Genomic DNA, 55,465 nt, shown 5'->3' with positions numbered 1-55,465 from the left:
CTGCGCGACCTCGCGCGGCTGCGCCGCGTCCGTGACCGCATCGACCGGGAGTACGCGCAGCCGCTCGACGTGGAGGCGCTCGCCCGCGGCGTGAACATGTCGGCCGGGCATCTGAGCCGCCGGTTCAGGGCCGCGTACGGCGAATCGCCCTACAGCTACCTGATGACGCGGCGCATCGAACGCGCGATGACGCTGCTGCGCCGCGGCGACCTCGGCGTCACGGAGGTGTGCTTCGAGGTCGGCTGCTCGTCGCTCGGCACGTTCAGCACCCGGTTCAGCGAGCTGGTCGGCATGCCGCCCAGCGTCTACCGGAGCCGGGCGGCGGACGGCGGCGCGGGGCTGCCGGCGTGCGTGGCGAAACAGGTCACCAGGCCGATGCGCAACCGGGAGTCCCCGATGCCGCCGCCCACCGTGGAGTGACGCCGGTCAGGCGTTGTCGGGGAACAGGTGGTCCTCGACGGACTCCCTGCTGGTGTTCCAGTACGTGACGAGCGGGTTGTCGTCGATGTTCACGAAGCCGCCGGGCATCGGGACCTCGATCGGCGGGGCGGCCGGGTCGTCCTCCGCCGTGCGGCCCTGGAGGAGGACGGACATCGACGGCACCGCGTCGGTCGGCGCGTCGATCCGGAACAGGAGCAGGCCCGCGTACGCCTCATCGCCCGGTGCGATCGTCACGTCCTCCATCGCGGACTCCAGCGGGCCGATGTAGTCGTCGCGGTCGTAGAAGATGACGAGCGGATAGGCGTAGAGCGCGCAGGTCTCGTCGCCGGTGTTGGTGGCGGTGAGCAGCATGTGCTGCGCGGAGTCGTTCTCGTAGAGCGTCGTGGTGAGTTCGACCGTCGTGTCCGTGCAGGCGGCGACGGGGGCGCCGGATGGGGCGGACGGGGCGAAGGCCGTGGTGGACAGGACGGCGGCGAGCGCCGCCGCCGTCAGGACGCCGGTACTCCGGCTGATTCGGACAGTGCGCATGGTGACCCCCCAAGTGCGTTCATTCCATGGCCGGTCGGTCAGGCCGACCCAGGGATGATGCGACAGCGGGCGGCCGTTCGAACCTCTGCGGAGGGGACCGTTACAGAGCCGTTCCACGCGCCGATAGGCTGGGCGCATGGCTTCCGCACTTGTCCTGGGGTACGACCCGCAGGCGATACCCGGTGTTGACGCCGAGGCGCTGCGCGCGGCTCTCGACGCGGAACTCGCCCGGTTCGGCGAGCACGGCATCGACGCGGCCATGACGCTGGTCGCCTTCGACGCCGCCGCCGAATCCGTCCTCGCCCGGTCCCTGGGCGAGCGCCCGTGGGACGTGGTGGTCATCGGCGCCGGGGTCCGGAAGACCGAACCGCTGCTTCCGCTGTTCGAGCGGATGGTGAACCTGATCCGCCGCCACGCGCCCGGCGCCGCCATCGCGTTCAACACGAACGGCGGGGACAGCGTCGAGGCGGCGCGGCGGTGGCTCTGACCGGGACCCTGGTGCCCGTCCCCGTCAGAGCGGGCTCAGACGGGCCTTGAGCAGGCAGAACTCGTTGCCCTCCGGGTCGGCGAGCACATGCCACTGCTCCTCGCCGGTCTGGCCGATGTCGGCCCGGCGCGCACCGAGGGCCAGGAGGCGTTCCAGCTCGGCGTCCTGGTCGCGGTCGGAGGCGTTGACGTCGAAGTGCAGCCGGGACTTTCCCTGCCGCGGCTCGTCCCTGGGGCTGAGGATGATCGTGGGCTGCGCGCCGCCGAACCCCTCGCGCGGGCCGATCTCCAGGGCGCCGCCCTCCTCCTCGCCGAGGACGACGAAGTCCAGGACCTCGCACCAGAACCGCGCCAGCAGTTCCGGGTCGCGGCATTCGAGGACGAGCTCACTGATACGGCACGCCATGGAGGGGACCTGCTTTCCGTCTTCCGTCGGGGGACTTCGGGCCGGCCGCGCGCGGGGCCTCGAAGACCCCGCGGCGGCGACGCGCCCGGAGACCGTACCCGGTGGGGCGGCCGGGTGCGAAGGATTTCCGCGAGCCTCACGCCGCCCGGACGAGGCGGTTGGCGAAAGTCGACATCGTGTACGCGCCGATGCCGAGGACGACCTCCAGGGCGTTGCGCTCGGTGTAGCCGTGTGCCAGCAGGGCCTCGACCGCGTCGTCGGCCACGCCGCCGGTGGTGGCCAGGACGTCCAGGGTGAATGTCCGGACCGCCGCGAGCCGTTCGTCTGACGGGGCGCGACCCTCGCGCAGGGCGGTGACGAGGTCCTGGTCCGCGCCGAGCTTGCGGAGTCTGCCGGTGTGGATGGCGACGCAGACGTGGCAGTCGTTGCGCACGGCGACCGTCATGATGACGACCTCCCTGGCCAGCGGGTCGAGCGTGCAGTTCTCGAAACTCGCGCTCATGGCCAGGAATCCGTTGAGCAGTTCGGGCGACGCGGCGAGTCGCGCGACGGCGTCCGGCACCGCGCCGCCCCACGCCTCGGCCACGGACCGCATGGCGGGACGCGACGCCTCCGGGGCGTTCTCCACGCTGAGTGCGGCGAACATGGCACCCTCCTAAAATGGTCAGTATGGTTGACGACCAGAAGGTAAACCAGATTGACCATTCGGTCAAGGATGACCGGGCGAGGCCCGGCTACGAGCTGCCGCTCCTGCTGTTCGCGGGGTTCCGCACGCTCATCGACGAGGTGCACGCGGAGCTGTCCCGGCAGGGCCACCCGGACGCGCGTCCCGCGCACGGGTTCGCCCTGCAGGCGATCGGCCCCGACGGCAGCGCCGCCAGCGACATCGCCCGCCGCCTCGGGATCTCCAAACAGGCGGCCGGCAAGACCGTCGACCGCCTGGTCGCCCTCGGCTACGCCGAACGCGCCGACGACCCCGCCGACGCCCGCCGCAGGCTCGTACGGCTGACCGGGCGGGGCCGCGACTTCCTGGCCCGCTCGGCCGCGTCCTTCGACCGGCTGCGCGCGGAGTGGGCCGCCGCCCTCGGCGAGGAACGCCTGCGCGCGATCGAGGACGACCTGCACGCCGTGGCGGCGCCCGGAGCGTTCCGCCTCGACGCGGCCGGCTGGATCGGCGGCATGGGCTGACCCCGGGCGCCGCGCCCCGGCGGCGCGGTCAGTTCGACGCGGACGCGGCGGCCACCGCCATCAGGTGTTCCGTCTCGTCGGGGCCGAGACCCAGGGCGCGGCCCGCGGCGGTGAGCGCCGCGCGTTCCGCCGCACGGTAGGGGCCGTCGGCGAGCGCGATCCGCGCGCCGCCCAGCACCAGCGACTCCCGCCCCGGCCCGGCCAGGTGCGGCGCGATCGCGGCCAGCGTCTCGTGGACCTCGCGGTCGAGCAGCGGCGCCTGCCGGCACGCCAGCGCCGCGTGCAGGGTGAGGAGGCGCTCCTCCGTGCAGTCGGCGAAGCCGGCGTCCCGCACCGCGGCGACGGCGGCGCGGCGGGCCGGCGCCTCGCACCCGCCGGCGGAGAGCACCGTGAGCGCCACGGCGTGCACGGCCTCCCGCAGCAGCCCGGACAGCCGCGTCGTCGTGGGCGTGTCCAGCACGGACGGCGGGGCGTGGCGGCGGCAGGCGGCGCACTCCACGACCGGCCCGACCGCGCCGCGCGGCACGAGCGGCACCCCGAGCAGCGCGAACCGCCGTCTGCCGCTGAGGAGCTGGTAGCAGCGGTCACCACCGCAGCCGTCGCACCAGAAGTCGCCGTCGTCGATCACGCGCCAGGACGTGCGGACCCCTGCGATCCGCGCTCCGCTGGAGAGCACCACGCCGTACCTCCGTTACCCGCTGGCAACATTGCCGTGGGCGTGATGTTAACCACACACCGGGCACGGCGTCAGTAGTGCGTCCGCACCAACCGGCCGCCGTACCCGGTGAGGTGCGGGGATCAGTCCGCCCGGGAAGGCGAGGTGCGGGTCGCCCGGTTGACGGCGGAGACGACGGCCTTGAGGGACGCCCGGACGATGTTCGCGTCGATCCCGACGCCCCACAGCACCCGGTCGCCCACGGCGCACTCGATGTACGCGGCGGCCTTGGAGCCCGCGCCCTCGCTCATCGTGTGCTCCACGTAGTCCAGGAGCCGTACGTCGTCCGCCACGACACCGGCCGACGCCAGCGCGTCGAAGAACGCGGCGAGCGGCCCGTTCCCCGTACCCGTCAGGACGGTGTCGGCGCCGTCCACGACGGCTTCGACGGTCAGCGCGTCCTGGCCCTCGCTCGTCGTGGAGGTCTGCGCGTCGCGCAGCGCGATCCGCCCCCACGGCGCCCGCCCGTCGCCCTCGGCGGCCGGCAGGTACTCGTCGGCGAACGCCGACCAGATCTGTCCGGGCGTGACCTCGCCGCCCTCGGCGTCCGTCCGCTCCTGGATGATCCGGGAGAACTCCACCTGCATGCGCCGCGGCAGGTCCAGGCTGTGGTCGTTCTTCAGGACGTAGGCGACACCGCCCTTGCCGGACTGCGAGTTGACGCGGATCACGGCCTCGTAGGAGCGGCCCACGTCCTTCGGGTCGATCGGCAGGTACGGGACGGCCCACGGCTCGTCGGGCCGCTGCGCCTCGAAGCCCTTCTTGATCGCGTCCTGGTGCGAGCCGGAGAACGCCGTGTAGACGAGGTCGCCGACGTACGGGTGGCGCGGCGGGACCTCCATCTGGTTGCAGTACTCCCAGGTGCGGCGCACCTCGTCGATCCGCGAGAAGTCGATCTGCGGGTCCACGCCCTGCGAGAACAGGTTCATGCCCAGGGTGACGAGGTCGACGTTGCCGGTGCGCTCGCCCTGCCCGAACAGGCAGCCCTCGACCCGGTCCACGCCCGCCATCACGGACAGTTCGGCGGCGGCGACGGCGGTGCCGCGGTCGTTGTGCGGATGCGCGGACAGGCACACCCACTCCCGGCGCGACAGGTGGCGCGACATCCACTCCATGCGGTCCGCGTACGTGGAGGGCGTGGAGCGCTCGACGGTCGCCGGCAGGTTCAGGATGATCTCGCGGCCCTCGCCCGGCTGCCACACGTCCATGACGCCCTCGCAGATCTCCAGGGCGAAGTCCAGCTCGGTGTCGGTGAAGATCTCGGGGCTGTACTGGTAGCCGAAGACGGTGCGGTCGTCCAGCAGCTTGTCGGCGTACTCCATGACGAGGCGCGTGCCGTCGACCGCGATCCGCTTCACCTCGTCGCGCCCGGCGCGGAACACGACGCGGCGGAACGTGGGGGCCGTCGCGTTGTACAGGTGGACGGTGGCGTGGTGGGCGCCGGCCAGGGACTCGACGGTGCGGGCGATCAGGTCCTCGCGGGCCTGGGTGAGCACGGAGATCGTCACGTCCTCCGGGATCGCGTCCTCCTCGATGATCGAGCGGACGAACGCGAAGTCCGTCTGCCCGGACGCGGGGAAGCCGACCTCGATCTCCTTGTAGCCCATCGCGACCAGCAGGTCGAACATCGCCCGCTTGCGGGCGGGCGACATCGGGTCGATCAGCGACTGGTTGCCGTCGCGCAGGTCCGTGGACAGCCAGCGCGGCGCCTTCGTGATGCGGCGGGCGGGCCAGGTCCGGTCGGGGATGTCCACCGCGTCGAACGGCCGGTACTTGTGGATCGGCATCCCGGACGGCCGCTGGCGTACGGTGGCGGCGGTCAGCGGCGTGGGGTCGGTCGTGCTCATGGGCGGGCTCCTCGCGAGGGTTCGGGCGAACGACGGCCGACGGCAACGCCGGACTCCGCGGGGAGGGGGTCGGCCTACGACTACAGACCCTCGCCGCGGCGGCTAAGGAGAAGAATCCCGAAACGCATCGCTGGACCAGCCTAACCCCGCCCGTCCCGGCCGCCCGCGCCGTATCAGCATCCGAGACGCACGTCACAGGGGTCGCGCCCCTGCCCGCGCCGGGCGTACGCCCGGGGGAGTAGCCCCCCGTACGGCACGCCGCCGGGCGTATCCGGGACTTCGCTCCGGCGACCGACGCGCGGGCCACCGCCCGCCGGAAGCCTTGTCGGTGTCCGCACAGCCGTGCGGCACACCCGTGCACCGACACCGCGAGGAGACCGCCCGATGGGGGCCACGCTCACCGACCGACCGCCCACGCCACCGCCGGCGCCGCCGCGCTCACCGGGACGCCGCCGCGCGCTGCCCTGGGCCGTCATCGGCCTGTGGATCGCGGTGCTCGCGCTCGCCCTGCCGTTCGCCGGGAAGCTCGGCGGCATCACGCGCGACGAGACCACCGACTACCTGCCGGGCGACGCCGAGTCCACCCGGGTCGTCACCCTCCAGGAACGGATGCCCGGCGGCGACACCACCGACATCGGCGTCGTCTACCGGCGCGACGGCGGACTGACCGCCGCCGACCGCGAGCGGGCCGACGAGCTGACCGCCGGCCTGGCCGCCGCCCACGACGCGGGACCCGCGCCCGAGGCGGCCGTCTCGGACGACGGCACCACCGCCCTGTATTCGTTCACCCTGCTCGGCCTCGACGAGGAGGCCGCGAGCGCCGCCGTCGAGGACTTCCGCGAACGCGTCCGCGACGGCCTGCCCGACGGCCTCACCGTCAACGTCGGCGGCCCCGCGGGACTCGGGTACGACAGCGAGGCGGTCTTCGAGTCGGCCGACAGGACGCTGATGCTGGCCACCGTCGCCGTCGTCGCTGTCCTCCTCGTCCTCACCTACCGCAGTCCCGTCCTGTGGCTGCTGCCGCTGATGTCGGTGGGCGTGGCGGCCATGACGTCCATGGCCGCCCTGTACCTGCTGGCCGAGGCGTTCGGCTTCACGGTCACGACCATGAGCAGCTCCATCATGACCGTGCTCGTCTTCGGCGCGGGCACGGACTACGCGCTGCTGCTGACCGCCCGCTACCGCGAGGAACTGCGCCGCCACCACGCCCCGGCCGACGCCATGCTGCGCGCCCTGCGCGGCTGCGGTCCCGCCCTCATCGCCTCGTCCGGCACCGTCGCCGCCGGCCTGCTGTGCCTGCTGGCCGCCGGCCTCAACTCCAGCCGCGGCCTCGGCCCGGTCGGCGCGGTCGCCGTCGCCTGCTCGCTCGCCGCGATGACGACACTGCTCCCGGCCCTGCTGGTGGTGTGCGGCCGGAAGGTCTTCTGGCCGCTGGTGCCCGCGTACGGCGACACCACGACGGAGGACAACGGCCGCCGGGGCTACTTCGCCCGCATGGGCGGCTCGGTGAGCCGCCGCCCGGTCGCCGTCCTCGCCGCCGGCGCCGTCCTGCTCGGCGGCCTCGCCCTCGGCGTCCTCGACCTGCCCGGCGCGCCCCGCAGCGAGGACACGTTCACCGACACACCCGAGTCCATCACCGCGATGACGGACCTGGCCGAGGCGTTCCCCGGCCACGGAACGCAGCCCCTCACCGTGATGGCCCGCACCGGGTCGGCGGCGGACGTCGTCGCGCGGGCCGAGGAGACGGCGGGCGTGGACCGCGCCGAGGAGGGACGGTCCGGCGAGGGCTGGACCGAGATCGCCGTGTGGGCCACGGACCCGCCCGAGTCGGACGGCGAGAAGGACACCGTGGACGCCCTGCGGAGCGGTCTCGACACGGTGTCCGGGGCCGACGCCGTCGTCGGCGGTTCGACGGCGGAGCAGCTCGACCTGGCCCGCGTCAGCGCCGACGACCAGCGCGTCGTCATCCCGCTCGTCCTCGGCGTCGTCCTGCTCATCCTGATCGCCCTGCTGCGCGGCGTCGTCGCACCCGTGCTGCTGCTGGGCGCGGTCGTCGCGTCGTGGGGCGCCGCGCTCGGCCTCGGCGCGCTGGTCTACGGGCCGGTGTTCGGGCTGGAGGGCATGGACCCGGGCGTCCCGCTGATCACGTTCGTCTTCTGCGTCGCGCTCGGCGTCGACTACGGCATCTTCCTGATGCACCGGCTGCGCGAGGAGACCCTCGGCGGGCTGACGACACGTCAGGCATCGCTGACGGCGCTGCGGACGACGGGCGGCGTGATCGCCTCCGCAGGTCTCGTGCTCGCCGCGACGTTCGGCGTCCTCATGTCGCTGCCCATGGTGATGATGTTCCAGATGGGCTTCGTCGTGGCGGTCGGCGTACTGCTCGACACGTTCCTCGTCCGGCCCTACATCCTGACCGCCGTCACCTGGCTGCTCGGCCGCCGCGTGTGGTGGCCCGGCCCCATGGCGCGCCGGGCGGATGACCGATGATGGCGCCGTGCCCGCACACCCGCTGATACGCCCGTTCCTCCCGGAGGAGGCGGACACCGTTCCGCCCCTCCGGGAGGACGCCCTGGTCGCCGCCGTCGTCGGGGTCGTGTGCGCCGTGACGACGCTGGTCCGCGCGCCCGACGGCGTCGCGCTCGACGCGCGGGGCTGGCTGCTTCTCGCCGCCACCGTCGTGCCCCTGGTGTGGCGGCGGCGCGCGCCGTTCCGCGTGCTGCTCGTCCACCTGGCGGCCGACATCTTCTACCACGGCCTCGACTACGACCACATCGCACCGTTCGCCGCCACGGCCCTCGCGGTCTACTCGGTCGCGGTGGCGGGACCGCGCTGGCGGACGGTGGTGCTGAGCCACGTCCTGGTGTTCGCGGTCGTGGCCGTGTTCCTGATGACGCGTGAGGAAACCAGCCTGGAGACGCTGCGCGTCACCGGCTGGGTGCTGGCGTGCGTCATCCTCGGGGAGGTCATGCGGCTGCACGGCCAGTACGTCCTCGCGATCCGCGAGCGCGCAGAACGGGCCGAGCGCACCCGGGAGGAGGAGGCCGCCCGCCGCGTCGCGGAGGAACGCCTCCGCATCGCCCGCGACCTGCACGACCTGATCGCGCACAGCATCACCGTCATCGGCGTCCGCGTCTCCGTCGCCTCGCACCTCATCACGCACGACCCGGGACGCCTGGACCCGGGTGCCGTGGCGGCGGCGCTCGACGGCATCGCCGACACCTGCCGCGAGGCGCGCGCCGAACTCCGCACGACCCTGCGGGTCCTGCGCGGCGGCGCGTCGGGGGACGAGGAGCCGGACGACAGCGCGCCGCCGCCGGACCTGGACGGCATCGCCGACCTGGCCCGTACGGCGGAGGAGGCGGGGGCGCGCGTCGGCCTCACCGTCGCGGCCGGGGGCGGCGTGCCGCCGGTCGTCGGCGCGGCGGCGTACCGGATCGTGCAGGAGGCGCTGACGAACGCGGTCCGTCACGCCGGTCCCGGCGTCGCCGTCGACGTCGGCGTGGTCCGTGACGGCGACGCGCTGCGCATCGCCGTCACCGACGACGGCGGGCGGGCCGCCGTGCCCGCGGCCCGTACCGCGCCCGGCTACGGCATCACCGGCATGCGGGAGCGCGCCCGCAGCATCGGCGGTACGTTCACGGCCGCCCCCGCCCCGGCCGGCGGCTTCCGGGTCGAGGCACGGCTCCCGCTGCCGCCCGGCGGCGAGGACGGGGAACGGGCGGCGCACGGCGATCGGCGGAACGGGGAGAAGGCGTGAACGGGGACACGGAGATACGGGTGCTGCTCGCGGACGACCAGACGCTGGTGCGTTCGGCGTTCGCGATGCTCGTGGACTCGGCGCCCGGCATGACGGTCGTCGGCGAGGCGGGCACCGGCCGGGAGGCCGTCGAACGCGCCCGCTCCTGCCGCGCCGACCTCGTCGTGATGGACATCCGCATGCCCGACCTGGACGGCATCGAGGCCACCCGCCGCATCGCCGCCGACGACGACCTCGCGGGGGTGCGGGTCCTCGTCCTCACGACGTACGACACGGACGAGCACGTCGTCGAGGCGCTGCGGGCGGGCGCGTCCGGCTTCCTGGTGAAGGACACCCGCCCGGCCGACCTGCTCGACGGCATCCGCACCGTCGCGGCGGGGGACGCGCTGCTCTCCCCGGGGCCGACGGCCCGCCTGATCGCCCGCGCGCTGCGGGCTCCCGCGGTCCCGGCGGCGGACGGCGCGCTCCCGGCGGCGCTCGACCGCCTGTCGGGGCGCGAACGGCAGGTCCTCGCGCTGGTGGCGCGGGGCCTGAACAACGCGGAGATCGCGGCGGCCCTGTCCCTGTCGCCCCTGACGGCGAAGACGCACGTCAGCCGCATCATGGGCAAGCTCGCCGCACGGGACCGCGCGCAGCTCGTGATCCTCGCGTACGAGTCGGGCCTCATCACTCCCGGCGCGAACGGGGCACCGTGACGCCGGCCGCGTCCAGGCAGCAGCGCACGAAGTCCCGCACGACCGGCGCGCCGGGACCATCAACCGAGGGCCGGGCGACCCCGACGCCACTGGGGCTCACCCCGCGCACGGGCCGGTACGTGACGCCCGGGCGCGCGTAGAAGCGGGCGGCGGACGCCGGGGCGAGCGCGACGCCGTGGCCGTGTGCGACGGCGCTCAGCCAGTCGTCCGGCAGCTCGGTGACGGCGCCGACGCGGACGGGGCGGCCGTCGCGTTCGCCGGCGGCCAGCCAGTGGTCCCGCCACTCGCCGGTCCCGGCCGGGGCCGCCACGAACGGCTCGTCCCACAGGTCGCGGAACGGGATCACCTCCCGCCCCGCGAGCGGATGCCCGGCGGGCAGCGCGACCCAGCGGGGCTCGACGAACAGTGCCGTGGTCCGCAGCGCCTCCTGGCCGGGGAACGGCAGCCGCACCAGCGCCACGTCGACGGCTCCCGAGGCGAGCCCGGCGCTCGGGTCCGACCAGGGGGCCTGCCGCATCTCCGCCCGCCAGCCGGGCCGCCGCCGGGCGAACTCGGCGACGATCCACCGGGTCGCCTCGTTGGCCGCGCTCGCCAGGAATCCGACCCGCAGCGTCCTGGCCGCGCGGGCGGCGGCCTCCCGCGTCTCGCGCAGCACCGAGTCGAGCCCGTCGAGCAGCGCGGGCGCCCGCCGGGCCAGGGCGCGCCCCGGCTCCGTCAGCGTCATGCCGGTGCGGGAACGGTCGAACAGCGGCGTGCCAAGCCGGTCCTCCAACTGCCTGATCTGCCGGGTGAGGGACGGCTGCGAGACGAAGAGCCGGGCCGCCGCGCGGGTGATGGTGCCCTCCTCCGCGACGGCGACGAAGTAGCGCAGCAGCCGGGTGTCGAGATCCATGCGGCCAGGCTATGGAAGCGGGTATTGGACGCTGTCCCCGGGACGCCGGAAGGCTGCGGGCGAGGGGGCGGACGGGCCGCCGCCCGACCGGAAGGCGGACAGCATGGGCACGGCGTACGTGGCGGTCACGGTCATCACCGCGGCGGCCAACGGGGGCATCGCGGCGGCGGACCTGGCGCGGGCGCGCTTCGTCCTCGCCAACTCGGCGGAGGTGGGCGTCCCCCGTCCCTGGCTGCCGTGGCTCGCGGCGCTCAAGGCGGCGGGCGCGGCCGGGCTGGTCCTCGGGCTGCTCGGGCTTCGGCCCGTCGGCCTCGCGGCGGCCGCGGGTCTCGTCCTCTTCTACGTCGGCGCCGTCGCGGCGCACCTGCGTGCCCGCGTCCTGCACAACGTGGCCTTCCCCGCCGCCTACCTGGCGCTGGCCGTCGCCTCGCTGGTCCTCGCTGCGGCGCGCTGACGGGCTCAGCCGCCCCTGCGGTCGTCGCGGCGGGCCGGGCGGGGGCCGCCGGTCAGGTCGGGGCCGGCCGGGCCGTGGTCCCTGGGGAGCGCGTCCGGGGCCAGTTCGGCCGGTGGCGCGGTACCGGCGCCCGGCTCCGCCCGTACGGCCAGGATCGCGGTGTCGTCCTGGAGCCGGCCGTGCGTGTGGAGGATCACCGCGTCCTCCACGGCGCGCACCACGCTCAGCGGCGCGGTGTCCCCGTCGTCCGCGAGGTACGCCGCGAGGCGCGCCGCCACCGGCAGGAACCGCCCGGCGCGGTCGCGGGCCTCGGTCACCCCGTCCGTGAACAGCAGCAGCGTCTCCGACCGCTCGAACGGCACCCGCACCACCGGGGGCAGCTCCCCGGCGAACGTCGAGAGGCCCACCGGCGGGCCGTTCCCCTCCGGCAGGGGACGCACCCCGGACCGGCCGAGGACCAGCGGCGCGGGATGACCGAAATTGACCATGTCGATCCACCCCTCGTCCTCCGCCGGGAAGCCGATGAGCACCGCCGTCGCGAAACGTTCGAACGGCTGGCCGAGGTCGGCGCTGTACTGGTTGTGCCGCCGCATCCGGTTGTCGAGCCGTTCGGCGACCGTCCCCAGCTCCTCGTAGTACCCGGCCTCGCGGAACGTCCCGAGCAGCGCGGACGCCGCGTCCACCGCCGTCGTGCCCTTCCCCTGGATGTCGCCGAGCAGCACCCGCGTCCCGTGCGGCGACGGCTGCACGTCGAAGAAGTCGCCGCCGACCCGCGCGTCCGCGTCCGCCGCCAGGTAGGCGCTGGCCAGCGACAGGTTCCCCGTACGGCGCGGCAGCGGGCGCAGCACCGCGAGCCGTGTCGCCTCCGCCCCGTTCTCCAGGCCCAGCAGCCGGTGCTGTGCGCGCCGCCGCAGCCACGACGCCAGCACGGCGAGCAGCCCGCCCGCCACCACCAGCCAGAAGTCCGCCGGACCCTCCGCGTACTGGTACCCCCAGGCGCGGTCGAGCTGGTAGTAGCAGACGGCGGCGGCCGCGGCGAACAGCGCCGTCATCACCACCCCGCACAGCGCCGCCGCGATGCCGGGCACCAGCACGATCCACGTCACGATCCGCAGCTCGCCCGACGAGTTCCAGTCACCCACCACGATGGCCACCAGCAGCAGCGCGGGCAGCAGCCAGAACGGCGCGCGGCGCCCGGCGCGCAGCGGTCTGACCGCCCGGTCGTCCCGCCTGCGGCGGCGCCACCGCGCGACCCGGAGACTCGCAGTGGGCTTCACCTCTCCACCTTCGGCCACCCCGCCCCCGTACGCCCGGCGGGCCGCCGCGCGCATCGGCCGTCCAGGGCACACAGGGGAGGCACACCGGGGCACGGGCGGCGCGCGGCGCGTGCGCCAGAATGGACGCATGACCCTGTTCCGCGACGACGGCATCGTGCTGCGCACCCAGAAGCTGGGCGAGGCGGACCGGATCATCACCCTCCTCACGCGCGGTCACGGACGGGTGCGCGCGGTGGCGCGGGGCGTACGCCGGACGAAGTCGAAGTTCGGCGCGCGCCTGGAGCCGTTCACACACGTCGACGTGCAGTTCTTCGCGCGGGGGAGCGCGCTGGTCGGGCGCGGGCTGCCGCTGTGCACCCAGGCCGAGACCATCGCCCCTACGGCCGGCCCCTCGTCGGGGACTACCCCCGCTACACCGCCGGCACAGCCATGCTGGAGACGGCGGAACGGTTCACGGACCACGAGGGCGAGCCGAACGTCCAGCAGTACCTCCTCCTCGTCGGCGGCCTGCGGACCCTCGCCGCCGGGTCGCACGCGCCGGGGCTCGTCCTCGACGCGTTCCTGCTGCGGTCCCTCGCGGTCGGCGGCTACGCGCCCAGCTTCGACGCCTGCGCGCGCTGCGGCATGCCGGGGCCGAACCGGTTCTTCTCGGTCTCCGCGGGCGGCGCGGTGTGCGGCGACTGCCGTGTGCCGGGCAGCGTCGTGCCGTCGGGGGAGGCGCTGCGGCTGCTCGGCGCGCTCCTCACCGGCGACTGGGACACCGCCGACGCCGCCGAGGCCCGGCACGTGCGGGAGGGCAGCGGCCTCGTGTCGGCGTATCTCCACTGGCATCTGGAGCGCGGACTGCGCTCCCTGCGGTTCGTGGAGAAGGGCTGAGAGGACTACCCTCGGCGGCAGGATCGAAACGGACCCCCTGGAGTTCCCCTATGGCCCCCCGCGGAATGCTGCCCACCCGTCCCCGGCAGCGTCGCGCGTACCGCGCCCCCGACCCGCACCCGTCCGGCGCGCAGCCCCCCAAACTGCCCGGCGAGCTGGTGCCGGGGCACGTCGCCATCGTCATGGACGGCAACGGTCGCTGGGCCAAGCAGCGCGGTCTGCCGCGCACCGAGGGGCACAAGATCGGCGAGAGCGTCGTCCTCGACGTGGTCAAGGGCTGCATCGAGCTGGGGGTCAGGAACCTGTCGCTGTACGCCTTCTCCACGGAGAACTGGCGGCGCTCCCCGGACGAGGTCCGCTTCCTGATGGCGTTCAACCGCGAGGTCATCGACCGCCGCACCGACGAACTGGACGCGATGGGGGTCCGCATCCGCTGGGCGGGGCGTGAGCCGAAGCTGTGGAAATCGGTCGTCCGCAAGCTCCAGTACGCCGAGGAGCGCACCCGCGACAACGACGTGATGACCCTCTACATGTGCATCAACTACGGGGGCCGCGCCGAGATCGCCGACGCGGCGGCCCGTCTCGCCGAGGACGTGCGGGCCGGCCGCATATCGCCGGACAAGGTGAACGAGAAGACGTTCGCCCGCTACCTCTACTTCTCGGACATGCCGGACGTCGACCTGTTCCTCCGTCCCTCCGGGGAGCGGCGCACGTCCAACTACCTGATCTGGCAGAGCGCGTACGCGGAGATGGTCTACCAGGACGTGCTGTGGCCGGACTTCGACCGGCGCAACCTGTGGGACGCGTGCGTCGAGTACGCGTCGCGCGACCGGCGGTTCGGCGGCGCCGTGCCGAACGAGATCCCGCCGCAGGCCCGCTGACCCGCGCCCGGCCGGGGCGGCACCGGCCTACGGCCGCCCCGAGCGCGCGTACCAGCGGCCGTGCTGCCGCGTCACCTCGACGGGGCGGCCGAAGCAGGCGCTCAGCGCCTCGCCGGTGAGGACGTCCCCGACCGGCCCGCTCGCCAGCACCCGGCCCTCGCGCAGCAGCAGGGCGTGGCTGGTGGTGGGCGGCAGCTCCTCCAGGTGGTGGGTCACGGTGACGGTGGTGAGGTCCGGCCGTGTCGTGGCGAGGCGGGCGAGGGCGTCCACCAGGTCCTCGCGGGACGGCAGGTCGAGGGCGTTGAACGGCTCGTCGAGCAGCAGCAGCGACGGGTCCGGCATGAGGGCGCGCGCCACGAGGACGCGTGCCCGCTGCCCGCCCGAGCAGACGCCGAAGGGCCGGTCGGCGAAGTCCTTGCAGTCCAGCTCGGCGAGCAGCGCGCGGGCACGCTCGCGGACGGCGTCGTCGTAGGCGCGCCACAGCGGCTGCACGGTGCCGCTGGCCCCGGTCAGCACGACCGTGGTGGCGGTCTGGTCCTGCGGGACGCGCTGCGACGACGAGACGTGCCCGAGCCGCGCGCGCAGCTCCCGCACGTCCACCCGCCCGAGCCGGTGCCCGAGGATGCGGGCGGTGCCCGACGTGGGATGCGTGACGGCGCCGACGACCCGCAGGAGCGACGTCTTCCCCGCGCCGTTCGCGCCGAGGAGCGCCCAGTGCTCACCGGCGCCGATACGCAGCCCGACCCGGTCGAGGATGACCTGCCCGGTCACGTACCGCCGGACACTGACATCGTCGAGCTCGACGACGACGGACCGCTCCATACCGGCCACCTTCCACGGATAGGTGTACACACCACCCGAGAAGCTACCCCACTCCGCCGACCGGGGGGCTCAGACGGTGGGGAGGTGGGTGTTCGGGTGGCGGGCTGCCGGGGTGTGGGAGGGGAGTTCTGTCACGTGTACGCCCGCTTCCCGCAGTGTCTCTGTGCCTGTGCAGTCCGCGAACAGTGGTGGTTCGCGCCATGCCAGGACCACGGAGGGGATGCCCGCGCGCAGGATCAGGTCCGTGCAGGAGTGCGGGCGTGATGCGCGGGTCGTGCAGGGTTCCAGCGATGTGTAGAGCGTCGCCTTCGTGAGGCGCGGGTCGTCCGGGGGGAGTTTGGCCAGGGCCGCTTCCTCCGCGTGGTCGTGCGGGTCGCCCTCGCGGGACCAGCCGGTCGCCAGGACGTCCCCCGCCTCGCCGACGATCACCGCGCCGACCGAGTAGGCGGAGGAGGACGGCGGGCAGCGGCGTGCCAGGGCGGTCGCGAACGCCATCCAGCGGTCGTGGTCGTGGCCCGGCCGGGTGGCCGTGTAGCGCAGCAGGACGCAGTCACCGACGGGGCGCGTCTCCGTGAGGGTCAGGCGGTTCCCCGGCCCGTACGGGAAGCGGCCCGGGCGCGTGAATGGGGGCGCGGTCGCGTCGCCGACGAGGAACGGCGCGATCACCAGGTGCAGTTCGTCCACGAGGCCCGCTTCGAGGAACCGCGTGTGCACCGTCGCGCCGCCCTCGACCATCAGCCGCCGCACGCCGCGCCCGCGCAGGTCGGCGAGGACGCGGGCGAGGTCGAACGGGTCGCCGCCGTCCACGACGGGCGCCGCGCCGCCGAGGCGCGCCCGCGCGCGGGGGACGGCGGGGGTCGGGCAGTAGACCACCCTGTCGGCCGGTCCCGCCGTGAAGAACGCGGCGGCCGGGTCGAGGTCGCCCGAGCCGCTGAGGGCGGCCTTGAGGGGGTTCTCCGGCAGCCCCGCCGCGACGCGGGCGCGGCGGCGCGCGGCCGAGCGGACCAGCAGGCGCGGGTCGTCGGCGCGGATCGTGCCGGCGCCGACGAGGATCGCGTCGTGCGCGGCGCGCACCTCGTCCACCCGGTCGAGGTCGTCGGCGCCCGAGAGGACGAGGCGGTCGGGTGTCGCGTCGTCGATGCGCCCGTCGACGGACATGGCGACGGACAACAGGACGGACGGCAGGTCGGGGGTCGTCATGCGCTGCTCCGGGGGACGGCGTGCTGGCTGCCCGTCCAGTCTGTACGGGCACGGGAGGGAACGCGGGAGGTGGGCGTTGTGCGCGGCTCACCCCGGGAGATCGCTTGTGCGTGGCTTTCGCTTCATGACCATTGCGTTAAAAGAAGTGGCATTTCGATCGGTGAGGGTCGCATTTCAGTCGCACTCGTTGTGTCGTGTGCACGAGGAGGGGTCATTTTTCGGCCGTCGAACGGCTGTCGAAAGGACGCCGGACCGTCACCGGCGCGGTACCCGGCGGGCGACCGGAGTGCGGTGCACCCGAAGCGGGAACGACGTGCGAGTTGCTGTGCATTCGCCTTGTTCAGAAGACCGATTGACGGGTCGTGAGATCCGGGCGCGGGTGTGAATGCGCCGTCGGCCGCCGGGACCGCGACGTGGTCGGCCGTGCGCCGGACGTGCGGGGATCGCGTAACACCTCCCGAATGGCGCGGACACACAGGGACGACCGAAAACCGGTCCCATACGGTCTGGTGTGGTCGTCACTCGACCAACTACCGTGACACCCGCACCACAGCTCGCCCAAATGTCGTGCATTTAAGGAGAGTTACCATGAACAAGTCCCGTGACCTCGACATCCTCATCATCGGCGCCGACCTGGACATCCTGATCATCGGCTGACTTGGTTCCATGCGTCGCACCGATGGGGCGCGCGGCCTCCGTGGCCGCGCGCCCCATCGTTTCGCCGGAAAGGAAACGGCCGCCGGAGCCGTCAGCCAGGCCCGGCGGGATTGCGGAGCCGCACGGCCAGGAAGGACGGCTCCGCACACAGCCGCTCATGGAGCGCAGCGTCGATCTCCCGCAGCGCCGGCAGCGGACGCGGCTCGGTCAGCCGCTCCACCGTGAAGCCGGCGGCGAGCCACTCCGTCATGAGGGTCTCCAGCGTCAGCCGCCGGTACCGGATGGCTTCCGACGAGCCGGGGAGCGGGAGATCCACCCAGCTCCCGTCGAAGTACGAGCCGCCGAAGTGCCGCCAGTCGGCCGTGGGATGGGACGCCGAGAGCACCAGCCAGCCGCCGGGCCGCAGTACCCGGCGGATCTCCGCGAGCAGCCGGTCCCGCGCCTCGACGTGCGCGTGGACCAGCGCGCACACCGCCCCGTCGAACGAGGCGTCCGCCGCGAAGTGCAGTGGCGTCTCCAGGTCGTGCAGCCGCAGCTCGGCCCGGCCGCCGACCCGTTCCGCCGCGTGCCGCAGCAGCGCGGCGCTGCCGTCGACCCCGGTGACGCGCGCGCCCCTGGCCAGCAGCTCCGCCGCGTAGTACCCGGCCCCGCAGCCCACGTCCAGGACGTGGGCGCCGGTGACGTCCCCGGCGAGTTCGAGCACTGCCGGGCGGTCGATGTACGCGTTGTACGGGCTGGTGCCCGAGTGCCGGGCGAAGGCGTCACCGAGCGCGCCGTGGTACGCGTTCCCGGGACCGGGCGGCTGCGCACCGGCCCCGCTCACGGCTTGATCGCCACACCCGCCCACAGGCTGACATCGGCGTCCGTCAGCTCCTCGTCGTCCGTGCCCCCCGAGCCGACGCCGATGTCCTGCGGCCGCCAGCGGTGTGCCACGACGAGGCCGGGGTCCAGCAGCTCCAAGCCGTCGAACAGCGCCGCCACCTGCTCACGGCCGCGCAGATGCACCGGGTTCCCCGCGTCGCGGTAGACGCGGGCGATCCCGTCCCACATCTCCGGGTCCAGGTCGCCGGTCACGTGCGTGAGGGCGAGGGCGCTCCCCGACGGCAGCGCGTCCAGCAGCGGCCCGACGACCTCGCGCGGCTCGACCGCCAGGAAGTGCAGGAGCGCGTTCAGGCTGAGGGCGACCGGCCGGGTCAGGTCGAGTGTCTCCGCCAGCTCGGGCGCGGCCAGTATCGTCTCCGGCCGCGACGCGTCGGCGTGGATGTACGCCGTACGCCCCTCGGGGGAACTGGTCAGCAGCGCCTCGGCGTGCCGCAGGACGATGCGATCGTTGTCCGCGTAGACGACGCGGGCGTCCGGCGCGACGGACTGCGCGACCTCGTGCAGGTTCGGCGAGGTCGGGATGCCCGTGCCGATGTCCAGCCACTGGCGGATGCCGTGCTCGACGGCCAGCACCCGCGTGACCCGGTGCATGAACGCGCGGTTGGCGTGCGCGACGGTCCCGATGCGCGGATTGACGCGCAGCGCCTGCGCGGCGGCCTCACGGTCGGGCGCGTAGTTCGTCTTGCCGCCGAGCAGGAAGTCGTAGATCCGGGCCGTGTGGGCACGGTCGAGCCCCAGGTCCTGCATGGCGTCGATGGAGTCGTTCGGCACGTTTCCCTCCCTGCGCGACACTGCCGGGTGCGGCCAGTGAAGGCTCACCGTAACGCATGAGGCGCACCGACTGCCCTGTGCCGCAAGGAGGTTGGCGCGGGACGGCCGACCGGGTCAGGAGTCGGCGGATGCCGCGCAGTCCCCGCAGGTCCCGAAGATCTCCACCGTGTGACCCACGTCCACGAAGCCGTGCTCGCGCGCGATGGAGTCGGCCCACTTCTCCACGGCCGGCCCCTCCACCTCCACGGCCCTGCCGCAGGCACGGCACACCAGGTGGTGATGGTGGTCGTCGGTGCTGCACCGGCGGTACACCGCCTCGCCCTCGACGGTCCGCAGCACGTCGACCTCGCCCGCGTCGGCGAGGGACTGGAGGGTGCGGTACACCGTCGTCAGCCCGACCGAGTCGCCCCGGTGCTTCAGCATGTCGTGCAGCTCCTGGGCGCTGCGGAACTCGTCGACCTCCGCCAGCGCCGCCGCGACCGCCGCGCGCTGACGCGTCGAACGGCCGCGCACCGGCGGTCCTGCCGTCTCCACGTCGTTCTCCTCGCCTCGCCGTTCCGTGACCCCCGACACTCTCTCGGTCAGGGTAGCCTCTCCTCGCTCGTTTCCCGATCTCCGCCCGTCTGCCGGGAAGGCCCTACGGGCGCGTCGCGGGCACTCGCGCGCCCCCGAGCGCCTCCTCCGCGTCACGCCGCCGCGCGCGCCGCCGTGCCAGTGGCAGGGACGCCAGCGTCACCACGATGAACAGCCCCAGCGCCAGCAGCACGATCGTCCCGCCGGGCGGCACGTCCACGTAGTACGAGGTGACCGTTCCGGACACCGACACCAGCACGCCGAACACCATGGCCAGCACCAGCGTCATCGCGAACCCGCGCGTCGCCTGCTGCGCCGCCACCACCGGGATCACCATCAGCGCGCTGACCAGCAGCAGCCCGACCACCCGCATCGCCACGGTGACGGTCGCCGCCGCCGTCACGGCGAGCAGCAGGTTCAGCGCGCGCACCGGCAGGCCCGTCACCCGCGCGAACTCCTCGTCCTGGCAGACGGCGAACAGCTGCCGCCGCAGGCCCAGTGCCACGACCAGCACGAACACCGAGAGCCAGCAGATGGCCACGATGTCGGACGGCGAGACCGTCGTCACCGACCCCCACAGGTACGACGTCAGGTTCGCCGTCGACCCCCCGGGCGCCAGGTTGATGATCATCACACCGCCCGCCATGCCGCCGTAGAACAGCATCGCCAGCGCCACATCGCCCCGCGCCCGCCCGGACGACCGCAGCAGCTCCATCACGATCGCGCCGAGCGCCGACACCAGCACCGCCACCCACACCGGGTCGGCGTTCAGGAGGAAGCCGAGCGCGACGCCCGTGAGCGCCACGTGCCCGATCCCGTCGCCCATCAGCGCCTGCTGCCGCTGCACGAGGTAGATCCCGACGGCGGGCGCCGCGATGCCGATGAGCAGCGCGGCCAGCAGCGCCCGCTGCATGAAGGCGTAATCCAGCAGTTCGAACATGGCGATCACAGCATCCCGGTCTGGAGAGACGGCTCGGCGGACGGCGGCAGCTCGTCCTCGGGGTGGCAGGGGTGGCTCTCCGGTAACTGCGCCGGGTGGTCCACCGTCCGCTCCACGCGCCCGTGCGCGAGGACCACGGCCCGGTCGATGAGCGGTTCGAGCGGCCCCAGCTCGTGCAGCACCAGCAGGACGGACGTCCCCGCCGCCGCCAGCGTCCGCACCGTGTCCGCCAGGACCCGCTGGCTCGCCAGGTCGACGCCGGCCAGCGGCTCGTCCATGATCAGCAGCTCAGGCTCGACGGACAGCGCCCGCGCGATCAGCACCCGCTGGTGCTGGCCGCCCGACAGCGCCCCCACCGGGTCACGCGCCCGGTCGGCGAGACCCACCAGGTCCAGCGCGCGGTCCACCGCCGCACGGTCGGCCCTGCCGAGCGGCCGCAGCCGGTGCCGCGCCAGCCGCCCGGAGGTGACGACCTCGCGCACGGTCGCCGGTACGCCGCCGGCCGCCGTGGAGCGCTGCGGCACGTACCCGACGCGCCGCCACTCGCGGAACCGCCGCACCGGCGTCCCGAAGAGCGTGAGGTCGCCGTCGGTGACCGGGACCTGGCCCACGGTCGCGCGCACGGCCGTGGACTTCCCCGAGCCGTTGGCGCCGAGCAGGGCCACCACCTCGCCCCGGCCCACGGTCAGGTCGATGCCGCGCAGCACCGGTCGGCCGCCCAGCTCGGCGGTCACCCCGGTCAGCGATATGACGGGCTCCATGCTGCTCTCCGCTTCTTCCTTCAGTCGTGCCGTGGGCCGGTTCCCCGGGCGGACGCGTCAGGCCAGGGCCGCCCGGAGGGCGTCCAGGTTGGCGCGCATCACCTCGAAGTAGTCCGAGCCGGCCGAGTCGTCGGTGATGCCCTCGAGCGGGTCGAGCACCGCCGTCTCCAGACCGAGGTCCCCCGCGAGGGTACGCGCCGTGTCGTCGCTCACCAGTGTCTCGAAGAAGACGGTGGTGACGCCGTCCTCCTCCGCGATCTCCTGGAGCTCGCGCATGCGGGCCGCGCTGGGCTCGGACTCGGGGTCGAGGCCGCTGATGGCCTCCTGGTGCAGCCCGTAGCGCTCGGCGAGGTAGCCGAACGCGGCGTGCGTCGTGATGAACGTGTTGGACGGGAGATCGGCCAGCCCGGTCGTGAACTCCTCGTCCAGCTCGTTCAGCTCCGAGACGAGCTGCTCGGTGTTGGCCGCGTAGGTGTCGGCGTGGTCGGGGTCGGCGTCCGCGAGGGCGTCGCCGACGCCCTGGGCGACCTCGGCGTACCGCAGGGGATCGAGCCAGATGTGCGGGTCCTTGCCCTCGGTGCCGTGGTCGTGGCCGTCGCCCGACTCCTCCTCGGCGTGCTCGTCCTCGGCGTGCTCGTCGCCCTCGACGTCGTCGCCGTGCGTCTCCAGCGTGGTGAACGACGTGGCCTCCGCCACGTGCTCGGCGCCCGACTGCTCGACCGCGTCGTCCACGGTGGGCTGGAGGCCCTCCAGGTACACCACGAGGTCGGCCTCGGTCAGCGAGGCCGTCTGCCGGGGCGACAGTTCCAGATCATGGGGCTCGACGCCGGGCTCGGTGAGCGAGGTGACGTCCACCTGGTCGCCGCCGATCCGCTCGGCCAGGAACTGCAGCGGGTAGAACGAGGCGACCACGTCCAGCTTCCCGTCCGCGCTGCCTCCGCCCTCGTCGTCGCTGCCGCAGGCGGTCAGGGCCAGCAGGCCCAGCGCGGCCGCCCCGGCGGTGAGGGCGGAGCCGCCTATCCGTGAGCGGGAGCGTGAACGGGAATGGGCATGTATGCGGTGTCGAGCGATCATGACAGCCATTTTCAGATTAAATGGAAACGATTGTCAAATGATCCGGTGGACGATCTTCCGGCGGGCGGGGGCGCGCGGGGGTGACGGGACGGCGGCCGGGAGCGGCCGGTGACCCCCCGAACCGATTTGCCGCCGCCCCCACGGGCGCCGGTAACCTGTGGCAATTCCATCGTCGTCCTTCGTCCCGAAGAGAGCACCGTGGCCGCCGACAAGATCGAGACCATCGTCAGCCTCAGCAAGCGCCGTGGCTTCGTCTATCCCTGCAGCGAGATCTACGGCGGGCAGCGCGCCGCCTGGGACTACGGACCGCTCGGCGTGGAGCTGAAGGAGAACATCAAGCGCCAGTGGTGGCGCGCGATGGTCACCTCCCGGGACGACGTGGTCGGCATCGACTCCTCGGTCATCCTGGCCACCGAGGTGTGGGAGGCGTCCGGCCACGTCGCGACGTTCACCGACCCGCTGACCGAGTGCACCTCCTGCCACAAGCGGTTCCGCGCCGACCACCTGGAGGAGGCGTACGAGGAGAAGCACGGCCACCTCCCGCCCGGCGGCCTGAGCGAGCTGAACTGCCCCAACTGCGGCAACAAGGGCGTCTTCACCGAGCCCAAGCAGTTCTCCGGCCTGCTCGCCACCCACCTCGGCCCGACGCAGGACTCCGGCTCCATCGCCTACCTGCGCCCGGAGACGGCGCAGGGCATCTTCACGAACTTCGCCTCCGTCCGGCAGACCTCGCGCCGCAAGCCGCCGTTCGGCATCGCCCAGATGGGCAAGTCCTTCCGCAACGAGATCACGCCCGGCAACTTCATCTTCCGCACCCGCGAGTTCGAGCAGATGGAGATGGAGTTCTTCGTCAAGCCCGGCGAGGACGAGGAGTGGCAGACCTACTGGATGGAGCAGCGCTGGAACTGGTACCGCGACCTCGGCCTCTCCGAGGACAACATGCGCTGGTACGAGCACCCGAAGGAGAAGCTGTCCCACTACTCGAAGCGCACCGCCGACATCGAGTACCGCTTCAACTTCGCCGGCTCCGAGTTCGGTGAGCTGGAGGGCGTCGCCAACCGCACGGACTACGACCTCTCCGCCCACGCCAAGGCGTCCGGCCAGGACCTCACCTACTTCGACCAGGAGGCCGGCGAGCGCTGGACCCCGTACGTCATCGAGCCGGCGGCCGGTGTCGGGCGGGCGATGCTCGCGTTCATGCTGGACGCCTACCGCGAGGACGAGGCGCCCAACGCCAAGGGCAAGATGGAGAAGCGCGTCGTCATGGCGCTCGACCCGCGGCTCGCGCCGGTGAAGGTCGCCGTCCTCCCGCTGTCGCGCAACCCGCAGCTCTCCCCGAAGGCGAAGGACCTCGCCACGGCGCTCCGCAAGCACTGGAACATCGAGTTCGACGACGCGGGCGCCATCGGCCGCCGCTACCGCAGGCAGGACGAGATCGGGACGCCCTTCTGCGTCACCGTCGACTTCGATACGCTGGAGGACAATGCGGTCACCGTCCGCGAGCGGGACACGATGAAGCAGGAGCGTGTCTCCCTCGACCAGGTCGAGTCCTACCTCGCCGGCCGCCTCATCGGCTGCTGAGCCTTCCGGCCGGCGGCGGCCGGTCCCCCGGGTACCGCGCATCCCGGGGGCCGGTCGCCGCCTCCTGTTCTCCGCCCCCTTGCCCGTGTCTCGCACCGTTGCCATGGTGATGGGCATGACACCCATGAGCAGGCGGGCCGCGGTACGCGGGGCCGCCACATTCGCCGGCGCCTCCGCCCTGGCCGCCCATGCCGCTCCCGCCCGCGCCTCGGCCGAGGAGGACTCGGGGCGGGCGGGCGGCGACGACGGCCCGGGTGCCGGCGCGGTGGACGGCCGGGGCGCCACGGGGTGGACCGAGGCGGAGCTGCGGGACCGCCGCCGGGTCCTGGCCCTCGGTTTCACCGCGGCGGAGGCCGATTGCTGGCTGCTCGTCGCGCGGGCGGGCGCCGCGTTCTTCGCCCTCCCGGAAGTCCATCCCTCCGAGACCCCCGACGTCGTGGACGCCGTGCACGTCGTCCAGCGCATCCTGATGCAGCGCCCGGCCTACCGGCGGTACCGGGAGATGGGCGAGGCGGAGGAGCCGCCCCCCGCGGACTGAACGCCCGCGCCGGCCGTCAGGCGCGGGCCGGCGCCGGCGCCGGCAGGAACAGCGTGCCGCGCGTGCCGGCCCGCACCGTGCGGGACAGGACGACCAGCCAGGCGGCGGCGAGCAGTACGTACAGCACCACCGCCACCGCTCCCAGTGCGTCGGAACCGGTGTGGTCGGCGAGTGTCGCCGTGCCGGTCACGCAGGTGCCCACCGGGAAGGTGAAGCTCCACCAGGTCAGCGAGAACGGCAGGCGCCCGCCGCCGTCCGCGCGCACCGTGCGCCAGGTCACCGCCGTGGCGAGGACCAGCCAGACCATCGCGAAGCCCCACACGGGCAGCCCGTACAGCACGCCGAACACGCGTGCGCCCGTCGCGTACGGACCCGGCAGGACGTCGCGCGACGCGTCCCCGAGGACACCGGCGGCCGTCACCGACTGGCCGAGCGGCCCCAGCACGATCCACAGCGTCGGCAGCATGCCGACCGCACCCGGGCCGTGGTGGGTGAGGCGGTTCCACACCTGCGCGATGACCAGCAGGGCCGCGAGCAGGCTGACGCCGAAGAGGGCGTAGCAGGCGAGCAGCAGCGTCAGCCGGGCCTGCCCGGCCGGGACGTGCGCCACCAGCGGCGCGCCGGTGGCGGCGGAGACCATGGGCGGGACGACGGGCATCAGCCAGCCGGCGAACGCCGCGTCGCCGCCCGCGGGGCCGTGCCGGGTGATCACCCGGTAGGGGATCCACACGCACACCCCGAGGCCGAGGGCCGTGCCGGCCGCCCACAGGGTGGCGCCGACCGCGACGGCCGTGCCGGGGCCGATCCAGTCCCGGCCCAGCGAGACGGCGCCGGCGCCGACCGTCATCAGGGCCATGGGCGGCGCGCCCCAGAAGTACGCCATCACCGGGTGGTCGGCGTGCGCGCGGAACCGGTCGCCGTGGCGCGTGATGTGCAAGGTCCACGCGGCGGTGACCGCGACCAGCAGCGCGGCGGCCAGCGCCCACACGACGGTGGCGGCGGTGCGCAGGCCCGGGACGTGCACGGGGAGCGTGGCGGCCGCCGCGCCGGTGATGCCGGTGCCCATGATCGAGGCGTACCAGTTGGGACCCAGGTGCCGGAACGCGTCGGCCGGCCGGTCGAGCGCGGGGAGCAGCCGGCGCCCGGGCGGTGCGGGGGCCGGTACGGAGGCGCGTGGGCCGGTGGGCGGGGGAGCGGGGGGAGCGGTCCGGTGGAGCATGCTCCCAGGGTCGCGCGGGGCTCTCCGGGGCGGCAGAGCCCGATTCCCGATGCGTCCATAGACTGCGTCTATGCCCCTCCCGTACCGAGTGTCCGACCTGTCGGCCTTCGACCTGCTGCTGTCCGTGGCGGAGCTGGGCAGCATCGGGGCGGCGGCCCGCGCCCACGGCGTCACCCAGCCGACGGCCAGCGCGCGGCTGAGCGGCCTCGAACGGTCCCTCGGCCTCGCCCTGCTCGACCGCTCGGCGCGCGGTTCGACGCTCACCCGGGACGGCGCCCTGGTGGTGGACTGGGCGCGGACGGCCGTGACCGCCGCCGCGGCCCTGGACGAGGGCATCACCTCGCTGCGGGCGACCCGCGAGAGCCGGGTGCCGGTCGCGGCCAGCCTCACGGTGGCCGAGTACCTGCTGCCGCACTGGCTGGCGGCCCTGCGCCCGGCGGCAGAGGGCACCTCCGTCGCGCTGACCACCGGCAACTCGGACGAGGTCGCCGCGGCGGTGCGGTCCGGCGCGGCGCGCCTCGGCTTCGTGGAGGGCCCCGACGTGCCCGAGGGGCTGACGGCGCACCCGGTGGGGCGGGACACGCTGACCGTCATCGTGCGGCCGGGGCACCCGTGGGCGCGGCGGCGGTCGGGGATCACGGCCGACGAGCTGGCGGCGACGCCGCTCGCGAGCCGGGAACGCGGCTCGGGCACCCGGCGCTCCCTGGAGCGCGCCCTGGGCGCGCGCAGGCCCGCCGATCCTCTGCTCGAACTGTCCTCCACGACCGCGATCAAGGCGGCCGTCGCCGAGGGCGTGGCGCCCGCCGTCCTCAGCTCCCTGGCGGTCGCCGGGGAGCTGGCCGCCGGCACGCTGGTGCGCGTCCCGGTGCGGGACCTGGAGCTGGCCCGGGTGCTCCGGGTGATCCACCCGGCGGGCCGCGCCCTGACCGGCGCCGCCCGCACCCTGGCCGACATCGCCCGCCGCTCGGCCCGCCTCGGCTGAGCGGCGCGCACGCCGGGGACCGGCTCACCCCCGGCGCGGCTCAGGGAGTGTGGGGCCGGTCCACGCCGTTCCACATCTTCCCGGGCCACGGGCGGTCGGCGGCGCTGCCCCGGTTCTCCAGCTCGCCCCCGGCGGCCCGCAGGCGCGGCGCCCGGCCGGCTGCGCTGGCCTACCGGACGGACCCGGCCACGGCACCTCGCCGCGCCGCCGCATCGCGCGCGTGCGGCCGGCGCGGGCCGCGATCCGGCGCACCTGCGGGTCCGTCCGGCGGAGCCTGCCTGTCTGATGGCGCCGGCCTCGGTGCCCTGCCGCGCCGCCGCATCGCGCGCGTGCGGCCGGGGATCAGGCCGGGTCGGCGGGGGCGGCCCGCAGGAGTGCCCATATCTCGCCGGTGAGCCGCTGCCAGTCCTCGCCGTAGGTGTGGATCGCGGCGTGGACGGCATCGAGCGCGGCGGCCAGCGGATTGTCCCGCGCGGCGGCGAACACCGCGGGCAGGGCCATGTGCGGCTGGGACACGGGCCCGTCGGGGACGGGCGTACCGGTGGTGACGACGACCGCCTCCGTCACGACGACCGGCTTCGGCGGAGCGGGCTCGTCCAGCCGCACCGTTCCGGCGAACGTCCACCCCGCCGCCCTGAGCTTCTCGCCCATCGGGTCGGACGGGGGCGCGGCATCCGCGGCCGGCCGGGAGACCGACTCCTCCGGGCGTTCCTCGATCCGCTGCGCCGGAGCGGCCGGCGGGGGCGGCGGGGGAACCGGCCTGCCCACCGCGCGGTCCGGCACCGCCGGATCGCTCCCCAGCCGCTGGAACGCCCGGCCCCAGTCGTCGAACGGCGGCGGCAGGGGCCGGTCCCCGTCCAGGGCGTCGAGGGCGGCGGCGATCCAGTCCACGCCGGTCAGCCCGGCCTCCGCGCAGGCCCGGTGGGCGGCCAGCCTCGCGACGGCACGCTGCCCTCCGGTACCGGCGGCGTCGAGGGCGTGCACCAGGGCGCTGTCGAATTCGAGGACGCCGAGGACGTTGCTGTTCTTCGCGCGGCGCAGGGTCTGGCTCGGCTCCCGGCCGCCCCACCGCTGCAGCTCGGCCCGCTGGAGCATCTCCTGGTGGCGGCGCAGGCCCTTGGCCGCGTGGCGCTCCTCCTCCTCACCGGCCGCACGCCCCACCGGCGCAGGCGGCGGTGGCGGCGGCAGCTCACGGGCCCAGGCGTGCCAGTAGGCCGCCTGCTCACTGGTCTCCTTCACGACGCGCTGCGGCGCGGGCGGGGCCGGCCAGAACTGGAGCAGGTAGAGCTCGGCCCGCGCATCCTCCGTGCCGGTGCCGGGTGTGCGGCTCAGGTCCATGCCGGAGGCGCAGTACCGGACACGGTGGTCCGTCTCGGCGAGCCCGAGACCGTGCGTGTTCCCGCCGCCCCACTCCGCCAGCACCGTACGGCTCCCGAGAGGACGGAAGGAGACCTCGACGATCTCCTCCCACTCCTCCCGCAGGCCGGCGAGCGGCGGCTCGGAATCGTGGACCTCGACGGTGAACCCGACCGTGCCGCAGTCCAGGCCGGTGAGGAGGAACAGGCCCCCGGGGGTCCCGGCGCCGCACAGACCCTGCTCCTGGCCCGCGAACGCGTCCTCCATGACGAGGCCCGACGACTCGAAGTCGCTCTCCACGTAGATCTGCCCGTAGTCGATGTAGACCTCGCCCGACAGCGGAGTCCTCATCCCGTCCCCCCTTTTTTCTCGAACCCGGCTGGTGTGAGGAACCCTACGGTCCGCCACTGACACCGGCCCGGGGACCGCCCGATCGGCCCCTCCGGGATGGGGGAGAATGGGACGCATGGCCGCACCCCTGTTGCAGATCGGAGCGCACTCCGTCGATCCGCCCGTCGTCCTCGCGCCGATGGCGGGGATCACCAACGCCCCGTTCCGGACGCTGTGCCGGGAGTTCGCCGGGGGCCGCGGGCTGTTCGTCAGCGAGATGATCACCTCGCGCGCCCTGGTCGAGCGGAACGACAAGACCATGCGGCTCATTCACTTCGACGACACCGAGAAGCCCAGGTCCATCCAGCTCTACGGCGTCGATCCCGAGACGGTGGGCCGCGCGGTCCGCATGATCGCCGACGAGGACCTCGCCGACCACATCGACCTGAACTTCGGCTGCCCCGTCCCCAAGGTCACCCGGCGCGGCGGCGGCTCGGCGCTGCCGTACAAGCGGCCCCTGCTGCGCGCCATCCTCCGCGCCGCCGTGGGCAACGCGGGTGCCCTCCCGGTCACGATGAAGATGCGCAAGGGCATCGACGACGATCACCTCACCCACCTCGACGCCGGGCGCATCGCGGTCGACGAGGGCGTCACGGCCATCGCCCTGCACGGCCGCACGGCCGCCCAGCACTACGGCGGCGAGGCCGACTGGTCCGCCATCGCCCGCCTCAAGGAGGCTGTGCCGGAGATCCCCGTCCTCGGCAACGGCGACATCTGGTCCGCCGCCGACGCGGTCCGCATGGTCCGCGAGACCGGCTGCGACGGCGTGGTCGTCGGGCGCGGCTGCCTGGGGCGGCCGTGGCTGTTCGCCGACCTCGTGGCGGCGTTCGACGGGCGCGGCGAGGAGGCGTACGCCCGGCCGTCGCTGCGCGAGGTCGCCGACGTCATGCTGCGGCACGCGCGGCTGCTGGGGGAGTGGCTGGAGGACGAGTCGCGCGGCGTGATCGACTTCCGCAAGCACGTCGCCTGGTACACCAAGGGCTTCTCCGTCGGCTCGGACCTCCGGCGCCGCCTGGCCGTCACCTCGTCCCTGGACGAGCTGGCCGAGCTGCTGGCCGGCCTGGACCTCGACCAGCCGTGGCCGCCCGGCGCGGACGGCCCCCGCGGCCGCACCTCGGGCAAGAACCGCGTCGCCCTCCCCGACGGCTGGCTCGACGACCCGCTGGACTGCGCCGTCCCGGGCGCGGCGGCCGAGGACGACACCTCCGGCGGCTGAGACCCCGGCGCGCCCGGCCCTTCCGGCGTCCGGGGGACGTCAGGCGGGGCGGGTCAGCAGGTCGAGGGTCAGGGCCGCGGTCCAGCTGAAGTCGCGGGTCCCGCGTGCCTCGCCCGTGACCGGGTCGACGTACTCCGCGTACCCGGACGACTCGGCCGCCCGCACCATCCGGGCGCGCAGCGCGTCGGCCGTGGCGGTCGCCCCGTGGCGGCGCAGGCCGCGTTCCAGGAGCCAGTTCACGTTGAACCAGGCGGGGCCGCGCCAGTAGCGCGCCGGGTCGAACGACGCCCCGCACAGGTCGTAGCTCGGGACCAGGTCCGTCACCGAGCCGAGGCCGAAGTGCCGCCCGCGCACGGTCGCCAGCAGCCGGCCGGCCACCTCCTCCGGCAGGCCCGGCAGGATCAGCGGCAGGAGCCCGGCGGCGCTGCGCTCGGGGACCGGCTCGTTGTGCAGGACGTCGTGCGCGAGGAAGAGGCCGGCGTCCTCGTTCCACAGGCGCTTGAGGAGGGCCGTCGTGAGCTGCTCGCCGCGCACCAGGTGGTCGGACGGGTCGGCCCCGACGGCGGCGGCGATGCCGGCGAGCGCGTGCTCGGACGCGGTGAGGAGGGCGTTCAGACCGGGGTCCTCGACGGCGAACAGGGCCGCGCCGGCGTCGTCCGCGTAGTCGTGGTCGCGGTAGGCGGCGGCCAGGCGCACGTAGCGGCCGTAGTCGAGGTCGGTGGGCCGGTCGGCGGGGCAGCCGTGGTCGAGGTCGGCGCGGTGGAACGAGCCGGCGGCGGCCGGTTCGACGCGGGCGAGCGGCGGGTCCCAGCACGGGCTGTTGTCCATGCCGGACTCCCACGGGTGCACGATGGCGGCGAGGCCGCGCCCGCCGAGGTCGCGCCGCTCCGTGAGGTACCGCTGCCAGGCGACCAGCCGCGGGTAGATCCCGCGGAGGAACCCGCGCCGCTCGGACGCCGCCGGGTCCGCCTCGTGCACCAGCAGCGCGGCGAGCGCGTGCACCGGCGGCTGGACGATGCCGGACGTCTCGGCGCCGGCCGGGGCGCCCGCCGCCGCGCCGGCCGTGGAGGACCGCCAGAAGTCGGGGCTCGGGAAGTAGGCGCCGAGGGGCACGGCCGGATTGAACACGATGTGGGGGACGCGGCCGTCGGCCCACTGGGCGGCGAACAGCGTCTCCAGCTCGCGCTGGGCGCGGACGGGCGAGAGGTGCCGCAGTCCGATCGCGATGAAGGCCGAGTCCCAGCTCCACTGGTGCGGGTACAGCGCGCGGGAGGGGACCGTGGAGGACCCGGTCCAGTTGCCGGTGAGGACGCGGCGGGCGCCGTCGTATGCGATCGGGGTCGGCGGAAGGGGTGGGTGATCAGCGCATTCCACGTGTGCTCCGAGTGGACGTCGGCTTCGCCGCACGCACCCGGGCGGCGTCCTTTGTTTTGTCGAAGATACCGCCAGGTTACGTATGTTCAACACGCAAAACTACCCCTGTACTATCGGCGGCACAAGCTGAAGGAGGCGTGAAATCCGGCACAGGGAAGGCGAGTCGGCATGAACCAGGCGAGCGCGGGACACCTCCTCTCCCTGATCAGGAGCGGGCAGGCCACCACCCGGGGCGAGCTCCAGCGCGTCACGGGACTCTCGCGTTCCACCGTGGGCCACCGCCTCGATCAGCTCTTCACCGCCGGCTGGGTGCGGGAGACGGCGTCGGAGCCCGTGGAGTCGTCGTCGGGCGGCCGGCCGCCGGTCCGCCTCGAGTTCGACGCCTCCCACGCCGTGGTGCTCGCCGCCGACCTGGAGACCCGGCACGCGCGCGCCGCCGTCCTCGACCTCGACGGCACGGTGCTGGCCGAGCACACCGGGTCGCTCCTCATCAACCAGGGACCCGACCAGGCGCTCGACCGCCTGGCGCAGTGGTTCGCGCTGCTGCTGGAGAAGACGGGCCCCGGCGCGGGCGCGGTGTGCGGGATCGGCCTCTCGGTCCCCGGCCCCGTGGACGCGCCCAGCGCGCTCGTCGTGCAGCCGCCGATGATGCCCGGCTGGGACCGCTATCCGATCCGGGACGGCATGCGCCGGGCGTACGCCGCCCATGTGGGGGGTCCCGGCGCGGCCGGGGTGCCCGTCCTCGTGGAGAACGACGCGAACCTCATGGCGTACGCCGAGCAGCGCGCCGGCTTCTCCGACTGCCCGGCGTTCCTGCTCGTGAAGGTCTCCACCGGCATAGGGGCCGGCGTCGTCGTGAACGGCGAGATGTACCGGGGCTTCGACGGCGCCGCCGGTGACATAGGGCACGTCCGGCTGAGCGAGCACCCGCACGCGCTGTGCCGCTGCGGTTCGTACGGCTGCCTGGCGGCCGTCGCGAGCGGGCGCGCGCTGGCCGAGCAGCTCACGGCGGCGGGTGTGCCCACGGCGTCGGGGTCGGGGGTGCGGGATCAGCTCTCGATCGGGCAGCCCGACGCGGTACGGCTCGCGCGCGAGGCCGGACGGCTCGTCGGCGGCGTGCTCGCGACCGTCGTCACCCTGCTGAACCCGGGCGTCCTCATGATCGCCGGGGATCTGACGGGACCGCCGTTCCTGACCGGAGTGCGGGAGCTGCTGTACCAGCGGGCGATGCCGCGCACCACCGCGTATCTGCAGGTCGTGACGTCGCGGCTGGGGGATCACGCCGGGGTGCGGGGGGCGGCCGCGATGGTGGTGGAGTCGCTGTACGCGCCGGACCGCGCGGACGCGCGCCTCGCGACGGCGGTCCGCGCCGCCTGACGCGCCGGCGCGCTCCCGTGAGGCGCGCAACAAAATGAGGGGCCGGAAGCTCAGATGAGCGTCGGGCGGGGTAGTCTCCCGTGCGAGAGGGCACCGTTGACCTCCCCGCCGCCCGGCCGTGGCGGCAGCGGCGGCGCTCCCCGCCGGTTGTGCGACCGGCGCGGGCGCCGCCGTCGGGCCGCCGGGACTCCCCCCACCCACCCTCACCGAGGGGGGTCCCGGCGGCCTGGGGGCACGAGAGGGGCGGCACCTTTGTGCGGAAGGAGCCGCCCCTCACTTCCCGGCCGTGCGGCCGGCCGGTCCCGCCGCCGTCAGTCGAACTGCCACTCGTCGCGCGCGTACTCCAGCACCGCCGGGTCCATCAGCGTGCTCGCCCGCACGTCGTCCGCCTGCCGCCGGTCCACGGGGAAGACGGTCGCCGCGGCGAGCACCGAGTCGTCGAGGAACCGCATCGGCGGCGCGTCGGGCGCGAGTTGCAGCTCGGGCGCCGTGTCGCCGTACTCCGCGAGCACGAAGCCCCAGTTCCCGAAGCTCGGCACGTCCACCTGGTACGGCAGGTCCGCGAACCCGGCCTCCCGCAGCGACGCGTTCACCGACCAGTAGGTCCTCGGCGCGAAGAACGGCGACCCCGCCTGGACGACGACCCGCGCGTCCGGCGCGAGGACGTTCGCCAGCATCGCGTACATCTCCACCGAGTACAGCTTCGCCGTCGCCGTGTCCTCCGGGTCGGGGAAGTCCACGATCACCGCGTCGTAGGGGCCGGCCGCGTTCCGCAGCCAGGTGAACGCGTCCTCGTTGCGCACCGTCACCCGGGGGTCGGACATGGCGTCGTCGTTGAGATCCCGCAACGGGCCGTAGGTGGCGGCCAGATCCGTCATCGCCGGGTCGAGCTCGACCAGCGTCACGTCCTCGACGTCCGGATAGCGCAGCACCTCGCGCAGCGCCAGGCCGTCCCCGCCGCCCAGGATCAGGACGTGCGCGCGGGACCAGGCCAGCGCCGGGTGCACCAGCGCCTCGTGGTAGCGGTACTCGTCGATCGAGGAGAACTGGAGGTCGCCGTTCAGGAAGAGCCGCAGATCGGTCCGCGACGTGAAGCCGACCGACTCGGTGAGGACGATCTCCTGGTACGGCGTGCGCTCCGCGTGCACGATCGGGTCGCGGTAGAGCTTCTGCCGGGCCGTCACCTCGATGTCGTCGGCCAGCACGTAGGCCGCCGTCAGCACGGCGAGGACCGCCGCGAGCCCGGCCGCGAGCGCGCCCTGCACCAGCCGCCGCAGCCGCCCCCTGAACACCCACAGCACGGACACGACGCCGGCCACCGCGTTCACCACGCCGACGACCAGCACGCCCTTGAGCTGCCCGAACGTCGGCAGCAGCAGGAGCGGGAAGCACAGCCCGCCGACGAGCGCGCCCAGGTAGTCCACCGCGAAGACGTCGGCGACCGCGCCGCCCGCCTCCTGCTTGCGGATGCGCTGCAGCATCGTCATCAGCAGCGGGATCTCGGCGCCGATCAGGAGGCCGACGACGAACGCGACGACCGTCATCGTCGGCGTGTAGATGCCGGCCCACGCGAAGATCACGTACAGGACGAGGACCGACAGCCCGCCGACGAGCGCGAGCAGGCCCTCCACGACGGCGAACGCGCCGACCGCGCGCCGCTGGAGCGGCTTAGCGGCGAGGGAGCCGATGCCCATCGCGAAGACCATGATGGCCAGCACGACGGACGTCTGGGTGATGGTGTTGCCGATCAGGTAGCCGCCGAGGGCCACCAGCGCCAGTTCGTAGACCAGGCCGCACGCCGCGCACACGAACACGGTCAGCAGCAGGAGGAACCGGGCCAGCCGGGGCCGCAGCGACGTCACGAGAGCGCCGCGCCGACCATCAGCGCGGTGCCGACGTACATCACGCCCTGGACCCACGCCACGGGGTGCGCCCGCCCGTCCCGGTCCTCCAGCACGGCGGCGCCCATCCGGCCCGGCGTGATGAAGCCGACGATCGCGAACACGACCGTCATCACGAGGACGCCGGCGAGCCCGTACACGGCGGTGCTGACGAGGCCGTAGTCGAGGCCCTCCTCGGACTCGGAGGCCAGGATGGCCTGCTGCACGACGATGCCGACGCCCAGCATCTGCCCGGCGAGCACGATCGCCGCGCCCTTGTTGCGCTCGCCCCACACGATCTTCGCGAGGTTGCCCGGCGTCACCAGGTCGAGCGCGACGAACGCGACGGCCATGACCACGATGCCGACGCCGCCGTACGCGAGCGTCTCACCGGCCGATTCGAATATGTCCCCCATAGCCCTGTCCCTCCGTGCCTTCCCTGGCTGCGTGCCCTGTCTGCCTGCATGTCATCGCGTACCGGCGTACCGGCCCCGGTCGTGCGCTACTTGCCCGAGCCGGGGCCGCCGCCCCGGAAGTCGCCGCCGCTGCTGCTCTGCGACGACGGCCAGTGGCTGACGTAGCTGCTGTAGTGGCTGCGGCCGGTCGCGTAGTCCTCGATGGCGATGACGCTGCCGCCGCCCGTGCGCGGACTGATGATCACGATGTCGTCGTCGTAGCGCAGGAACACCATGGAGTCGCCCGTCTCGCGGTCCATCGCGCCGCGTTCGCCCTCGATCTCGTCGGCGACGCGGTCCGGGGCGTCCTCGGTGTCCTGCCAACTGGCGGACGTCGAGGCGGGCCGGTAGTGGTCGGCTATCCAACTGCGCGGGACGTCGGGGTCGTCCGCGCCGCAGGCGGTGAGCAGCAGGGCGGCCGTGGCCGCCGTCGCGGCGGCGCCCGCGCGGGCGCGGGCGGTCACGCGGCACCGCCCGGGTAGATCGTGAGGGTGCCGGCCGGGACGCGCTCGCCGAGGGACGACTCCCAGTCGCCCGGCTCGCCGCCGGCCCCGGGGAACCGTTCGAAGGACAGGGAACGGCCGTTCGGACCCTCGTAGTCGGCGTACTCCACGCGGCCTGTCGCGCCGAGGCCCGTCGTGCCCTCGGTACGGAAGGCAGCCGTGCCGTGCTCGGTGCGGCGGTACGTGACGCCGTCGACCGTCAGGGTCGGGGCGCTCGGGACGAGGCCGTCGTCGGGGCGGCCGGTCCAGAGGGTGACCTCCAGGTCCGGGTCCTCCTCGACGGACAGCCAGCGGCGGCGGCCGTCACTGCCGTCGGCGCCGCTCATGGCGTCCACGAAGTGCTCGGACCAGGTGTAGCCGCCCTCCTTCAGCCGCAGCGAGCCCCGGACGAAGAGCTGTTCGCCGAGGTACTCGACCAGGTCGCCGGCCTTCAGCGTGCGGGGGTCGCCGCCGGTGTCACGGCCGGGCGCGAACGGGTCGGCCGGGGCCGGCGGTGGCGGCGTACGGCGCGCGGAGGCGCGGCGTGCCGCCCGTACGGCGACGACGATCGCCGCCGCGAGCGCGACGATTCCGACGATGGCGAGCGCGAGCCCCATGGACATCCCCCCTGTGACCGATCGGGTCCGCGCGGCACGGCCCGCACGGCTTCCTCCGAACGGCGGACACTATCGCACACGCGAGCGCGCGGCGGTCCGGGAGGGGCAACGATCCGTCAACGGTAGGGCATGGGCTGGACGGGGCCGATCCCTCCCTGCGGACCGTACGGCTGGGGCCCCTGCGGGCCGGGACCCTGCGTGAACTTGACGTACTGACGGAGCGTGAGCTGCCGGACGTACCGGATGGCGAGGACGGAGGCGACGATGCCGCTGATCCCGTTGAGGACGGAGACGTAGGACAGGAACTCCGTGCTGTCCAGCTCGTCCCAGTCGATGTACTCGTCGTCGTCACCGGCGGCGAACGGCGCGAAGCTGGTGAGCGCCGTGCACAGCCACAGCGTCCACCACGAGGTGACGGGACCGAGCCGCGGGTCGCCGCCCCAGGGGGTGCTGGAGCGCCAGATGTCGTTCGCGATCTGCTTGGGGAACCACAGGCAGACGACGGGGACGAACCACGAGCCGATGGCCCAGCCGCGCCCGAGCCGCTGCCCCACCGGGTCGAACACCTCGGCGTTCACCCGGCAGCGGTGGAACCAGACGATGAACACGATGCCGATGGCCAGCAGGCCGAGCCCCTGGAACGCCGCCGTGCCCTGCCAGAAGTCGAGGGCGTCGTCGGCCTCCGCCCAGTCGATCGTGGCCCAGCCGCCGTAGTCCTGCAGGTCGTTGACGACGTTGACCATCCGGATGCCGCCGATGATGCCGAGGCCCCAGATCGCGATGGCAATGCCGAGGAGCACGGACAGCGCCGTCGAGAGGCCCTGCGCGCCGGAGAAGTGGGCCGGGGGGCCGGTCACCACGTACGGCACGGGGTACGCGGCACCGGGCGGCGGCACGGGGCCGCCGGGCTGCGCCGGGTAGCCGTAGGGGGCGGGCGCGCCCTGCTGCGGAGGGACGTACGTGCCGCCGCCGGTGGTGCCGGCCCAGCCGTACGCGGGCGGGGACTGCGGCGGCCGCGGCGGCTGGGGCGGGGGCTGCGGGGCCTGGAGCGGGGGCGGTACGGGGACGCCGTTGCCGAGGGTGGCCGCGCCCGCCACGTCAGGGGACGTCCGGGCGCACACCGAGCACTTCCCGTCCGGTCCGGCGGCCGGCCGCTGCCGGCAGGTGACGCACTGCGCACTCATCTGACCCCCCGAGGTGACGACTTGTGACAAGACCCGCCGGACAGACCCTAGCAGCGGGCATGCACCCGCGCGGCCCCCTCAGGAAGCCGCCCCCGTGAAGTCGTAATGGACGCGCGTCAGCCGCTCGGAGACCTCCCACAGCCGCGCGGACATGGCGTCGTCCCGCGTCCAGGGCGCGCGCCACGCCCGCCCGCCGCCGGGCCGGCCGGGCGTGCGGGGACCCGCGTACGCGTCGGGCGGGAGCCCGGACGCGGTCGCCGCGTACAGCAGGGGGACGGCACCGGCCTCGGGGCGGGCGGCGAACAGGCCGTTGAGCACGCGCATGCCGCGCTCCCGCACGGCGCTGCCGGCGAGCCGCGGCCCCTTCGTCTGCAGCTCGGTCGCCGCCCAGCCGGGGTGCGCCGCCACCGCCACCAGACCGGAACCGGCGGCGCGGCGGGCCAGTTCATGGGTGAACAGGAGGTTCGCCGACTTGGAGCGCGCGTAGGCGACCCAGCGGTTGTGGCGGCGCCCGACGCCGGTGCCGGGATCCTCGCCGGGAGCCGGGCGGGACAGATCGACGTTGGCCATGAGGTGGAGGAAGCTGGAGACCGTCACCACGCGCGGGGACGGCGCGGCCAGCAGCGCAGGCAACAGCAGCCCGGTCAGGGCGAAATGGCCCAGATGGTTCACGCCGAAGTGGGTCTCGAAGCCGTCGCTCGTGCGCCCGTGGGGGACCGCCATGAGGCCCGCGTTGTTGATCAGGAGGTCGAGCCGCTCGCCGCGCCACTGGGCCGCGAACGCCCGCACCGACGACAGCTCGGCGAGGTCGAGGAGCCGCAGTTCGAGGCGGGCCTCGGGCACTTCGTCGCGCAGCCGGTCCAGCGCGGCCTGGCCCCGCTCGCGGTCGCGGCACGCGAGGACCGTGTGCGCGCCGCGGCGGGCCAGCTCGCGGGCGGTGACATGGCCGAGGCCGCTGTTCGCGCCGGTCACCACGACGGAGCGGCCCTTCAGATCGGGGATGTCACGTACCGTCCAGCCCATGCCCCACAGCGTAGTCGCTGCCGCCGACAGCGCGTCCCGGACGGGACCGGCGCGGGCGCGGGGCCGCCGCCCCGCGCCCGCGCCGCCCTTTTCACGCCGCCGCGGCCTCCCCGGTGCGGCGGACGGTCACCTCCGGGCGCAGCCTGCGGTCCTCGCCGACGGTCCGCGCGGGGCCGGTCAGCGTCAGCGGCACGGTGTGCCGGACATCGCCCACGGCGGCGGCGAACCGCAGCTCCACCGCGCCCGGGTCGACGACGCGCTCGCCCGGCGCCAGGGTGTACGCGGTCAGGTCGGCGTGGAAGCCGAACGTCACCTCGGCCGACTCGCCCGCCGCGAGCGGCACCCGCGCGTACCCGATGAGCCGGTCGACGGGCCGCGCCGTCCTGGCCACCGGGTCGTGCAGGTAGAGCTGCACGACCTCGGTGCCCGCGCGGTCACCGGTGTTGGTGACGGTGACCGTGACGTCGGCCCCGCCGTCCGTCGGCACGTCCGGGTGGCCGCCGTCCGCGCCGTGCCACGCGAAGGTCGTGTACGACAGGCCGTGCCCGAACGGGAAGAGCGGCGTCGGGTCGAGGTTGCTCGCGCCGCCGTGCTGACCGAGCGGGGGAGCGAGGTACGGCGCGGGCTGGCCGCCCGGGTGCCGGGGCACGCCGATGGGCAGGCGGCCCGACGGGTTGACGCGGCCGGCGAGCACGCCGGCGACGGCCGGGCCGCCCTCCTCGCCGGGGAAGAACGCCTGCACGCAGGCCGCCAGCCGGCCGGCCCAGCGGCCCAGCGCGTACGGCCTGCCGGTCAGCAGCACCAGGACGACGGGCACGCCGGTCGCGAGGGCGGCGTCGATCAGCTCGCCCTGTCCGTCCGGCAGTTCGAGGTCGAGCGCGTCGCAGCCCTCGCCCGAGGTGCCGCGTCCGAACAGGCCCGACCTGTCTCCCGCGACGACCACGCAGACGTCCGCGCCCGCGGCGTCGGCCGGCCCGGCGACGTGCTCGACGGCGGCTCCGGGCAGCTCCTCCCGCAGCGCTTCGAGCAGCGTCGGGATCTCCACGCCGAGGGGCAGCTCGGGATGCTGCACGCCGACGTGGCGCGGGAAGGTGTAGCAGCCGAGCATGGGCGCGACGGCGTCGGCGAGCGGCCCGACGACGGCGATCCGCCCGTCGGCGGCGAGGGGGAGGGCGCCGTCGCGGTTGGCCAGCAGCACGACCGACTCCTCGGCCATCCGCCGGGCGAGGGCGCGCATGTGCGGCGGGTCCAGGTCGATCGTCGTGTCGCCGTCGGCGAGCGCGGCGGGCGTCGGGTCCCAGTCGGTGTCGAGGAGGCCGAGTTCGGCCTTCTGGGTCAGGACGCGCAGGACGGAGCGGTCCACCAGCTCCTCCGGCACCTCGCCCGAGCGCACGGCCTTGAGGAGCGGTTCGCCGTAGCAGCGCTGCGCGGGCAGTTCGACGTCGATGCCGGCGGCGAGCGCGGCCCCCGCGGCCTCGGCGGGGGAGCCGGCGACGCCGTGCGTCAGCTCCAGGAACGACACGCTGAAGTAGTCGGAGACGACGGTGCCGGTGAAGCCCCACCGGTCGCGCAGCAGGCCGGTCAGCAGCGACGGGTCGGCGGACGCGGGCATGCCGTCGAGGTCGTGGTAGGCGGCCATGACGGACCGGGCGCCGCCCTCGCGCAGCGCCATCTCGAACGGCGGCAGCACGATGTCCGCCATCTCGCGCGGGCCGATCGGGACGGGCGCGTGGTTGCGGGCGCCGCGCGACGCGGCGTGGCCGGCGAAGTGCTTGAGGGTGGCGACGACGCCGGCGGACTCCAGGCCCCTGACGTACCCGGTGCCGATGGTGGCGACGAGGTAGGGGTCCTCGCCGATGGACTCCTCGGTACGGCCCCAGCGCGGGTCGCGGATCACGTCGAGGACGGGGGAGAGGCCCTGGTGGACGCCGACGCGCCGCATCGAGACGCCGATGAGCCGGGCCGCCTCCTCCACCAGGCCGGGGTCGAACGACGCGCCCCACGCCAGCGGCGTCGGGAAGACGGTGGCCCGCCAGGCGGTGAACCCGGTCAGGCACTCCTCGTGGACGACGGCGGGGATGCCGAAGCGGCTGAGCGCGACGATGCGGCGCTGGTCGTCGGCGAGCTGCCGCGCGCGTACGTCCGGTTCGACGGGGGCGGTGCCGAACGGGCGGGTGAACTGGCCGAGTCCGTTGACCGTGACGGTGTCGGGGTGCGGCGTTGAGGCGTTGATCACGTCCTGCATGGGCGCGACGTTGGCGTCGGCGGCACCTTCGGTGTCGCCGGGACTCTCGCCGTCGGAGCCCTCGTCGCCGCCGGCGTCGGAGCCGGGCCAGACGGCGACGAGCTGGGCGAGTTTCTCCTCCAGGGTGAGCCGGGCCAGGAGGTCCGCCGCGCGGTCGCGCGCCGGAAGGGTGGCGTCCTGCCAGGGGTGGTGCTGCATGAGACTCCTTGTCTGCACTGCTCGTGGTTGCGCCGCCCGCGGCGGCGGCGCTGTCACCCGGTCACTTGCCGCCGACGCCCATCAGGCCGCTGATGAGCTGTCTGCGCGCGAACAGGTACGCGGTGAAGATCGGCACGATGGACAGGACCACGGCCGCGAGCAGCGAGGGGACGTCCACGCGGAACTCGCCGACGAAGTCGTACAGACCGAGGGTGAGCACCCGGGTCTCCGGCGACTGGGTGAGGATCAGCGGGAAGAGGAAGCCGTTCCAGGCGTTCAGGGCCGAGAAGATCGCGGCCGTCGAGATGCCGGCGCGGGACACCGGCACGACGAGTTGGAGCAGCATCCGGGTGGGGCTCGCGCCGTCCAGGGCCATCGACTCGTACATCTCCTCGTCGATGTCGCGCATGGTGCCGACGAGGATCAGGACGCTCACCGGCAGGGAGAACGCGGCGGTGGGGAGGATGATGGCGAGCAGCGTGTCGTAGAGCTGCATCTGGGTGATGATCCAGTAGACGGGGATGATCACCGCCTGGGCCGGGATGGCGAGCCCGATCAGGAAGAGCTGGAAGGTGCGCTGCGACAGCCGGGACCGGTTGCGGACGATGACGTAGCTGACGGTGGCGGCCAGCACGACGACGATCAGGGCGCAGGAGACGGTCACGATCAGCGTGTTGAGGAGGTAGCGGGGGAAGTCGCCCTCCAGCACGTTGCGGTAGCTGTCGAAGGTGGGGTCGGTCGGTGGGTGGAGCGGCCCGTTGTCGAGGTACTCGGCGCGGGTCTGGAGCGTCGAGGAGACCATCGAGTACAGGGGTACGACGACGATGACCAGCCAGATGAACGCGCCGAGGAACCCGAGGTAGTTGAGGCGGGTCCAGCGGATGCGGCGACGGCCCGTGGCGCGTACGCGCGGGGTGCGGTCGTGCTGCGGTCCGGTCGTGCGTGCCGGTTCGGTGCCGGCGAGAGCGGTGTCGGTCTGGGTCACAACCCCTCCCGTGTGCTGCGCATCCTGCTGAAGCCGGTCAGGCGCACCAGGAGCAGTGAGGTCGCGGTGGCGACGACGACCAGGGCGGTGGCGACGGCGCTGGCGTAGCCGAGGTCGAACGTCTGGAACCCGGTCTCGTACATGAGGTACGGCACGATCGCCGTCGAGTCGCCGGGGCCGCCGCGCGTGAGGATGAGCACGGTGTCGAAGTAGGTGAGGGCGCCGACCACCATCAGCACGGTCGAGGTGACGATGGTGTTGCGGAGCTGGGGCAGCGTGATGCTGAAGAACTGCCGTACGGTGCCCGCGCCGTCGATGGAGGCGGCGTCGTAGAGCGATCTGGGGATCTGCCGGGCGCCGCCCTGGTAGATCAGCATGTGGAGCGGCACGAACTGCCAGCCGGTGACGAACAGGATCGCGGCGAACGCGCCCCGGTCGGTGCCGAGCAGGTCGGCGCTGTCGAGGTCGAACCACTCGGCGATGTCGGCGGCGAGCCCGAGGTTCGGGTCGAACAGGGTCCGCCACAGCAGCGCGAGCGCCACGGAGGAGGCGAGGAGCGGCAGGAAGAAGATGGCCGACATGACGGCGCGGTGCCGCTGGCGGCCGGCCGCCCACACGCCGAGGAGCAGCGTGATGGGGGTCTGGAAGACCCAGGTCAGGACGGTGAGGACGAGGCTCAGCCAGATGGCGTTGCCCATCCCGTCGTCCTCGAACATGCGCGACCAGTTGTCGAATCCGGTCCACTGCGGGTCGCTGAGGCCGTCCCAGTCGGTGAACGACAGGTAGACGACCATGACGAGCGGGACGAGCGCGAAGAACGCGAAGAACAGCACGCCGGGGATCGCCCAGGCAAGGCCCGGGCGACCCGCGCGCGGCGTGACGGAGGGTGTCTCCTTCACAGGGAAAACCGCCTAGAGTTCCTGCATGGCCGCGACGAAGCCCTCGGGGTCGAGGTCGCCGCTGAAGAGCTTCTCGATGTTGTCGAGCATCGGGATGGCGATGCCGGAGACGAGGGCCTGGTCCCAGGAGAGCGTGAAGCTCGGCGCGTTCATCACCATGTCGTACTGGAACTGGGCGAACTCGGGGGCGGGGGCGTCGTCGAGCAGCTCGGCCGCGTCGGTGGTGGTGGGGATGTCGCCGTTGTCCACGAGGGATCCGACGTACTCGTCGTCGGCGCCCATCCGCAGGAACTCGAGGGCGGCGTCGAGCCGTTCGCCGGTCACGTCGGAGTTGATCGACCAGTAGTTGGTCGGGTTGCCGACGACGGACGCGGGGTCGCCCTGGCCGTCGGGCATGGCGGGGAACGCCGTCCAGGCGAGGTCGTTGGTGGCGAAGTCGGGCTGGTTCGTGAGCTGGTTGGAGAACTCCCAGCTCCCCATCAGGTGCATGGCGGCGCCGCCCTGCGCGAAGAACGTCGAGACGCCGTCGTTGGTCTGGCTGACGGAGCGGAAGTCGTTGCCGAACGCGCCGCCCTCGACGAGTGCCTGCGCCTCCTCGACCGCCTGCAGGACGGCCGGGTCGCCCCAGCGGGATGAGTCGCCGTTGCGGATGGCGTCGAAGATCTCCGAGCCGCCGATCCGGTCGAGCAGGTACTCCAGCCACATCAGCTCGGTCCACGAGTCGGCGCCGCCGAGGGCGATCGGGGTGACGTCCTGCTCCTGGAACGTGTCGATCGCGGTCTGGAAGGCGTCCCAGTCGGACGGCGGTTCGAGCCCGGCGTCGGCGAACATCGTCTTGTTGTAGAAGAGGATGACCGGCTGCACGCCGCGCATCGGGATGCCGTAGTAGTGGCCGTCCACCGCGCCCGCGTCGAGGATCGACGGGATGAAGGACTCCTTCAGCTCGGTGTCCTCGGCGAGGGTGTCGGTGAGGTCGACCAGCATGTCCTCGTCGACGAAGTCGCTGATGCTGCCGCCGCCCCAGTTGAAGAAGATGTCGGGCGCGTTGGCGCCGCCCATGGCGGTGCGCATGCGCTCCTGGTAGTTCTCGCCGGGGATCTGGACGAGCTCGATGTCGATGTCCGAGGTCTCGTTGAACCGCTCGACGAGTTCCTCCTGCAGGACGGTCGAGCCGTCCTGGTAGACCCAGACCTCGAGCGTGTCCCCGTCGCCGCCGGGGCCGCCGCTGCCGCACGCGGCGAGACCGGACGCCGCGAGCGCGCACACGGCGGCGGTCGTGAGGGAGGTCCGTATCCGACGGGCCGGCCCTCTGGACCGCCGGGAAATGAGGCTTTGCATCGTCGCACACCTTCCGGAAACTCGCCGATAATTATCGGCCCAATGGCGTTGCAAGTTACGGGGGTGCGGCGGGCGCGTCAACGGTCCGGATGACAACAAGACGGTTACGCCCGCGCCCGGCGGACGGCGCGGACGGCCGCGCGCGGCGCCCGTGGTGGCCGGTTTCCGCCCGTGCCGGCGCCGGCGCCTTCCGGAAGCCGGCCGCCGGACGGATTCCGGGCATGCCGAAGGGCGCGCCGACCCCTGGGCGGGCGCGCGGGAGGCGGTGGCGTGACGTGTCCCCGCCCGGCCGGGCCGCCGGCGTCCCCCCGGCGGCCCGGCGGGTCAGCCGGCGGCCGGCGGCGCCGTGGAGGCGCGGACGATCAGCTCCGTCGCCAGTTCGAGGCGCGGCGTGTCCAGTTCCTCGCCGCGCGCCTGCCGCAGCACGGTGCGCGCGGCCATCTTGCCCATGTCGGCGAGCGGCTGGCGCACGGTCGTCAGCGGCGGCGCCGACCAGCGCATCTCCGGCAGGTCGTCGAACCCGACGACGCTCACGTCCTGCGGCACCCGCAGCCCGTGCTGCCGCAGCGCCTCCATCGCCCCCATGGCCATCTGGTCACTGGAGGCGAACACGGCCGTGGGCGGCTCGTCGAGTCCGAGCAGCTTCCGGCAGCCGTGGAAGCCGGACTCGTGGTAGAAGTCGCCCGGCACGACGAGCCGTTCGTCCACCGCGACGCCCGCCGACTCCAGCGCGGCCCGGTAGCCGTCCAGGCGCGCCCGGCTGCACAGCAGCCGCTTCGGCCCCTCGATGAACCCGATCCGCCGGTGCCCGAGCCCGAGCAGGTGCTCGGTCGCGGCGAGCCCGCCCGCCCAGTTGGTCGCCCCCACGGTCGGCGCGTGCAGGTCCTGCGCGCCCGCCGGGTCCACCACGACCAGCGGCACGCCGAGGCGGTGCAGCTCCTTGTGCAGCAGCGGTTCGAGGACGGAGGTCACCATGATCACGCCGTCCGACGCGCGCGCCCGCAGGTTCGTCATCCACTGCCGCGCCGCGCCCGCCCGGTCGTGGATCGCGGAGACGACCGTGCCGACGCCCGCGTCGTGCGCCACCTCCTCGACGCCCCGGATGATCTCCACGGCCCACGGGCTGTCGAGGTCGTTGAAGACCAGGTCGAGAAGCGCCGCGCGGTCGCCGGGCGCGTGCGCGCGGCGCCGGTAGCCGTACTGCCGCAGCAGGTCCTCGACCTTCGCGCGGGTCTCGGGGGCCACGTCGGAGCGGCCGTTGACCACGCGCGAGACGGTCGGCACGGAGACGCCGGCCTCCCGTGCGATGGCGGTGATGGTCACCTTGCGTTCCCCACTCATGTGGACCTCAACTTTCACACCCGAACACCCGGAAGTTTTTCAACATTATTCCGGAAGGGTTGACGGCCCCCGAGGGCGACCGTAGAACGGTGCCGTCAGCCTGCGGGGGCATGACAATTCCGAGAGGGGTACGGACATGAGTCCCCTGGTGCGCAGAGCCGCGGTCGTGTTCGCGGCCGGAGCGGCGTTGCTCTCCGGTTTCGCGGTGCACGGCGGCGCGCAGGCCCAGGAACGAGCGGCGGACGCGTCGGCGTCCGTCGCCGCCGAGGCGGCCACGCTCCGCGAGGCGGCGGCGGCCCACGGCAAGTTCGTCGGTACGGCGGTGGCCGACGGCCGGCTGGGCAACAGCACGTACACCGGCATCGCCGGGAGCCAGTTCAGCAGTGTGACGGCCGAGAACGTCATGAAGTGGGAGTCGATCGAGCCGTCGCGCGGTTCCTTCAGCTTCGCCGCGGGCGACCGTCTCGTGGACTTCGCCCAGTCCCACGACCAGCAGGTCTGGGGGCACACCCTGGTGTGGCACAGCCAGCTCCCCGACTGGGTGCGGAACGGTGGATTCAGCCCGGCGGTGCTGACCCAGGTCATGAACAACCACATCACCACCGTCATGGACCACTACGAGGGCGACGTCGCCTACTGGGACGTGGTCAACGAGGCGTTCAACGAGGACGGCTCGCTGCGGTCCTCCGTCTTCTCCGACACGCTGGGCCAGGGCTTCATCGCCGAGGCGTTCAGGACGGCCCGCGCGGCCGACCCGAACGCCAAGCTCTGCATCAACGACTACAACACGGAGGGCCTCGGCGCGAAGAGCAACGGCCTGTACAACCTGGTGTCCTCGCTCCTCTCGCAGGGCGTGCCGATCGACTGCGTCGGTTTCCAGTCGCACTTCATCCTCGACTCGATCCCGTCCAGCCTCCAGGCGAACATGCAGCGCTTCGCCGACCTCGGCCTCGAACTGGTCATCACCGAGCTGGACATCCGGATCACCCTCCCGGCCGACAGCTCCGAACTGCAGCGGCAGGGCCAGCAGTTCGCGAGCGTGACCAACACCTGCCTCGCCCTCGACGCCTGCAAGGGCGTGACGGTGTGGGGCTTCGGCGACGCGGACTCCTGGGTGCCCGGCGTCTTCGACGGACAGGGCGCGGCCTGCCTGTACGACAACAACTACCAGGCCAAGCCCGCCTTCGACGCGATGCTGACGGCCCTCGGCGGCACCCCGGGCGGCGGCGACCCCGACCCCGATCCCGGCGATCCGCCGGGCGACTGCCGGGCCACCTACACGGTCACGAACCGCTGGAACGCCGGCTCCGTCGTGCAGGTCAGCATCGTCACGGACTCGGCCCTGAGCGGCTGGAGCGTGACCTTCAGCCTGCCGTCGGGCCGGATCACCAGCGGCTGGAACGCCGCCTACGCCCAGTCCGGGACGTCGGTCACCGCGACGAACGTCTCGTACAACGGGTCGGTCGGCGCCGGCGGCACGCTGAGCTTCGGCTTCCAGACCGACAGCGGCGCGCAGTACGCCACCCCGACCGTCAGCCTGAACGGTGAGGCCTGCTCCGCCTGACCCCTCGCCGCACGGCACGCGCCCCCGGGGAGTGAACCGCATCATTCACTCCTCGGGGGCCGCGCCGCGCGTCGATGGCAGCCCGATTCCGGCGGCCAGCCGCGCGACGGCGTGCCCGAAGAACTCGGCGCGGGCGGTCACCACCCCCGTGTACTGCCCGAACACCTCCGCGCTGATGAGGCCGGTGAGCTGTGCCCAGGCCGCGACCAGCGCGGCCGTCGGCTGCGCCGGGAGGCCCGGCGCGTGCTCGGCCGCCAGCGCCTCGGCCTCGGCGCGCACGGCGGGCGGCAGCGGCTCCCACCCGGGGGGCGCGAGCAGTCCGTCGGCGTGCGCGTCGGCGACCACGGCGAGCAGCGCGAGCGGGAGCCTGCTCGCCGGCCCGACGGTGTCGCGGGGCGCCGCGTACCCCGGGACCGGGGTCCCGTGGACGAGCCCGTACTCGTGCGGGTGCGCGAGCGCCCACTCCCGCGCGGCCGCGCAGACCGCGACCCAGCGGGCCGCCGGGTCGGCCCGGTCGACGGCGCGCGCGGTCTCCTCGGCCGCCGCCCCCATCGCGTCGTACGCGTCCACGATCAGGGCCGTGAGCAGGTCGTCGCGGCTCGGGAAGTAGCGGTACAGCGCGGAGGACGCCACGCCGAGGACGCGCGCCACCGCGCGCAGCGACAGCCGCGCGGCTCCCTCGGCGGCGAGCTGCCGCCGCGCCTCCTCCTTGATCGCGGCGGTGATCTCCCGCCGCGCCCTCGCCCTGGCTCCTTCGATCGCGCTCATGGGAGGGCAGTCTGCCAGCCGATTGAGCACCGGCCAAGAAAGTGAGCACCGCTCTTGCCCGCGCGCCGCCGGCGTGCCATGCTCGTCCTGCGGCGAGAGCGGTGATCTCACTGTGGATCGCCGTACACGCGCACGTCCCGACGAGCCCGAGAGGCCACCGCCATGAGCAGCAGCCCCGCCCCGCACGTGAGGAAGCCCGGCCGGTTCACGGTGCGCGTCCTCAACCCGGCCGTCGCGTTCCTCACCCGGCGCGGCCTGAGCGTGTGGGGGTCCCGCGTCCTCGCGGTGAAGGGCCGGAAGAGCGGCGAGTGGCGCCGCACCCCGGTGAACCTGCTCACGCTCGACGGCGCGTACTACCTCGTCGCGCCGCGCGGGCACGTGCAGTGGACCCGCAACATGCGGGCGGCCGGCGGCGGCCGGCTCATCCTGGGCCGCCGCGAGGACGACTTCACGGCGACCGAGATCGCCGACGACGACAAGCCCGAGCTGCTGCGGGCCTACCTGAAGCGCTGGAAGGCGGAGGTCGGCGTCTTCTTCGACGGCGTCGGCCCCGGCTCGTCCGACGAGGAACTGCGCGCCATCGCGCCGAAGCACCCGGTGTTCCGCGTGACGTTCGTCTGAACGCGGTGGGTGCGCGCGCTCAGCGGCCGTCGGCCTCCGGGGCGTGGCGCCGCAGCCGCTCGGCAAGTGATCGCCGTGGGGGCCGCGCGACGATCTGCCCCCCGCGTGACCGGCCGGCCAGCCGTACCCGCAGGACCGGGTCGGCGCCCGGGCCGGACGCGGCCGCGACCTTGACCTGACCGCTGTTGCGTTCCAGGCCATCGGCCTCGACCACGACGCCGGGCCGGGTGATGAGGAGCAGTTCCCCGCCGAGACCGAGGTCCACCTCGATGTCGAGAACACCGTGTCGGATCAGCGCCTCGGTGAAGTCGAGCCGCACCTCACCCAGCTTGACGCGGATCTCCATGCGGCGCGGGACCGACCAGCGGCCGGTGCGCGCGATCCGGCCGCGCCCTTGGTCGATGCGCGCGAAGTCCGCGGCCCGCGACGGCACGCTCTCCGCCGGCAGGTCGGCGGTCAGCGGCGCCAGGTCGCCGAAGGTGCGGGCGGACAGGGCGGCCTCCAGGCGCTCGTCCAGCTCGTCCACCGTGAGCCGACCGTCGCCCGCGGCCGACCGCAGGATCTCCACGACGTGCTCGCGGTCCTGGTCGGAAGCCCTCAGCCCGTGCTGGGCATCGTCCCCGGAGGCGTCAGGAGCCGGTATGAGTCCACCCGTCATGCCCGCATTCTGCGCGCCGCGCCGCGCTCACCGCAAACGACGGACCGTCAGTGCGGGATGGCGTCGATCACGTCGCGGGCGCCCTGCCGCAGCAGCGCCACCGCCACCGACATGCCGAGCGCCGCCGGGTCGAGCGGCCCCGCCCACTCGTGGGCGTCGAGGACGGTCTTCCCGTCCGGCGAGAACACCCGCCCCCACAGCTGCAGCCGCCCGTCCCGCCCCGCCTTGGCGTAGCCGGCGATCGGGCTGTTGCAGTGGCCCTGGAGGACGTGCAGGAACGTGCGCTCCGCCGTCATCTCGCGCCAGGTGTCCGGGTCGCCGAGCGCGGCGACGGTCCCGATGACCGCCGCGTCGTCCTCGCGGCACTGGAGCCCGAGGACGCCCGCCCCTATCGGCGGGCACATCTCCTCGACGCCGAGCACCTGCGACGCGCGGTCCGCCATGCCGAGGCGCTCCAGGCCCGACAGGGCGAGCAGCAGCGCGTCCGCCTCGCCGGCGGCGAGCTTGGCGAGGCGGCTGTTGACGTTGCCCCGGATGCGGACGCACTCCAGGTGCGGGTGGGACGCGGCGATCTGGGCGGTGCGGCGGACGGACGAGGTGCCGACGCGGGCGCCGTCCGGGAGTTCGTCCAGCGTCAGGCCGTCCGGGTGGACCAGGACGTCGCGGATGTCGTCGCGCCGCAGGTAGGCGGCGAACACCGTGCCGGCGGGCAGCGGCCGGTCGGCCGGGACGTCCTTCATGCAGTGGACGGCGAGGTCGGCCTCGCCGGCGAGCAGCGCCGCGTCCACCTCCTTGGTGAACGCCCCCTTGCCGCCGAGCTGTCCGAGATGGCCGGTCCAGCGGTCGCCCGCCGTCGTCACCGGCACCACTTCGGTGCGCAACCCCGGGTGCAGCGCCGCCAGTTCGCCGCGCACCCGCTCGACCTGCGCGAGCGCCATGGGGGAGGAGCGGGACACGATCCGGATGCTCTCGACCGACATGCCCGCCAGCCTAGCCCGTGCGGGGACGCCCTCTTGCCGCACCGAACACACGGCCGGATACGTTGCCTCCCATGGCTGACGATTCCGTTCTGCTGGCCCGGATCGAGGCCGACGAGGCGCTGTTCCGCTCGCTCGAGTGGCATTGTGACTTCGCGGTTTCACACCGGGTCCCCGTCGACGAACTGCTCCTCTCCTCGGGGGACCCCCTGGTCCCGGTCGCCCAATGCGGCGCCGGTGGCACCTACTTCCTGTGCGGGTCCTCGGACGCGGCCGAACGGCCCGTCCTGTACGTCACGTCCGAGGGCGTGGGCTGCCTGATCGCCGACAGCCTCCACGAGGCGCTGGAACTGCTGACGGGTGTCCCGTACTGGCGCGACTGCCTCCGCCGCATCGGCGACGCCCCCCTGCCCCCCGCCCAACTCGACGCATTGGAGACCGACTACCGCGACGCCGTACCCGACTCCGACCCCGTGCACCGCGAGGCCACCGCCCACGCGCTCGGCATCAGCACGCCCGCACGGACCACCCTGCTGTCGCGCCTTCGCGACGCGATCCGCAGGACACGCCCCCACTACGTCGTCCACACGGCGTTCGGCTGGCCCTACGACACCCTGTAGGCCCGCGGCGGCGCACGGAGCCTCCGGCCGGCCGGGCGGCGGAGGCTTCCGAGTTCACCCCCACGGGTGACGCGTGCCGCCCATGGTCACCTCGCGCCGACGGGCGCCACTCGCCCGTGACCGGTCGGGTGCGGCACTCCCCGCGCACCCGACCACGCCACGGAACCCCCGCGCACGACGTCAGGTCGCCGGCGGCTGCGGGGGCGGCGAACTCGGGACGTGGCCGCCCTTCGCCAGGCGGTCGGCGCGGCTGAGGGCGTTCGTCTCGCGCAGCCGGTCCTCCAGCTCCGGCCGGCGGTCGGGATTGCGGGGTGGGGTGCTCTGGTCGGCGTCCGTCATCGCTCCCGCCCCCGCCGGTCCGCCGCGTCGCCGGGCGTCGCGCCCGTGCACGGCCTCCTCGTGGTCGACACGTGGCTTCCCCTCTCCTTACCGGGACCCCTGGATCACCCGGGGTCGTGGTCTCCCCTCACAGAGTGACGGCCGCGGCGACCGGCAGGTAGTTGAAACGCGCCACAACAGGGGTGTGCGCCCGGCGCTTCCGACCGGCGTGCCAAGGCCGCGACACCCGGTACGGCGGCGGGCGCGGACGGCGGCGGCCGGGGGCGCCCGGCCCCACGGGGCACCGGGGACCCGCGCCGTCGTACGCCGCCGCAACCCCGGCGCGCGCACCACCCCCGCCCGTCCGCCGCCCGCCGCACGGACGGGCCAGCGGAAACAGCGCGCGCCGTACCCCCGCCCGCCCGGGCGCACCCGCCACGGCGCACGGCCCGCGCACGCCCCCCGGGCGGCCCCCCGCCGTCCCCCCGGGCGCGCCCCGTCCGCGCGGGGTGGCCGTCGCACAGTGGTCCGGTGACCGCCGGAGGGTCCCGGCGGGAAGGAGGAATGGCCGACAATCCACCGGGGCACTTGACATCCGCACGCGCCATCCGCATGAGACGGCTCCCGCCCGCGCGTGCCCCCGCGCCCCCCGGCGGCGGGGCAGGACGTGACGGAGGTGCCCCATGGCCGGTACGACGGACCGCGACCACGAGCTGCGTGACCAGCATCGTCAGCACGACCACCTCGGCCGCGCCCGCGCACGCCACGGCGAGCGGAACCACCGGGGCGACGTGGGCCGCCGCGTCGCCATGCGCCGCGAGGAGCTTGGCCTCACCCGCCAGGACGTCGCCGACCGCGCCCGGGTCGACCCCGAGTACCTGCGCTACCTGGAGGAGCAGCCCGCGTCCCCCACGTTCGGCTCCCTCACCCGCGTCGCCCGCGCCCTGGACACGACCGTCGCCGAACTGAACGGTGCCCGCGAAGTACGGGCCGACACCCCCCGCCCCGCCGGCACGGGCGAGCTGATCGAACTGGGCACCGACGAGTGCTACGACCTGCTCGCCCGCCACTCGGTCGGCCGAGTGGCCGTCACCACCCCGGACGGCCCCGCGATCGTGCCCGCCGGGTACCGCCTGATCGAGGGCGCCGTCCTGTTCCGCACGAGCAGCGCCGCGCCCCCGCCGTTCGACGACGACATGGCGTTCGAGGTGGACCTGCTGGACGAGGCGGAGGGCGTCGGCTGGAGCGTGCAGGTCCTCGGCCGCGCCACCCGCGTCACCGACCCGGGGCTGATCGCGCGTCTCGACGGGCTGACCGGCCACCGGCCGTGGAGCGGCGCCGGCGGCGAGCTGTGGGTGCGGCTGCGGCCGGTCCGCGTCTCGGGCCACCGGCTGCGCCTGCGTCCGGCCGCCGGCTGACCGGCCGCCCGTTTGCGGGCCGGGCCGCACCGGGTTCCCATGGACGGACGCCCCCGTGGACGGGCAGCAGGGGGCACGGACGGGGGTGGCTGCGCGCCCTCCCGGGAGGTGAGGCGGTCATGGTGGCGGTGCCGGAACTGTGGGCCTGCCGGGCGGTGGTCTTCGACACCGACGGGGTCATCACCGACTCGGCGCGGGCGCACGCCGCCGCGTGGAAGGAGACGTTCGACACCGTGCCTGGCGTCGACCCGCCGTTCGATCCCGACGCGGACTACCGCCGCTACGTCGACGGCAAGTCCCGCATGGACGGCGCCGAGTCGTTCCTCACCGCGCGCGGCACCGGTATCCCGTACGGCGATCCCGGCGACCCGCCCGGCACCGGCACCGTCCACGCCGTCGCAGCGGCCAAGGACCGGGTGTTCATGCGCGTCCTCGGCGAGGGCACCCTGGAGGCGTACCCCGGGACGGTGCGGCTGCTCCTCGCCCTGCACAGCGCCCGCGTCCGCTGCGCCGCCATCTCGTCGTCCCGCCACGCCCGCGACCTCCTCGCCCACGCCGGCGTCCGGTCGATGCTGCAGACCGTGGTGGACGGCAATGACATGGCCCGCCTCGGCCTGCCGGGCAAGCCGGATCCGGCGATCTTCCTGGAGGGCGCCCGCCGCGTCGGCGTGCCACCGGAGTCGGCGGCCGTCGTCGAGGACGCCATCGCGGGCGTGGAGGCCGGCAGGCGCGGCGGCTTCGCGCTGGTCGTGGGCGTGGACCGCACGGGCGGCCCGCGCGGCGCCGACGACCTGCGCGACGCGGGCGCGCACATCGTCGTCCGTGACCTGGGCGACCTGATCGCGGCACCGGCCGCGCGCGGCGGAGGGGATGCGGCATGACGGACGCCGACTGGATCTGGTCCTACGACGGGTACGACCCGCCCGCCGAACGCCTCCGCGAGGCGCTGTGCACCCTCGGCAACGGCTACTTCGCCACCCGGGGCGCAGCCCCCGAGGCCCCCGCCGGCCCCGCCCACTACCCGGGCACGTACGCCGCCGGCCTCTACAACCGCAAGCCCACCCTCCTCGCCGGCCGCCGCCTCGAACACGAGGACATGGTGAACCTGCCCAACTGGCTGCCGCTCCGCTTCCGCATCCACCCCGACGGCGGCCCGGACGGCGACTGGTTCACCCCCGACGACGCGGCGGGCGGCGAACTCCTCCTGCACCGGCAGGCCCTCGACATGCGGCGCGGCACCCTCAACCGCTGGATCCGCTACCGCGACGCGCACGGCCGCCACACCCACGTCGAGCAGTCCCGGCTCGTCCACATGGGCGACCCGCACCTCGCGGCGCTGCGCACGAAGTTCACCGCCGAGGACTGGGAGGGCACGGTCGAGGTCGAGTCGGCCATCGACGGCATGGTCGGCAACACCGGCGTGGCCCGCTACAGCGACCTGGCGAGCCACCACCTCACCGTCATGCAGACCGGCGCCGCCGCCGACGCGGACGACGACCCCGGCATCGTGTGGCTGCGCTGCCGCACCGGCGAGTCGGACATCCGGATCGTCGTCGCCGCAAGGACCCGCGCCGAACCGGACGGCGAGCCGGAGCACATCAGGACCCACCAGTCCGACTTCCGCGTCTCCCAGGTGCTGACGCTGCCGGTCGGGCCGGACCGCCCGGCCGCCGTCGAGAAGACGGTCGCCCTGCACACCTCGCGCGACCCCGCGATCAGCAGCCCGCTGTCGGCGGCGCTCGACCGGGTGCGCCGCGCCCCGGACTACGCCACGCTCCTCGACTCGCACCTGATGGCCTGGGACCGGCTGTGGCGGCACGCCGAGCTCGAGGTCCCGGGCGAGGCGGGGCACGTGCTGCGGCTGCACCTGTTCCACCTGCTCGGCACGCTGTCGCCGGCGCACACGGCCGAACTCGACGTCGGGGTCCCGGCGCGCGGCCTGCACGGGGAGGCGTACCGGGGGCACGTCTTCTGGGACGAGCTGTTCGTCCTGCCGTACCTGAACCTGCACTTCCCCGACCTGTCGCGCGCCCTCATGAACTACCGCTACCGGCGCCTGCCCGAGGCCATGCGGTCGGCGGCCGCGATCGGGCGGGGCGGCGCGATGTACCCGTGGCAGAGCGGCAGCGACGGCCGCGAGGAGACGCCCGAGGTGCACCTGAACCCGAAGTCGGGCCGCTGGCTGCCCGACAACTCCCGCCTGCAGCACCACGTCGGCTCGGCCGTCGCGTACAACGTGTGGCGCTACGGGCAGGTCACCGGCGACACGGAGTTCGCGCACTCGCGCGGCGCGGAGATGCTGTTCCAGATCGCCCGGTTCTGGGCCGAGTCGGCGGTGTACGACCGGCAGCACGAGCGGTACCGCATCCTCGGCGTCCTGGGTCCCGACGAGTACCACGACGGCTACCCGGACCGCGACACGTCGGGGCTCGACGACAACGCGTACACCAACGTCCTCGCCGCGTGGGTGCTCGCCCGCGCCGTGGACCTGGCCCGTACCCTGCCGCGCTCGCGGCGAGCGGAGGTGTTCGAGCGCGTCGAGCTGCGGGCGGGCGAGACCGACGAGTGGGACGACATCTCGCGGCGCCTGCGGGTCCCGTTCCACCGGGGCGTGGTCAGCCAGTTCGAGGGCTACGGCGACCTGGCCGAGCTGGACTGGGACGCGTACCGGAGCCGGTACGGGGACATCCGCCGCCTCGACCGCATCCTGGAGTCCGAGGGCGACAGCCCGAACCGCTACCAGGCGTCCAAGCAGGCCGACACGCTGATGCTGGGCTACCTGTTCCAGCCGCGCGAGCTGGCGGAGATCTTCCACCGCCTCGGCTACGCGGAGATGGACGACGACATGTGGCGCCGCACCGTCGACTACTACCTGGCCCGTACGAGCCACGGCTCGACGCTCAGCGGTGTCGTGCACGCGTGGGTGCTGGCCCGTACGCGGCACGGCGAGGCGTGGACGCACCTGCGGGACGCGCTCGCGAGCGACGTGGCCGACCTCCAGGGCGGCACGACGGAGGAGGGCATCCACCTGGGCGCCATGGCGGGCACGCTCGACCTGGTGCAGCGCGGTCTGACGGGCCTGGAGACGCGGGAGGGCGCCCTGCTGCTCGACCCGGCGCCGCTGCCGGAGCTGTCGGAGTACGCGTTCTCCGTGCGGTTCCGGGGCGTGGCGGTGCGGATGCGGCTGCAGCCCGGCCAGATGCGGATCTCCGTCCCGGAGTGGGAGGAGGCGCCGGCGTGCGTGGTGCTGCACGGCGACGCGGTGGAGATCGCCCCGGGCGAGGAGCGGCTGCTGCCGCTGTGACGGCCGTACGGCCGCTCCCCGCCGGGGGGCCGGTCAGTTCCCGGCGGGCGTGGCCCAGGAGACGAGCTGGACGACGACGCCGTTCGGGTCGGTGACCTGGAACAGGCGCTCGCCCCACGGCTCCTCGCGCGGCGCCATGGTGATGGTGACGCCCTCACCGCGGAGCCGTTCGTGCTCGGCGTCGAGGTCGTCCACGACGAACGCGATGATCAGGCCCGCCGCGTGCTGGTCCCTGAAGCCCTCGGGCAGGACCTCGATGCCACGGCGCAGGAAGACCACGTTCGGGGCGTCGGCGCGGCCGAGGGAGACGAACCCGTCGGCGGCCATGGCCTTCTCGAAGCCGAAGTGCCGGGTCAGGAAGGCGGCGGACGCGTCGATGTCGTCGACGGTGAGGGAGATGGCGGTGGCGGT

The 55,465-nt window shown here is 73.9% G+C and carries 53 protein-coding genes and 1 pseudogene (2 of these 54 running past the window's edge); 20 read left to right on the top strand and 34 right to left on the bottom strand.

Going from position 1 to position 55,465, the window contains the following annotated elements; translation table 11 throughout:
- A protein-coding gene (locus EMA09_RS07495; protein ID WP_129840084.1) for a helix-turn-helix transcriptional regulator crosses the window boundary here: on the top strand, positions 1-420 show its 3' portion. It extends 30 nt beyond the left edge of the window; 420 of the gene's 450 nt are visible here — the last part of the coding sequence; the start codon falls outside the window, past its left edge; its stop codon occupies positions 418-420.
- Between the two features lie 6 nt (positions 421-426).
- Here the strand turns inward: EMA09_RS07495 and EMA09_RS07490 are convergent, their stop codons facing one another.
- On the bottom strand, positions 427-969 hold the full coding sequence (locus EMA09_RS07490) for a DUF4232 domain-containing protein (protein ID WP_168220658.1): 543 nt from the start codon (positions 967-969) through the stop codon (positions 427-429).
- 136 nt (positions 970-1,105) lie between these two features.
- Between EMA09_RS07490 and EMA09_RS07485 the strand changes: the two genes are divergently transcribed.
- A complete protein-coding gene (locus EMA09_RS07485) occupies positions 1,106-1,456 on the top strand; it encodes a hypothetical protein (RefSeq protein ID WP_129840081.1) in 351 nt (116 codons plus the stop codon).
- 24 nt (positions 1,457-1,480) lie between these two features.
- Here EMA09_RS07485 and EMA09_RS07480 read toward each other — a convergent pair whose 3' ends face one another.
- Positions 1,481-1,861 carry a VOC family protein gene (locus EMA09_RS07480; RefSeq protein WP_129840079.1) on the bottom strand — a complete coding sequence of 127 codons (381 nt, stop codon included), beginning with the start codon at positions 1,859-1,861 and terminating at the stop codon, positions 1,481-1,483.
- Between the two features lie 136 nt (positions 1,862-1,997).
- Entirely contained in the window at positions 1,998-2,507 is a 510-nt protein-coding gene (locus EMA09_RS07475) for a carboxymuconolactone decarboxylase family protein (protein WP_129840077.1), read from the bottom strand.
- A gap of 23 nt (positions 2,508-2,530) precedes the next feature.
- Between EMA09_RS07475 and EMA09_RS07470 the strand changes: the two genes are divergently transcribed.
- Positions 2,531-3,049: a MarR family winged helix-turn-helix transcriptional regulator gene (locus tag EMA09_RS07470; protein WP_240796286.1), complete on the top strand. Its 519-nt coding sequence runs from the start codon at positions 2,531-2,533 to the stop codon at positions 3,047-3,049.
- A gap of 28 nt (positions 3,050-3,077) precedes the next feature.
- On the opposite strand, the gene EMA09_RS07465 is transcribed toward EMA09_RS07470, so the two are convergent.
- Both EMA09_RS07465 and leuA read right to left on the bottom strand, forming a co-directional pair.
- Positions 3,078-3,728 (bottom strand): TerB family tellurite resistance protein, encoded by a 651-nt coding sequence (locus EMA09_RS07465; protein ID WP_240796285.1) that lies wholly within the window; start codon positions 3,726-3,728, stop codon positions 3,078-3,080.
- A 119-nt stretch (positions 3,729-3,847) separates the two neighbouring features.
- On the bottom strand, positions 3,848-5,611 hold the full coding sequence (gene leuA / locus EMA09_RS07460) for a 2-isopropylmalate synthase (protein ID WP_129840073.1): 1,764 nt from the start codon (positions 5,609-5,611) through the stop codon (positions 3,848-3,850).
- 384 nt (positions 5,612-5,995) lie between these two features.
- Between leuA and EMA09_RS07455 the strand changes: the two genes are divergently transcribed.
- From EMA09_RS07455 to EMA09_RS07445, 3 genes are all read left to right on the top strand, one after another.
- Entirely contained in the window at positions 5,996-8,101 is a 2,106-nt protein-coding gene (locus EMA09_RS07455) for an MMPL family transporter (RefSeq protein ID WP_129840071.1), read from the top strand.
- A gap of 7 nt (positions 8,102-8,108) precedes the next feature.
- A complete protein-coding gene (locus EMA09_RS07450) occupies positions 8,109-9,371 on the top strand; it encodes a sensor histidine kinase (RefSeq protein ID WP_129840069.1) in 1,263 nt (420 codons plus the stop codon).
- Between the two features lie 65 nt (positions 9,372-9,436).
- A complete protein-coding gene (locus tag EMA09_RS07445) occupies positions 9,437-10,066 on the top strand; it encodes a response regulator transcription factor (protein ID WP_129843896.1) in 630 nt (209 codons plus the stop codon).
- Here the strand turns inward: EMA09_RS07445 and EMA09_RS07440 are convergent.
- Positions 10,038-10,958 (bottom strand): LysR family transcriptional regulator, encoded by a 921-nt coding sequence (locus EMA09_RS07440; protein WP_129840067.1) that lies wholly within the window; start codon positions 10,956-10,958, stop codon positions 10,038-10,040. The two genes, EMA09_RS07445 and EMA09_RS07440, sit on opposite strands and share 29 nt — an antisense overlap.
- Positions 10,959-11,061: 103 nt before the next feature.
- Here EMA09_RS07440 and EMA09_RS07435 point away from each other — a divergent pair, with 103 nt between their 5' ends.
- The gene (locus tag EMA09_RS07435) at positions 11,062-11,412 is read left to right on the top strand and encodes a DoxX family protein (RefSeq protein ID WP_129840065.1); all 351 of its coding nucleotides are present in this window, start codon (positions 11,062-11,064) and stop codon (positions 11,410-11,412) included.
- A gap of 5 nt (positions 11,413-11,417) precedes the next feature.
- Here EMA09_RS07435 and EMA09_RS07430 read toward each other — a convergent pair whose 3' ends face one another.
- Complete coding sequence (locus tag EMA09_RS07430) at positions 11,418-12,689, bottom strand: PP2C family protein-serine/threonine phosphatase (protein ID WP_240796284.1); 1,272 nt, start codon at positions 12,687-12,689, stop codon at positions 11,418-11,420.
- Positions 12,690-12,816: 127 nt separating this feature from the next.
- Between EMA09_RS07430 and recO the strand changes: the two are divergent.
- Positions 12,817-13,565: pseudogene (gene recO, locus EMA09_RS07425) on the top strand (DNA repair protein RecO).
- A 50-nt stretch (positions 13,566-13,615) separates the two neighbouring features.
- Positions 13,616-14,446, top strand: a complete 831-nt coding sequence (locus EMA09_RS07420; protein WP_129840061.1) for an isoprenyl transferase — start codon at positions 13,616-13,618, stop codon at positions 14,444-14,446.
- A gap of 27 nt (positions 14,447-14,473) precedes the next feature.
- Here EMA09_RS07420 and EMA09_RS07415 read toward each other — a convergent pair whose 3' ends face one another.
- The 8 genes from EMA09_RS07415 to EMA09_RS07380 form a co-directional block, all read right to left on the bottom strand.
- Positions 14,474-15,268, bottom strand: coding sequence for an ATP-binding cassette domain-containing protein (locus EMA09_RS07415; protein ID WP_129840059.1), 795 nt, complete (start codon positions 15,266-15,268; stop codon positions 14,474-14,476).
- A 69-nt stretch (positions 15,269-15,337) separates the two neighbouring features.
- Positions 15,338-16,468 (bottom strand): dihydrofolate reductase family protein, encoded by a 1,131-nt coding sequence (locus EMA09_RS07410; RefSeq protein WP_129840057.1) that lies wholly within the window; start codon positions 16,466-16,468, stop codon positions 15,338-15,340.
- Positions 16,469-17,216: 748 nt separating this feature from the next.
- Positions 17,217-17,948 (bottom strand): class I SAM-dependent methyltransferase, encoded by a 732-nt coding sequence (locus EMA09_RS07405; protein ID WP_129840055.1) that lies wholly within the window; start codon positions 17,946-17,948, stop codon positions 17,217-17,219.
- Positions 17,945-18,754: an SAM-dependent methyltransferase gene (locus tag EMA09_RS07400; protein WP_129843895.1), complete on the bottom strand. Its 810-nt coding sequence runs from the start codon at positions 18,752-18,754 to the stop codon at positions 17,945-17,947. The genes EMA09_RS07405 and EMA09_RS07400 overlap by 4 nt, the downstream gene beginning before the upstream one ends.
- Positions 18,755-18,892: 138 nt before the next feature.
- Entirely contained in the window at positions 18,893-19,312 is a 420-nt protein-coding gene (locus tag EMA09_RS07395) for a Fur family transcriptional regulator (RefSeq protein ID WP_129840053.1), read from the bottom strand.
- A 103-nt stretch (positions 19,313-19,415) separates the two neighbouring features.
- Positions 19,416-20,291 carry a metal ABC transporter permease gene (locus EMA09_RS07390; RefSeq protein WP_129840051.1) on the bottom strand — a complete coding sequence of 292 codons (876 nt, stop codon included), beginning with the start codon at positions 20,289-20,291 and terminating at the stop codon, positions 19,416-19,418.
- Positions 20,292-20,296: 5 nt separating this feature from the next.
- A complete protein-coding gene (locus EMA09_RS07385) occupies positions 20,297-21,052 on the bottom strand; it encodes a metal ABC transporter ATP-binding protein (protein ID WP_129840049.1) in 756 nt (251 codons plus the stop codon).
- 57 nt (positions 21,053-21,109) lie between these two features.
- Positions 21,110-22,126, bottom strand: a complete 1,017-nt coding sequence (locus EMA09_RS07380; RefSeq protein WP_129840047.1) for a metal ABC transporter substrate-binding protein — start codon at positions 22,124-22,126, stop codon at positions 21,110-21,112.
- Positions 22,127-22,324: 198 nt separating this feature from the next.
- Here EMA09_RS07380 and EMA09_RS07375 point away from each other — a divergent pair, with 198 nt between their 5' ends.
- On the top strand, positions 22,325-23,707 hold the full coding sequence (locus EMA09_RS07375) for a glycine--tRNA ligase (RefSeq protein ID WP_129840045.1): 1,383 nt from the start codon (positions 22,325-22,327) through the stop codon (positions 23,705-23,707).
- Positions 23,708-23,822: 115 nt separating this feature from the next.
- Positions 23,823-24,245 carry a hypothetical protein gene (locus EMA09_RS07370; protein WP_129840043.1) on the top strand — a complete coding sequence of 141 codons (423 nt, stop codon included), beginning with the start codon at positions 23,823-23,825 and terminating at the stop codon, positions 24,243-24,245.
- A 16-nt stretch (positions 24,246-24,261) separates the two neighbouring features.
- On the opposite strand, the gene EMA09_RS07365 is transcribed toward EMA09_RS07370, so the two are convergent.
- The gene (locus tag EMA09_RS07365) at positions 24,262-25,464 is read right to left on the bottom strand and encodes a TDT family transporter (RefSeq protein WP_129840041.1); all 1,203 of its coding nucleotides are present in this window, start codon (positions 25,462-25,464) and stop codon (positions 24,262-24,264) included.
- A gap of 70 nt (positions 25,465-25,534) precedes the next feature.
- On the opposite strand from EMA09_RS07365, the gene EMA09_RS07360 reads away from it, so the two are divergent.
- Positions 25,535-26,446 carry a LysR family transcriptional regulator gene (locus tag EMA09_RS07360; RefSeq protein ID WP_129840039.1) on the top strand — a complete coding sequence of 304 codons (912 nt, stop codon included), beginning with the start codon at positions 25,535-25,537 and terminating at the stop codon, positions 26,444-26,446.
- Positions 26,447-26,788: 342 nt separating this feature from the next.
- On the opposite strand, the gene EMA09_RS28620 is transcribed toward EMA09_RS07360, so the two are convergent.
- Positions 26,789-28,153: a hypothetical protein gene (locus EMA09_RS28620; RefSeq protein ID WP_206305918.1), complete on the bottom strand. Its 1,365-nt coding sequence runs from the start codon at positions 28,151-28,153 to the stop codon at positions 26,789-26,791.
- A 115-nt stretch (positions 28,154-28,268) separates the two neighbouring features.
- Here EMA09_RS28620 and dusB point away from each other — a divergent pair, with 115 nt between their 5' ends.
- Complete coding sequence (gene dusB, locus EMA09_RS07350; protein WP_206305917.1) at positions 28,269-29,408, top strand: tRNA dihydrouridine synthase DusB; 1,140 nt, start codon at positions 28,269-28,271, stop codon at positions 29,406-29,408.
- A gap of 39 nt (positions 29,409-29,447) precedes the next feature.
- Here dusB and EMA09_RS07345 read toward each other — a convergent pair whose 3' ends face one another.
- A complete protein-coding gene (locus EMA09_RS07345) occupies positions 29,448-30,782 on the bottom strand; it encodes a trehalase family glycosidase (RefSeq protein WP_240796283.1) in 1,335 nt (444 codons plus the stop codon).
- A 168-nt stretch (positions 30,783-30,950) separates the two neighbouring features.
- Here EMA09_RS07345 and EMA09_RS07340 point away from each other — a divergent pair, with 168 nt between their 5' ends.
- On the top strand, positions 30,951-32,159 hold the full coding sequence (locus tag EMA09_RS07340) for an ROK family transcriptional regulator (RefSeq protein WP_129840033.1): 1,209 nt from the start codon (positions 30,951-30,953) through the stop codon (positions 32,157-32,159).
- A 311-nt stretch (positions 32,160-32,470) separates the two neighbouring features.
- Here EMA09_RS07340 and EMA09_RS07335 read toward each other — a convergent pair whose 3' ends face one another.
- The 11 genes from EMA09_RS07335 to EMA09_RS07285 form a co-directional block, all read right to left on the bottom strand.
- Positions 32,471-34,021 (bottom strand): polyamine aminopropyltransferase, encoded by a 1,551-nt coding sequence (locus EMA09_RS07335; RefSeq protein ID WP_129840031.1) that lies wholly within the window; start codon positions 34,019-34,021, stop codon positions 32,471-32,473.
- Entirely contained in the window at positions 34,018-34,455 is a 438-nt protein-coding gene (locus EMA09_RS07330) for a DUF350 domain-containing protein (protein WP_129840029.1), read from the bottom strand. Before EMA09_RS07330 ends, EMA09_RS07335 begins: the two co-directional genes overlap by 4 nt.
- A gap of 86 nt (positions 34,456-34,541) precedes the next feature.
- The gene (locus tag EMA09_RS07325) at positions 34,542-34,958 is read right to left on the bottom strand and encodes a DUF4247 domain-containing protein (RefSeq protein ID WP_129840027.1); all 417 of its coding nucleotides are present in this window, start codon (positions 34,956-34,958) and stop codon (positions 34,542-34,544) included.
- Positions 34,955-35,593, bottom strand: a complete 639-nt coding sequence (locus EMA09_RS07320) for a DUF4178 domain-containing protein (protein WP_206305916.1) — start codon at positions 35,591-35,593, stop codon at positions 34,955-34,957. Before EMA09_RS07320 ends, EMA09_RS07325 begins: the two co-directional genes overlap by 4 nt.
- Positions 35,594-35,709: 116 nt before the next feature.
- On the bottom strand, positions 35,710-36,777 hold the full coding sequence (locus EMA09_RS28860) for a DUF4328 domain-containing protein (protein ID WP_240796282.1): 1,068 nt from the start codon (positions 36,775-36,777) through the stop codon (positions 35,710-35,712).
- A 78-nt stretch (positions 36,778-36,855) separates the two neighbouring features.
- Positions 36,856-37,800 carry an oxidoreductase gene (locus tag EMA09_RS07310; protein ID WP_129840023.1) on the bottom strand — a complete coding sequence of 315 codons (945 nt, stop codon included), beginning with the start codon at positions 37,798-37,800 and terminating at the stop codon, positions 36,856-36,858.
- 91 nt (positions 37,801-37,891) lie between these two features.
- Positions 37,892-40,243: a glycoside hydrolase family 3 N-terminal domain-containing protein gene (locus tag EMA09_RS07305; protein ID WP_129840021.1), complete on the bottom strand. Its 2,352-nt coding sequence runs from the start codon at positions 40,241-40,243 to the stop codon at positions 37,892-37,894.
- A 61-nt stretch (positions 40,244-40,304) separates the two neighbouring features.
- Entirely contained in the window at positions 40,305-41,126 is an 822-nt protein-coding gene (locus EMA09_RS07300; protein WP_240796638.1) for a carbohydrate ABC transporter permease, read from the bottom strand.
- Between the two features lie 98 nt (positions 41,127-41,224).
- The gene (locus EMA09_RS07295; RefSeq protein ID WP_240796281.1) at positions 41,225-42,127 is read right to left on the bottom strand and encodes a sugar ABC transporter permease; all 903 of its coding nucleotides are present in this window, start codon (positions 42,125-42,127) and stop codon (positions 41,225-41,227) included.
- Between the two features lie 12 nt (positions 42,128-42,139).
- A complete protein-coding gene (locus EMA09_RS07290; protein ID WP_129840019.1) occupies positions 42,140-43,465 on the bottom strand; it encodes an extracellular solute-binding protein in 1,326 nt (441 codons plus the stop codon).
- Positions 43,466-43,789: 324 nt separating this feature from the next.
- The gene (locus EMA09_RS07285; RefSeq protein WP_129840017.1) at positions 43,790-44,806 is read right to left on the bottom strand and encodes a LacI family DNA-binding transcriptional regulator; all 1,017 of its coding nucleotides are present in this window, start codon (positions 44,804-44,806) and stop codon (positions 43,790-43,792) included.
- Between the two features lie 136 nt (positions 44,807-44,942).
- Here EMA09_RS07285 and EMA09_RS07280 point away from each other — a divergent pair, with 136 nt between their 5' ends.
- Entirely contained in the window at positions 44,943-46,370 is a 1,428-nt protein-coding gene (locus tag EMA09_RS07280) for an endo-1,4-beta-xylanase (RefSeq protein WP_129840015.1), read from the top strand.
- 45 nt (positions 46,371-46,415) lie between these two features.
- On the opposite strand, the gene EMA09_RS07275 is transcribed toward EMA09_RS07280, so the two are convergent.
- On the bottom strand, positions 46,416-47,138 hold the full coding sequence (locus tag EMA09_RS07275; RefSeq protein ID WP_129840013.1) for a TetR/AcrR family transcriptional regulator: 723 nt from the start codon (positions 47,136-47,138) through the stop codon (positions 46,416-46,418).
- Between the two features lie 162 nt (positions 47,139-47,300).
- Between EMA09_RS07275 and EMA09_RS07270 the strand changes: the two genes are divergently transcribed.
- Positions 47,301-47,759, top strand: a complete 459-nt coding sequence (locus tag EMA09_RS07270) for a nitroreductase family deazaflavin-dependent oxidoreductase (protein WP_129840011.1) — start codon at positions 47,301-47,303, stop codon at positions 47,757-47,759.
- Between the two features lie 19 nt (positions 47,760-47,778).
- Here the strand turns inward: EMA09_RS07270 and EMA09_RS07265 are convergent, their stop codons facing one another.
- Both EMA09_RS07265 and hemC read right to left on the bottom strand, forming a co-directional pair.
- Positions 47,779-48,417: a DUF1707 domain-containing protein gene (locus tag EMA09_RS07265; protein WP_129840010.1), complete on the bottom strand. Its 639-nt coding sequence runs from the start codon at positions 48,415-48,417 to the stop codon at positions 47,779-47,781.
- A 47-nt stretch (positions 48,418-48,464) separates the two neighbouring features.
- Positions 48,465-49,397 (bottom strand): hydroxymethylbilane synthase, encoded by a 933-nt coding sequence (hemC, locus tag EMA09_RS07260; RefSeq protein WP_129840008.1) that lies wholly within the window; start codon positions 49,395-49,397, stop codon positions 48,465-48,467.
- A 71-nt stretch (positions 49,398-49,468) separates the two neighbouring features.
- Between hemC and EMA09_RS07255 the strand changes: the two genes are divergently transcribed.
- Positions 49,469-50,014: a hypothetical protein gene (locus tag EMA09_RS07255; RefSeq protein ID WP_129840006.1), complete on the top strand. Its 546-nt coding sequence runs from the start codon at positions 49,469-49,471 to the stop codon at positions 50,012-50,014.
- Between the two features lie 180 nt (positions 50,015-50,194).
- On the opposite strand, the gene EMA09_RS28225 is transcribed toward EMA09_RS07255, so the two are convergent.
- Positions 50,195-50,353, bottom strand: coding sequence for a hypothetical protein (locus EMA09_RS28225; RefSeq protein ID WP_168220655.1), 159 nt, complete (start codon positions 50,351-50,353; stop codon positions 50,195-50,197).
- A gap of 662 nt (positions 50,354-51,015) precedes the next feature.
- Here EMA09_RS28225 and EMA09_RS07250 point away from each other — a divergent pair.
- From EMA09_RS07250 to EMA09_RS07240, 3 genes are all read left to right on the top strand, one after another.
- On the top strand, positions 51,016-51,750 hold the full coding sequence (locus EMA09_RS07250) for a pyridoxamine 5'-phosphate oxidase family protein (protein ID WP_129840004.1): 735 nt from the start codon (positions 51,016-51,018) through the stop codon (positions 51,748-51,750).
- A 119-nt stretch (positions 51,751-51,869) separates the two neighbouring features.
- On the top strand, positions 51,870-52,631 hold the full coding sequence (locus tag EMA09_RS07245) for an HAD-IA family hydrolase (protein WP_129840002.1): 762 nt from the start codon (positions 51,870-51,872) through the stop codon (positions 52,629-52,631).
- Positions 52,628-55,054, top strand: coding sequence for a glycosyl hydrolase family 65 protein (locus tag EMA09_RS07240; RefSeq protein ID WP_129840000.1), 2,427 nt, complete (start codon positions 52,628-52,630; stop codon positions 55,052-55,054). Before EMA09_RS07245 ends, EMA09_RS07240 begins: the two co-directional genes overlap by 4 nt.
- Before the next feature lie 33 nt (positions 55,055-55,087).
- On the opposite strand, the gene EMA09_RS07235 is transcribed toward EMA09_RS07240, so the two are convergent.
- A protein-coding gene (locus EMA09_RS07235; protein ID WP_129839998.1) for a VOC family protein crosses the window boundary here: on the bottom strand, positions 55,088-55,465 show its 3' portion. The gene runs 9 nt beyond the window's last position; the window shows 378 of its 387 coding nt (coding positions 10-387); its start codon lies beyond the right edge, outside the window — the gene reads right to left on this strand; it ends in the stop codon at positions 55,088-55,090.

This window comes from Streptomyces sp. RFCAC02 (assembly GCF_004193175.1).
Classification (GTDB): domain Bacteria; phylum Actinomycetota; class Actinomycetes; order Streptomycetales; family Streptomycetaceae; genus Streptomyces.
Note: the sequence above shows the minus strand (reverse complement) of the source record. Positions and strands in the feature narration are given on the sequence as shown.

What these genes read in the sequence shown, in the direction of transcription:
- EMA09_RS07490 (WP_168220658.1), bottom strand. Translation starts at nt 969, where the DNA reads ATGCGCACTGTCCGAATCAGCCGGAGTACCGGCGTCCTGACGGCGGCG.
- EMA09_RS07485 (WP_129840081.1), top strand. Translation starts at nt 1,106, where the DNA reads ATGGCTTCCGCACTTGTCCTGGGGTACGACCCGCAGGCGATACCCGGT.
- EMA09_RS07480 (WP_129840079.1), bottom strand. Translation starts at nt 1,861, where the DNA reads ATGGCGTGCCGTATCAGTGAGCTCGTCCTCGAATGCCGCGACCCGGAA.
- EMA09_RS07475 (WP_129840077.1), bottom strand. Translation starts at nt 2,507, where the DNA reads ATGTTCGCCGCACTCAGCGTGGAGAACGCCCCGGAGGCGTCGCGTCCC.
- EMA09_RS07470 (WP_240796286.1), top strand. Translation starts at nt 2,531, where the DNA reads ATGGTTGACGACCAGAAGGTAAACCAGATTGACCATTCGGTCAAGGAT.
- leuA (WP_129840073.1), bottom strand. Translation starts at nt 5,611, where the DNA reads ATGAGCACGACCGACCCCACGCCGCTGACCGCCGCCACCGTACGCCAG.
- EMA09_RS07455 (WP_129840071.1), top strand. Translation starts at nt 5,996, where the DNA reads ATGGGGGCCACGCTCACCGACCGACCGCCCACGCCACCGCCGGCGCCG.
- EMA09_RS07445 (WP_129843896.1), top strand. Translation starts at nt 9,437, where the DNA reads ATGCTCGTGGACTCGGCGCCCGGCATGACGGTCGTCGGCGAGGCGGGC.
- EMA09_RS07440 (WP_129840067.1), bottom strand. Translation starts at nt 10,958, where the DNA reads ATGGATCTCGACACCCGGCTGCTGCGCTACTTCGTCGCCGTCGCGGAG.
- EMA09_RS07435 (WP_129840065.1), top strand. Translation starts at nt 11,062, where the DNA reads ATGGGCACGGCGTACGTGGCGGTCACGGTCATCACCGCGGCGGCCAAC.
- EMA09_RS07420 (WP_129840061.1), top strand. Translation starts at nt 13,616, where the DNA reads ATGGCCCCCCGCGGAATGCTGCCCACCCGTCCCCGGCAGCGTCGCGCG.
- EMA09_RS07415 (WP_129840059.1), bottom strand. Translation starts at nt 15,268, where the DNA reads ATGGAGCGGTCCGTCGTCGTCGAGCTCGACGATGTCAGTGTCCGGCGG.
- EMA09_RS07410 (WP_129840057.1), bottom strand. Translation starts at nt 16,468, where the DNA reads ATGACGACCCCCGACCTGCCGTCCGTCCTGTTGTCCGTCGCCATGTCC.
- EMA09_RS07400 (WP_129843895.1), bottom strand. Translation starts at nt 18,754, where the DNA reads ATGCAGGACCTGGGGCTCGACCGTGCCCACACGGCCCGGATCTACGAC.
- EMA09_RS07390 (WP_129840051.1), bottom strand. Translation starts at nt 20,291, where the DNA reads ATGTTCGAACTGCTGGATTACGCCTTCATGCAGCGGGCGCTGCTGGCC.
- EMA09_RS07385 (WP_129840049.1), bottom strand. Translation starts at nt 21,052, where the DNA reads ATGGAGCCCGTCATATCGCTGACCGGGGTGACCGCCGAGCTGGGCGGC.
- EMA09_RS07380 (WP_129840047.1), bottom strand. Translation starts at nt 22,126, where the DNA reads ATGATCGCTCGACACCGCATACATGCCCATTCCCGTTCACGCTCCCGC.
- EMA09_RS07370 (WP_129840043.1), top strand. Translation starts at nt 23,823, where the DNA reads ATGACACCCATGAGCAGGCGGGCCGCGGTACGCGGGGCCGCCACATTC.
- EMA09_RS07365 (WP_129840041.1), bottom strand. Translation starts at nt 25,464, where the DNA reads ATGCTCCACCGGACCGCTCCCCCCGCTCCCCCGCCCACCGGCCCACGC.
- EMA09_RS07360 (WP_129840039.1), top strand. Translation starts at nt 25,535, where the DNA reads ATGCCCCTCCCGTACCGAGTGTCCGACCTGTCGGCCTTCGACCTGCTG.
- EMA09_RS28620 (WP_206305918.1), bottom strand. Translation starts at nt 28,153, where the DNA reads ATGAGGACTCCGCTGTCGGGCGAGGTCTACATCGACTACGGGCAGATC.
- dusB (WP_206305917.1), top strand. Translation starts at nt 28,269, where the DNA reads ATGGCCGCACCCCTGTTGCAGATCGGAGCGCACTCCGTCGATCCGCCC.
- EMA09_RS07340 (WP_129840033.1), top strand. Translation starts at nt 30,951, where the DNA reads ATGAACCAGGCGAGCGCGGGACACCTCCTCTCCCTGATCAGGAGCGGG.
- EMA09_RS07330 (WP_129840029.1), bottom strand. Translation starts at nt 34,455, where the DNA reads ATGGGGGACATATTCGAATCGGCCGGTGAGACGCTCGCGTACGGCGGC.
- EMA09_RS07320 (WP_206305916.1), bottom strand. Translation starts at nt 35,593, where the DNA reads ATGGGGCTCGCGCTCGCCATCGTCGGAATCGTCGCGCTCGCGGCGGCG.
- EMA09_RS28860 (WP_240796282.1), bottom strand. Translation starts at nt 36,777, where the DNA reads ATGAGTGCGCAGTGCGTCACCTGCCGGCAGCGGCCGGCCGCCGGACCG.
- EMA09_RS07310 (WP_129840023.1), bottom strand. Translation starts at nt 37,800, where the DNA reads ATGGGCTGGACGGTACGTGACATCCCCGATCTGAAGGGCCGCTCCGTC.
- EMA09_RS07305 (WP_129840021.1), bottom strand. Translation starts at nt 40,243, where the DNA reads ATGCAGCACCACCCCTGGCAGGACGCCACCCTTCCGGCGCGCGACCGC.
- EMA09_RS07290 (WP_129840019.1), bottom strand. Translation starts at nt 43,465, where the DNA reads ATGCAAAGCCTCATTTCCCGGCGGTCCAGAGGGCCGGCCCGTCGGATA.
- EMA09_RS07285 (WP_129840017.1), bottom strand. Translation starts at nt 44,806, where the DNA reads ATGAGTGGGGAACGCAAGGTGACCATCACCGCCATCGCACGGGAGGCC.
- EMA09_RS07280 (WP_129840015.1), top strand. Translation starts at nt 44,943, where the DNA reads ATGAGTCCCCTGGTGCGCAGAGCCGCGGTCGTGTTCGCGGCCGGAGCG.
- EMA09_RS07275 (WP_129840013.1), bottom strand. Translation starts at nt 47,138, where the DNA reads ATGAGCGCGATCGAAGGAGCCAGGGCGAGGGCGCGGCGGGAGATCACC.
- EMA09_RS07270 (WP_129840011.1), top strand. Translation starts at nt 47,301, where the DNA reads ATGAGCAGCAGCCCCGCCCCGCACGTGAGGAAGCCCGGCCGGTTCACG.
- EMA09_RS07265 (WP_129840010.1), bottom strand. Translation starts at nt 48,417, where the DNA reads ATGACGGGTGGACTCATACCGGCTCCTGACGCCTCCGGGGACGATGCC.
- hemC (WP_129840008.1), bottom strand. Translation starts at nt 49,397, where the DNA reads ATGTCGGTCGAGAGCATCCGGATCGTGTCCCGCTCCTCCCCCATGGCG.
- EMA09_RS07255 (WP_129840006.1), top strand. Translation starts at nt 49,469, where the DNA reads ATGGCTGACGATTCCGTTCTGCTGGCCCGGATCGAGGCCGACGAGGCG.
- EMA09_RS28225 (WP_168220655.1), bottom strand. Translation starts at nt 50,353, where the DNA reads ATGACGGACGCCGACCAGAGCACCCCACCCCGCAATCCCGACCGCCGG.
- EMA09_RS07250 (WP_129840004.1), top strand. Translation starts at nt 51,016, where the DNA reads ATGGCCGGTACGACGGACCGCGACCACGAGCTGCGTGACCAGCATCGT.
- EMA09_RS07245 (WP_129840002.1), top strand. Translation starts at nt 51,870, where the DNA reads ATGGTGGCGGTGCCGGAACTGTGGGCCTGCCGGGCGGTGGTCTTCGAC.
- EMA09_RS07240 (WP_129840000.1), top strand. Translation starts at nt 52,628, where the DNA reads ATGACGGACGCCGACTGGATCTGGTCCTACGACGGGTACGACCCGCCC.